This window comes from Actinomadura mexicana (assembly GCF_900188105.1).
GTDB lineage: Bacteria > Actinomycetota > Actinomycetes > Streptosporangiales > Streptosporangiaceae > Spirillospora > Spirillospora mexicana.
The window spans coordinates 115344-173014 of sequence record NZ_FZNP01000001.1 but is presented as its reverse complement, the minus strand read 5'-3'; the positions used below and the strand labels follow the sequence as shown (position 1 = coordinate 173014).

The following is a 57671-nucleotide window of genomic DNA, read 5'->3' as shown; positions in this document are numbered from 1 at the left end:
GCAACCTCGCGGTGGTCGTGGCGGTGCTGGCGCGGCGGACGCCGGACTTCGCGCTGCTGTACTACCCGGCGATCGACATGTCCGTCCTGCGGAGGTCGCGGGACCTGTTCGCCGACGGGTTCTACCTGACCGACGCCGACATGACGTGGTTCAGCGACCGCTACTGCCCGGAGTCGCGGCGCGCCGAGCCGGCCGCCTCGCCGCTGCTGTTCGACGATCTCTCCGGCTTCCCGCCCACCTACCTCGTCACCGCCGGGTTCGACCCGCTGCGGGACGAGGGGGAGGAGTTCGCCGAGCGGCTGCGGAAGGCCGGCGTGCCCGTCGCGCTGAGGCGGCAGGAGGACCTCATCCACGGGTTCGCGAACATGTGGTCCCTGGGCGGGCGGTTCCGGGAGGCGGCGTCCGAGGCGGCCGGGGCCCTGCGCACCGGGCTGTACGCGGGGCCCCGCGGCCGGGGCTAGAGGGGCAGGCCCGTGAGGATCATGACCTTCTCCTCGGTGTAGTCGGCGATCGCCGACCGCAGCCCCTCGCGGCCCACGCCGGAGTCCTTCACGCCGCCGTAGGGCATCTGGTCGGCGCGGTAGGACGGGACGTCGCCGATCACGACGCCGCCCACGTCCAGCTCGCGGTGGGCGCGGAACGCCACGTCCAGGCTCCGGGTGAACACGCCCGCCTGGAGGCCGAACTTGGAGTCGTTGACGAGGGCGAACGCCTCGTCGACGCCGTCCACCGGCTGGACGAACGCGACCGGGCCGAAGACCTCCTCGCGGGCGATCCTGGAGTCGGGCGGGACGTCGGCGAGGACGGTCGGCGCGTACGCGGCGCCCTCGCGGGTGCCGCCGGTGAGGACGCGCGCGCCCGCGGCGACGGCCTCCTCCACCCAGGTCTCGACGCGCTGGGCGGCCTCCTCGTTCACGAGCGGGCCGACCTGGGTCTTGTCGTCCCAGGGGTCGCCGGTGACGAGGGAGGAGACCGTGTCGACCAGCTTCGGCAGGAACTCGTCGAGGACGGTCCGGTCCACGTAGACGCGCTGGACGGCGATGCAGCTCTGCCCCGCCTGGTAGTTGGCGAACAGCCCGATCCGCTTGGCGGCCCAGTCCAGGTCGGCGTCGGGCAGCACGACGGCCGCGCCGTTGCCGCCGAGTTCGAGGGTGACGTGCTTGCGCGGCGCCCGGTCGTTGATCGCCCAGCCGACCGGCACCGAGCCGGTGAACGACACGATCGGCAGCCGCGGGTCGTCGACCAGGGCGGAGGCCCGGTCGTTCGGCACCGGCAGGACCGAGAACATCCCGGCGGGCAGGTCGGTCTCGGCCAGCAGCTCGCCGAGCAGCAGCGCCGACAGCGGCGTCGCGGGGGCGGGCTTGAGGACGATCGGCGCGCCCGCGGCGATCGCCGGCGCGATCTTGTGGGCGGCGAGGTTCAGCGGGAAGTTGAACGGCGAGATGCCGAGCACCGGGCCCTTCGGCACGCGGGTGATGTAGGCCATCCGGCCCTCGGCGGCCGGGTCGGTGTCGAGCCGCTGCGTCGTGGCGGCGATGCGGCGGGCCTCCTCGGCGGCGAACCGGAACGTGGACACCGCCCGGGTCACCTCGCCGCGCGCCCACAGCAGCGGCTTGCCGTTCTCGCCGGTGATCAGCCGGGCGACCTCCTCGGCGCGCTCGGCGAGCCGCGCCGACACGTGCGCGAGGGCCTCGGCCCGCACGTGCAGGGGCAGCGCCGCGGCCTCCCGGCGGACGGCGTCGGCCGCGGCGACCGCCTCCTCCACCTGCGCGGGCGTCGGCACCGCCGCCGTCCCGACCACGCGGCCGTCGTAGGGATGCGTAACGGTCAGCTCACCGTCACCGGTCTCGGGCCGGCCGGCCAGCCAGAATGGGGTCACGTTCATGCGTTTCACGGTATCCGCGGCGCGCGCGATTGGGAGTCGCCGCGATGTCCAATCGGTTCCTCGCCGTTGGACGTGATGGAGAGCGCGATCCACAGTTCGGCGCGGACGGCCGGATCGTCGGGGTCGCGCCCGAGGAGCTCGGCCGCCTTGCGCATCCGCGAGCGCAGCGTGTGCCGGTGGACACCGAGCGCCCGCGCCGCCGCCTCCCCCTGCCCGTTGGCCGCGACATAGGCCCGGACGGTCTCGACCAGGCCCTCCGCGCGGAGGGGGGCGAGGAGCGCGTCGGCGAAGGCGTGCGCGAGGCCGGGGTCCATCAGCCCGAGCACGCCCTGCCCGGGGAGCCGGGAGTAGTGCAGGACGTCCCGGCCCGACCGCCCGGCCGCCGCGAGGGCCTCCTCGGCCTGCCGCAGCGCGGGCCGCAGGTCCCCGGACGCGGGGTCGCTGACGCCGATCGGGCCGCTGCCCGCCAGGAGGCGCTCGACCGTCCCGACCGCCCCGTCCGGCACGATCACGGCGATGTGCCCTGCGAGGGCCAGCGCCGGGCACCGCGCCCCTGCCGCGTCGGACTCCAGCGCGTCCAGGACGGCGGCCCCGCCCGCGCAGGCCAGCACCCGCACTTGCCCGCGCGGGATCGCCGGGCCCTCGTCCGGGCGGCCGAGCAGCAGCGCCGCCAGCGATGCCCGGAGCTCGCGTCCGGTGCGCGGCGTCTCCGACTGCAGCGTCAGCAGGGCGACGGCGGCGCCCACGATTGTGTGCGCGGTGGGAGGGAGCGGCGCGTCCGCGCCCACCGCGAGGAACCCGCGCGGCCGGCCGCCCAGCCCGATGCGCTGCACGACGATGTGGTCGTCGGGGACGGCCAGCGCGACGCTCGCGGCCGGGCCGCCCCGGTCCGGGCGGCGCCGCAGCCGGGCCAGCTCGGGCGCGAGGTCCCCGGCGCGGTCGCGGGCGCGGGCGGGTTCGGCGTGCCGGACGTCGCCGGAGGCGTCCAGCAGCAGCGCCCAACCCCCGAGCAGCCGGGCCAGCCGGGCGACCAGCGCGCCGGGGCCGGTGAGCGCGGCGCGGGTCAGCTCCCGCTGGGCCTGGAACGCGCGGGTCACGTCCTCGTACCACTCGGCGGCGAGCACCCGGGAGACCGCCTTGCCGATCGCGATGAACGGGGTGGGGCGCGGTACCTCCAGCAGCACCAGCCCCTGGTCGCGGGCCGCGGCGAGCAGCTCGGCGGGGACGGTCTCGTGGATGACGCCGACCGCGAACCCGAGCCCGGCGACACCCCGCGCGACCAGCCGGGACACGTAGCCTCCGGCGTTCGCGGCGGTGAGCCGCATGCCGGTGGTCAGCACCAGCTCGCCGCCCTCCAGGAACGGGGTCGGGTCCTCCAGCTCGCTGACGGCGACCCACACGACCGGGGTCGCGGGGAGCGGTCCGGTGAGCGACCGCAGCCCGAGCTGGGGAAGGGCGGCCACGGCGGCCAGCGTGGGCGGCATGTCAATCCCTGTGCAAAGTGTCTACCTCGCCGGACGGATTTCGCCGTCCCGTACGGTTCATCGTAGGCGGCGCCCGGCTTATGTTCAGGCCATGACCAGCCAGGACCCCGCCCTCGGCGCGAGCGGCTCCCGCCTGCCGCAGGAACGCCGCCTCGTGACCGAGATCCCCGGCCCGCGCTCCCGCGCGCTGCACGAGCGCCGCCTCGCCGCGGTGCCGCCCGGCGTCGGCAGCGTCCTGCCGGTGTACGTGACGGACGCGGACGGCGGCGTGGTCGTCGACGCCGACGGCAACTCGCTGATCGACTTCGGCTCCGGCATCGCGGTCACGAACGTCGGCAACGCCAACCCTCGCGTCGCGGCACGGGTGAAGGCGCAGGCCGAGCGGTTCACCCACACCTGCTTCATGGTCGCGCCGTACGAGTCCTACGTCGCGGTGTGCGAGAACCTCAACCGGATCACGCCCGGCGACCACGAGAAGCGCACCCTGCTGGTCAACAGCGGCGCCGAGGCGGTGGAGAACGCCGTCAAGATCGCCCGGTACGCGACGGGGCGGCAGGCGGTCGTGGCGTTCGACCACGGCTACCACGGCCGGACGCTGCTGACGATGACGCTGACCGCGAAGAACATGCCCTACAAGCAGGGGTTCGGCCCGTACGCGCCCGAGGTCTACCGGATGCCGCTAGCCTACCCCTACCGGTGGCCGACCGGCCCGGACGACTGCGGGCCGGAGGCGGTGGCGCAGGTGATCGACCAGATCACCAAGCAGATCGGCCCGACGAACGTCGCGGCGCTGCTGATCGAGCCGATCCAGGGCGAGGGCGGGTTCATCGAGCCCGCGCCCGGGTTCCTGCCGGCGCTCGCCGAGTTCTGCCGCGCGAACGGCGTCCTGTTCGTCGCCGACGAGGTGCAGACGGGCTTCGCGCGGACCGGCGACCTGTTCGCCTGCGAGCACGAGGGGATCGTCCCCGACCTGGTCGCGACGGCGAAGGGCATCGCGGGCGGGCTGCCCCTTGCGGCGGTCACCGGGCGCGCCGACATCATGGACAAGGTGCACGGCGGCGGGCTCGGCGGCACCTACGGCGGCAACCCGCTCGCCTGCGAGGCGGCGCTCGCCGTCCTGGAGGAGATCGAGGACGGCAAGCTCACCGAGCGCGCCCGCCGGATCGGGGAGATCATGCTGCCCCGGCTGCGGGCCCTGGCCGCACGGCACCCGGCGATCGGGGACGTGCGCGGGCGCGGCGCGATGATCGCCATCGAGCTGGTGCGGGAGGGCACGAAGGAGCCCGACCCCGAGCTGACCGCGCGGCTGGCCCGCCGCTGCCACGAGAACGGCCTGCTCGTGCTCACGACCGGGACCTACGGGAACGTGATGCGCTTCCTGCCGCCGCTCGTCATCCCGGAGGAGCTGCTGACCGAGGGACTGGACGTCCTGGAGGCGGCCTTCGCGGGCTGACCTCGCCGGTGATCGTCAGGCGGCCGCCGCCCGCTCCGGGATCACGCCGCGCCGAGGCTCTCCCGGTACAGGTCGGCGAGGATGTCGTAGGAGCGCAGCCGGTCGGCGTGGTCGAAGACCTGCGTGATCACCATGACCTCGTCGACCCCGGTCCGGCCGACCAGATCGTCCAGCTGCTTGCGGACGGCGTCCGGCCCGCCCACGACCTGGTCGGCCAGCCGCGCGTCGATCATCTGCCGTTCCAGCGGCGTGTACGGGTGGGACGCGGCCTCCTCCGGCGTCGGCAGCAGCCCCGGACGCCCCTGCCGCAGCCGCAGGAACGACAGCGCCTGCGGCGCGGCCAGCTCGCGCGCCCGCTCATCGGTCTCGGACGCCGTCACCGACACCCCGATCATGGAGTACGGCTCGTCCAGCGCGCCGGGACGGAACGACTCCCGGTACAGGTTCAGCGCGGGCACGGTGTTCTCGGCGCTGAAGTGGTGCGCGAACGCGAACGGCAGGCCGAGGAGGCCGGCGAGCCGCGCGCTGTACCCGCTGGATCCGAGCAGCCACACCGGCGGCCCGTTCCCGGCGGCCGGAGTGACCTTGCTGTCCGCGGCGAAGTAGCCGCGCAGCTCGACGACCTGCTCGGGGAAGTCGTCGACCGACAGCGCCTCGGGGGACCGGCGCAGCGCCAGCGCGGTCGCCTGGTCGGTGCCGGGCGCGCGGCCGAGGCCGAGGTCGATGCGTCCCGGGTACAGCGCCTCCAGCGTCCCGAACTGCTCGGCGACGACCATCGGCGCGTGGTTGGGCAGCATGACCCCGCCCGACCCCACCCGGATCCGGGCGGTCGCCGCCGCGACCTGCCCGATCAGCACGGCGGTCGCCGAGCTGGCGATGCCGGGCATCGCGTGGTGCTCGGCCAGCCAGTAGCGGTGGTAGCCGAGCCGCTCGGCGTGCCGGGCCAGGTCGAGCGTGTTGCGCAGGGCCTGGCCGGACGTGGAGCCGGTGACGACGGGGGCGAGATCGAGGACGGAGAAGCGCACGGTCATACCGTGTGCCAACCCGTCCCGGGCCGGTCCTCTTCCCGCTAGCCCTTCAGCGCGGCCACGGCGGCGACGGCGACGACCGCGATCAGGATCGGGGCCGTGATGCTGAGCCACGACCAGTTCGCCAGCGTGCGGGCCCGCGCGGGGTCCTCCCCGAACCGGGTCTCGGCACGGGTGTACAGGAGGGCGCCGACCACGGTGAGCGGCAGGAACACGAACGTCGTGAGGAGGCCGAGGACGAAGGCGACGGCCTGTCCGAACCGGGTGTAGGTCCCGTCCGGGCCGATGCCGAACGCGAGTCGGGGAGCGGGCGCCGAGGCGGGGTCGGCGCCGGACACGGCTTCGGTCATGAGCGCACCGATCTTTAGGAATGTGACCTGGATCATACGCTCGGTGACCCTGCCGCGCGAGGGGGCCGGCCGCCCCTTCTCCGGCGGCCGGCCCGGGGGAACGGCTCAGCGCAGGTCGAGGCCGAGCAGAACGGGGTCGTGGTCGGAGGAGCGGAACGCGTCCGGCCGGTAGAACGCGGGCGGGTTGAACTCGGTGTTGTAGTCGAGGAACACCGGCTCGTCGCCGTTGATGTGCCAGATCGTCGCGCCGGTCACGCGCCGCGACAGCGCCCTGCCCGCGAGCGCGTGGTCCATCTCGCCCGACTGCCCGCCGAACACGTAGCTGTACCGCTGGCCCGGGCGGACGAACCGCTGCGTCTGCCCGAGGAGCCCTGCGCCGGTGAGCGCCTTCACCGGGTCCTCGGCGGTGTAGGCGTTGAGGTCGCCGACGACGAGCGGGTTCGGCACGCCCGCCGCGAGCGCGGCGACCGCCTCGGCCTGGGACACGCGGCGGGCGTTGTAGCAGCCCTGGCCGTCGCCCTGGTCCTGGTCGGGGCCGGTGGCGTCGCCGCAGCCCTTCGACTTGAGGTGGTTGACGATCATGGTGAACGCCGTTCCGCCCGCCCGGGGGCGGAACGTCTGGACCAGCGGCGGGCGGTCGAACACCGGGTCCTGCGACGAGCGCGCGCCGCCGACCGGCGTGACCTTCGACGGCCGGTAGACGAGCGCGACGTGGATCTCATCCGTCCCCGGGTAGGGGTGCCTCACCCGTCGGTCGGCTGGAAGAGGCGGCCGCCCGCGGAGACGGTGATCTGCCCGTACCGTCCGAGCTGGTAGACCTCGGTGGCGGTGAGCCGCTGGCCGAACCGCAGCAGCATGCCCTCGGCGATCTGGTGGTCGGCGGGGGTGCCGCAGGTGGGCGGCTACCGCGCGGGGCGCTCCAGGAGAGTGATCAGGCGGGCGAGGCCGTCCTCGCCGTGGCCCTCCTGCACCGCACGGTCGAGCAGGTCCCGCAGGGGGAGCAGGTACCCGGGGTCCACGCCCTGGTCGCGGCACATCTCGATCAGGCCGGGGAACGCCACCTGGCTGGTCGCGACGCTGGAGACGCTGGTGGCGAAGTCGCCCGCCTCGACGGCGCGGGCCTGGTCGGGGAGCGCGCCCAGCATCGCGGTCAGCCACGCCGTGGCCATCGGCGCGAAGTCCGTGGCCGCGACCTTCTCCGACCGGACGAGCGCGAAGGCGTGCTGGAAGCCGGCGAACAAGCCGTACATGGCGTCCAGCAGGGCCAGGTCGAACAGCGGCGCGAGACCCGGGTCGGTGCCGAGGAACTCCGGCCGTCCCAGCACCGCGAGCGTCTCGCGGTGCTCCTCGAACGCCTCCTCGTCGCCGCTGTAGAGGATCAGCGCCTCCGGCCGCCCGATCATCGGCGGGACGGCCATGATCCCGCCGTCCACGTACCGGGCGCCGAGCCCGGCGGCGCGGCCGGCCAGGGCGCGCGCCTGCCGGGGCGTCCCGTTGGTGAGCTGGACGATCGTGCGTCCGGCCGCCGCGCCGCCGGCGAGGATCTCCTCGGCGTTGGCGTACACGGACAGGCACACGACCACCAGCGGGCTCGCCGAGATCGCCGCCGCGGCGCTGTCCGCCTCCACCGCGCCCTTGGCCACGAGCGGCTCGGCCTTGGCGCGCGAACGGTTCCAGACGGTCACGGTCCGCCCGTCCTCCAGCAGTGCCTCGGCGAGCGCGCTGCCCATCAGCCCCAGCCCGAGCACGGTCACGGAAGTCGTCGTCATGTCGATCCTCTCCTTCGTGGGGCTCCAGCCTGCGGCGGGCGGGTTCGGGAAAGGTTCGGGCCGCATTACGGTGGGTGCATGCGCTTCGGGGTCCTCGGTCCGATGGAGGTGCGGACCGGGGACGGTCGCCCGGTCCCGGTCCCGGACCGGAAGGTGCGGACGCTGCTGGCCGGTCTCCTCGCGCACGCCGGACGCGCCGTCCCCGCCGACCGGCTCATCGACGACCTGTGGGGCGACGCGCTGCCCGCCGATCCGCCGGCGACGCTGCGGGCGCGCGTCTCCCAGCTGCGCCGGACGCTGGAGGACGCCGAACCGGGCGCCCGGGCACTGGTCGAGACCCGCCCGCCCGGCTACCGGCTGGCAGCGCGGACCGACGCGCTCGACTTCGCGGACCTCGCCGGGCGGGCGGCGGACGAACCCGACCCGGCCGCCCGCGCCGCGCGGTTCGGCGAAGCGCTGGCGCTCTGGCGCGGCCCCGCGTTCGCCGACTTCGCCGACGCGCCGTTCGCCGCCCCCGAGATCGCCCGTTTGGACGAACTGCGCCTCGCGGCCCTGGAGGGGCGCGCCGAGGCCCGCCTTGAGCTGGGCGAGGACGCGGCGCTGGCGGCCGAGCTGCGCGGACTGGTGCGGGAACACCCGTTCCGGGAGCGGCTGCGCGCGGCGCACATGCGGGCCCTCTACCGCGCGGGCCGTCCCGCCGAGGCCCTCGCGGCCTACGACGACCTGCGCGTCCGGCTGCGCGACGACCTTGGCCTGGACCCCTCGCCCGCGCTGGCGGCCCTGCACGCGTCCATGCTCCGCGGCGACCCGTCGGTCGATGGAGCGCGGCGCGGCAACCTGCCGGCCGACGTGGCGCCCCTCATCGGCCGGGACGCGGCCGTCCGGGAGCTGACCGCGCTGCTGGAGGAGTCGCGGCTCGTGACGCTGCACGGGATGGGCGGGGTGGGCAAGACCCGGCTCGCGGTGGCGGTCGCGCGCGCCCTGCGCGACCCGGGCGAGGTGTGGCTCGTGCGGCTCGACGAGGGGCTGGAGGCGGGCGCGTCCGCCGACGACGCGGCGTCGTTCACCGCCGGGGTGCTCGGGCTCCGCGACGACGCGGGCTCCGGCGGCGGACCGGTCGCGCGGCTGGGCGAGGCGCTGGGCGGCAGGCGGGCGCTGCTGGTTCTCGACAACTGCGAGCACGTGGCCGAACCGGTGGCGCGGCTGGCGGCGGCGCTGCTGCGGGACGTCGCGGACCTGCGGATCCTCGCCACGAGCCGGGAGCCGCTCGCGATCTCGGGGGAGCGGCTGTGGACCGTCCCGCCGCTGGAGGCCGCGGCCGCCGCCGCCCTGCTCGCCGCGCGGGCGGGCATCGCGCCCGGACCCGGGAACGCCGAGCCGATCGCCGCGATCTGCGACCGGCTCGACGGCGTCCCACTGGCACTGGAACTGGCGGCGACGCGGGTCCGGGCGCTCGGCCTCGCCGGCCTGGCCGAGCGGCTGGACGACCGCTTCCGGCTGCTGTCGTCCGGCGCGCGGGACGCCCCGCCCCGGCAGCGGACGCTCCGCGCCCTGGTCGACTGGAGCTGGGAGCCCCTGGACGAGCGCCGGCGGGCGGTGCTGCGGCGGCTGGCGGTCCACGCGGGCGGCTGCACCCTCGACGCGGCCGAGGCGGTCTGCGGCGCCGACGTCGAGACGCTCGCGGGCCTCGTCGACCGGTCGCTCGTCGTGGCCGGGGAGGGGCCGCGGTACCGGCTCCTCGAAACGGTCGCCGCGTACGGCGCCGAGCGGCTCCGGGAGGCGGGCGAGGACGAGCGGGTGCGCCGCCGCCATGCCAGGTACTACATCCGCCTGGCCGAACGCGCCGACCTGCGCGGTCCGGGGCAGCGCGACGCCCTGCGGCGGCTGCGCGCGGAGACCGGCAACCTGCGGGCCGCTCTGGACGGCGCCGTCCGGGCCGGGGACGCCGGCCTCGCGCTGCGGCTGGTCAACGCGATGGGCTGGGCCTGGTTCCTGTGGGGTCGCGCCGGCGAGGCGCGCCGGGCGTTCGAGCGGGCGCTCGCCGTGCCGGGCGCGGCGGACCCGGCGTCCGCGGCGCGGGCGCGGACCTGGCGCACCGGGTTCGCCATGCTGGACGGCGACGGCGCGGACCGCGACGAGCGCGTCCGCGAGGCCCTCGCCGCCGACGGCGACCCGTGGGCGCACTGGTTCCTCGGATTCGTCCGGGGAGGGTTCGGGGACCTGGGGCCGATCGACGAGCTCACGGCCCGCGCGCTCGACGGGTTCCGCGCCCGCGCAGACGGCTGGGGCGAGGCGGCGGCGCTCGCCGTGCGGGCCGGGCAGGCGCTGTCGGGCGGTGACCTCGCCCGGGCCCGGCGCGACGGCGAGCGGGCCCTGCGGCTGTTCGGCGCGGCGGGCGACCGGTGGGGACGGCTCCAGGCCACCGAGACGCTCGGCCTGCTCGCGGAGGTGACCGGCGACTACGCCCGCGCGCGGGACCTCCACGAGCGCGGACTGCGCGACGCCGAGGAGCTCGGGCTCTGGGCGGAGGCGTCCGGCCGGCTGGCCCGCCTCGGCCGCGTCGCCCTGCTCGAAGGCGACCTCGACGGCGCCGACGACCTGCACGAGCGCGGCCGCCGGCTGGCCGTCCGCCAGTCGCACCGCCGGATGGAGCACTTCGCCGAGATCGGCCTCGCCCTCGCGGCGCGCAGGCGCGGGCGCCTGGGCGAGGCCGAGGCGATCCTGCGCCGCTGGCTCGGCTGGTGCCGCGACGTCGACGGCGCGCCCGGCCTGGCCTTCCTCCTGGCCGAGCTGGGGTTCATCGCCGAACTGCGGGGCGACGCCGGACGGGCGCTCGACCTGCACACCGAGGGCCTGGCGGCGGCCCGCGCCACCGGCCACCCCCGCGCGGTCGCGCTCGCGCAGGAGGGCATGGCCGGTGCGCTCTCCCTCGCCGGCCGCCGCGCGGAGGCCGCGCGGGCGCTGGCCGCCGCGTCGCGGGCCCGGGCGGCCGCCGGCGCGCCGCTGCCCGCGGCGGAGCGCGGCGACGTCGACCGGATCGCGGCCCGCCTCGGTTAGGAGCGGCGGGAGCCGGGGCGGCGGGAGAACGCCAGGGGGAGGGCCAGGACCATCACGGCGGCCGTCAGGGCGAAGGCGGCCGGGTAGCCGGTCGCCGCGGCGGCGAGGCCGAACGCGGCGCCGCCGACGCCCATACCGCCGTCGTAGCCGATGTTCCACAGTGCGCTGACCGTGCCGTAGCCGGACGCGGGCGCCCGCTCGAACATCATGGCCATGCTCGCGTTCTGCGTGACGCCGAAGCCCGCGCCGAACACCACCATGGCGGCGAGGACGGCGACCGTGTTCGGCGCCAGGGTCAGCAGGGCGATGCCGGACGCGGAGACGGCCAGGGCGGGCAGGAGGAGCCGCGCGGCGCCGTGCCGGTCCCCGATCCGCCCCGCCCACCAGCGGGAGAGCGTGGCGGCCGCCGGCTGGACGAACAGCGCCGCCGCCGCGACCCCGCCGGGGACGGCGTCGGGCAGGAACGTGACCAGGATGCCCGCCGCCATCGCGGTCGACGCGAACGCGACGGCCGGACGCACCAGCGCCGCCGACCGCAGTCCCGCGACGATGCCGAAGGGCCGCTCAGGGGCCGGTGCCGGGGAGGTCGGGCCGGTGATCCTGCGCGGCAGGCCGGGCAGCGCCGCCAGCGCGGCCAGCGAGGCCACCGAGCCCGCGACGAACACCGGCGTGTAGCCGACCTCGCCCGCCAGCCACACCCCGAGCGGCAGCGCGAGCAGCGACGGGACCCCGGCCACGACCCCGAACAGCCCGATCCCCTCGCCGCGCCGCTCCGCCGGGAGGAGCGCCCCGACCAGCGCGCCCGTCACCACCACGGCCACCGCGAAGCCGAGGCCGCGCACCAGGCTCACCGCGGTGATCGTCGCCATGGACGAGGAGAACGGCAGCGCGAGCGAGGGCGCCCCGAGCAGCACGATCCCCGCCGTGAACACCCGCCGGTGCCCGAACCGGTCGAGCAGCCGGGGCAGCGAGAGCTCGGCGAGCACCGTCGTCAGCATCAGCGCGCCCGTGGTGGCGCCCGCCCCGACACCGCCCGCGCCACCGTCCACCGCGTACATCGGTACGACCGAGAACAGCAGGAAGAATCCCGTCAGCGTGGTGAAGGCGGCCGCGAACACCAGCACCAGGTGCCGCCCGACCAGCGGCGGCCGCGCGGTCCGGACGGTGCTCGGACACGGCAGTGTCTCCTGTGTCTCGCTCATGGGCATGACCGTAAGGGAGCATCCGGCCTCGTATATGGTCCAATTCCATGGCGATCGAGTGGGCCGGTTCGACACCGGAGCTGCTGCTGGCCCTGGACCGGGACGCGACCGGGACGCTGCGCTCGCAGCTGGAGACCGCGCTGCGCGACGCGATCTGCACCGGACGGCTGAAGGCGGGGGAGCGGCTGCCGTCCTCCCGCGAGCTGGCCCGCCAGCTCGGCGTCTCCCGCGGTCTCGTCCAGGAGTGCTACGGCCAGCTCAGCGCCGAGGGATACCTGTTCGCGCGGACGGGGTCGGCCACCCGCGTGGCGTCCGTCCGCGCCGTCGAGGGCGAACCGGCGCCCGCAGCGCGGCCGGACGCGTCCCGGCTCAGCGTCGACTTCGCCGCCGGCGTGCCCGACCTGGCGTCCTTCCCGCGCGGCGACTGGTCGTGGGCGCAGCGGGAGGTCGCCCGGACGGTGCGGAACGAGGCGCTCGGCTACGGTGACCCGCGCGGCAGCGACGTCCTGCGGGACGTCCTCGCCGGTCACCTGCGGCGGGTGCGCGCGGCGGTCGCCGAGGCCGAGGACATCGTCGTCTGCGGCGGCTTCGCCCAGGGGCTCGGCATCGTGCTGCACGTCCTGGCCCGCCGGGGCGTCCGCCGCGTGGCGTTCGAGGATCCCGGCCACGGCGACGGCGCGACCATGGCCGCCGCGGGGCGCGCCGGGATCGAGGCGGTGCCCGTCCCGGTGGACGACCTCGGGCTGGACGTGGACGCGCTCGACGCGAGCGGCGCCCGCGCGGTCGTCGTCACCCCGGCGCACCAGTGGCCGACCGGCGTCGTGCTGGCCCCCGAGCGGCGCCGCGCCCTCGCCGACTGGGCGTGCGAGCGGGACGGGGTCGTCGTCGAGGACGACTACGACGCCGAGTTCCGCTACGACCGGGAGCCCGTCGGGTCGGTGCAGGGGCTCGCGCCCGGCCGCGTCATCGGCCTCGGGACGGTCAGCAAGTCGCTGGCCCCGGCCGTCCGGCTCGGCTGGATCCTGTGCCCGCCCGCGCTGACCCGGCCGGTGGCGGAGGAGAAGCGGCTCGCCGACCGCGGCTCGCCCGTCCTCGACCAGCTCGCGCTCGCCGCGCTCATCGAGTCCGGCCGCTACGGGCGGCACCTGCGCCGGATGCGTCCCGTCTACGCCGAGCGCCGCGCGGCGCTCGTGGCGGCCCTCGCCGAGCACGCGCCCGCCGTCCGGCTGACCGGGCTGGCCGCGGGTTTCCACGCCGTCGCGCACCTGCCCGCCGGGACCGACGAGCGGCACGTCGTCGCCGAGGCGCGCAGGCGGTCGGTCGGCCTGTACGGGATGAGCACCTACCGGGCGTCCGGCGCGGCCGATCCGCCGCGGCTCGTCCTCGGCTTCGGCGACCTCACCGAGACCGCGATCCGGGACGGGATCCGGAAGGTGGCCGACCTCCTCAGATCTTGAGTTGAGTGCTAATAACGGCGTCCCGGCATGTGACAGGACTTCATTCCGCGCGCCGCTCCGGGTGGGAGACAGTCGTCAGCATTCGGTTTCCAGTCCACCCCTGGAGCGAGAATGCGCTTCCGCTGCCTGCTCACCACCGCGGCGCTCGGCGCGGCGCTCGCCGTGCCCGTCGCCGCGCCCCCGGCCGCCGCCGCGCCCTCCGGCTGCGACGCCACCGACGCGGAGATCTACGCGGCGCCGCCCGCGGCGGTCACGGGGAGCCCGGGGGACCTGCTCGCCTGCCGCCCGGCGAAGCTGACGAACATCCCCGGCGACGTCCCGATGAAGGCGTGGAAGGTCCGGTACGTCTCGACCGACGCCAAGGGCGCCCGGAGCGTGGTGACCGGGGCGGTCGCCGTCCCGGACGCGGCCTGGACGAAGGGCGGGTCCCGCCCGACCGTCGCGTTCAACCCCGGCACGCTCGGCTCCGGCGGTCGGTGCGCCTTCTCCAAGCAGCTCGCCGGCGAGTACGTCGACATGTACGAGGGCGCGAACCTGACGCTGTTCCTGAAGGCGGGCTTCGCGGTCGCCGCCACCGACGGCGCCGGGTACCTCGACGGGCGGGTCCACACCTACATGGTCGGCGCGAACGCCGGGCACGCGCTGCTCGACGCCGTCCGGACGTCGCGCCGCATCCCCGGCGGGACGCTCGCCGCGGACGGCGCGGTCGGCATCTCCGGCTACTCCGAGGGCGGCGCGGCCGCGCTGTGGGGCGCGCAGCTCGCCTCGTCCTACGCGCCGGAGCTGAAGGTCGTCGGCGCGGCGGCGGGCGGCGTGCCCGGCGACCTGAAGCTGACGGCCGGGCAGCTCAACGGCAGCCTGTTCGCGGGCTTCCTCGCCGACGCGCTCGTCGGCCTGCACGCCGCCCACCCGGAGATGCCCTTCGACGAGCTGATGAACGACCGGGGCGCACAGGCGATCAAGGACGTCGGGTCCAACTGCCTGTACGGGACGCTCGCGGTCTTCCTCGGCGCGAGGGTCGAGAGCTTCTCCAAGGACGGCCTGTCGCTGGAGCAGATCTACGCCCTGCCGGGCCCCGGCGGCGTCACCTGGGGAGACGTCGTCGACCGGCAGAAGCTCGGAGTCGGCATCGGCGCCCCGTCCTCCGGCGCCGCGTACGAGATCGGCTTCCCGGTGTTCCAGTACCGCGGCTGGCTGGAGGAGATCATCCCGCACGAGACCGAGGACGCCACCCGCCAGGCCTACTGCAAGGCCGGCATCACCACGACGTGGAAGAACACCTACCCGGCGGAGCACCTGTCCACCGACTGGGGAGCCGCCGGGGACGTGACGAACTTCCTCGGCGACCGCTTCGAGGGCAAGCCCGCCCAGGGCAACTGCTGACCGCACTGCCGAGACCCACCCAGGAATTCGAGACCAAGGGAGTCGTGAACATGACAGCGGGCGTCGCCGACGTCGGCAGCCGCACCCCGCAGCCGGACATCTCCGGCACCGTCCCGTTCCCCGAGCGCGTCGCGGTCGTGGTGTTCGTGGTCGGGCCCGTCATCGGGCTGCTGGGCGCCGTCCCCTTCCTGTGGGGCTGGGGCATCGGCTGGACCGACGTGGCCATCTTCGCGTTCCTGTATCCGCTGAACGCGATCGGGATCACGGTCGGCTACCACCGGCACTTCACCCACGGCGGCTTCAAGGCCAAACGGTGGCTGCGGATCGCCCTCGCGATCCTCGGCGGGCAGGCCATGCACGGCTCGGTGGTCCGCTGGGTCGCCGACCACCGCCGCCACCACAAGTACGCCGACCAGGAGGGCGACCCCCACTCGCCCTGGGCCTACGGGCCCGGCGTGTGGGGGCTCACCAAGGGGCTCTACCACGCGCACATGGGCTGGCTGTTCGGCAAGGAGCGCACGTCCCGCAGCAAGTACGCGCCCGACCTGCTGAGGGACAAGGACATCCGGTTCCTGTCCCTGGACCCCGTGTACGCCGTGATCGTGCTGTCGACCTTCCTCGTCCCGATGGGGCTGGGCGCGCTGCTCACCTGGTCGTGGCACGGCGCCGTCACGGCGCTGTTCTGGGGTGGGGTGATGCGCGTCTTCATCGGCGACCACATCACGTTCTCGATCAACTCGATCTGCCACGTGTTCGGCAAGGAGGACTTCAAGACGCGCGACCGGGCCCGCAACGTGTGGTGGCTGGCGATCCCGTCGTTCGGCGAGTCCTGGCACAACCTGCACCACGCCGACCCGACCTGCGCGCGGCACGGCGTCCTCAAGGGCCAGATCGACATCAGCGCCCGCGTCATCTGGGTCTTCGAGAGGCTCGGCTGGGTCTGGGACGTCCGCTGGCCCGACCACGAGCGCCTCGCCGCCCGCCGCGTGACCGCCCCCAGCCCCGGAGAGCGAGCATGACCGACCTCCTCCCGCTCGACCGCACGCCGCTGATCGAGCGGCTCGCCCGGTTCGCCAAGGACTTCCCCGGCGACCGCGCCTACACGTTCATGGACTACGTGACGGACCCGGACGGCGTCGCCACCAACGTCACCTGGGGTGAGCTGGACCGGCGCGCCCGCAGCATCGCCGCCGCCATCCGCCGGGCCACCGAGCCCGGACGGCGGGTCGCGCTGCTCGCCCCGCAGGACCTGCACTACGTCACCGCGTTCCTCGGCGCCATGTACGCCCGCGTCATCGGCGTCCCGCTGTTCTCCCCGGACCTGCCGGGCCACGGCGACCGGCTCCTCGCCGTCTACCAGGACGCCGAACCCGACGTCGTGATCACCACGAGCGCGGCGCTGCCGCACGTCCGCTCGTTCCTGGCGGGCGGCTCCGTCCGGGAGCCCGCCGAGATCATCGTGGCGGACGAGGTGGACGCGGCGCTCGGCTGGACGCCCGAGCCGATCGACCCCGGCGACGTCGCCTACCTGCAGTACACCTCCGGCTCGACCCGCACCCCCGCCGGCGTCATCATCACGCACGGTAACTTCGCGACGAACGCCGAGCAGCTGTGGCGGACGTTCGAGGGCATCCCGCGCGTGTCGTCCGGCGTGAACTGGCTGCCCGTCTTCCACGACATGGGCCTGGTCACCACCGTCGCGCTGCCGCTGGTGTACGGCAACCCGGGCGTGATCATGGATCCGGTGGCGTTCGTGATGCGCCCCGTCCGCTGGCTGGAGCTGCTCAGCGCGCAGGAGCACGCGTTCACCGGCGGCCCCAACTTCGCCTACGAGTACCTCACCGCGCAGGTCACCGAGGAGGAGAAGGCGAAGCTCGACCTCAGCGGCGTGCAGGTCTTCATGAACGGCGCGGAGCCGATCCGGGAGAGCACGCTCACCGGCTTCCACGAGGCGTTCAAGGACTGCGGGCTGCGGCCCGAGGCGCAGGTGTGCGCCTACGGGCTGGCCGAGGCGACCGTCTACGTGTCGGCGTCGTCCCGGTTCCGGGAGCCGACCCGCGTCGCGTTCGACCACGAGAAGCTGCGCCGGGGCACCGCCGAACCGTGCGACGCCGGCGCGCCCGGCGCGATCCGGCTGATCGCCTGCGGGACGTCCTACGGCCAGCACGTCGCCATCGCCGACCCCGAGACCGGCGTGCGGCTCGCGGACGGCGCCGTCGGGGAGATCTGGGTGCACGGCCCGAACGTCGCGGCCGGCTACTGGGGACGTCCCGAGGCCACCAGGGAGACGTTCGAGGCGAGGCTGGCGGACCCCGGCGACCTGCCGCGCTCCCCGTGGCTGCGCACCGGGGACCTCGGCGTCCTGCACGGCGGGGAGCTGTTCGTCACCGGCCGGATCAAGGACCTGGTCATCGTGGACGGGCGCAACCACTACCCGCAGGACATCGAGTTCACCGTCTCCGGCGCGCACAAGGCGGTCCGCCGCGAGTACGCCTGCGCGGTGGCGGTCGACACCGCCGACACCGAGGGCCTGGTCGTGGTCGCCGAGCGGAACCGCCGGGTGCCGATCGCGCTGCTCGACCAGGAGGAGGTGGCGCGGGCGGTGCGGACGGCCGTGAAGCAGCAGCACGACCTGCGCGTGCACGACTTCGTGCTGATCGAGCCCGGGGGCCTGCCGCGCACCAGCAGCGGGAAGATCGCCCGGTCCGCGTGCCGGCGGGCCTACCTCGACGGAAGGCTGCCGGTCGCGGAGGCGGCGCCCCGGACCGCGTGAGCCGGGACCGCGCTCCTCACGCGTGCTCCCCGTCGGCGCCGTCGCGCAGCCAGACGGGGAGCAGCAGCATCAGCTCCAGCCGGATCGCCGGGTCCTCGATGTCGTAGTCGAATATCTCGTGCAGCTGCGCCAGCCGGTACCGGACGGTCTGCGGATGCACGCACAGCGCCTCCGCCGCGTCCGTCGCGTTGAAGCCGTGCCTGAGGCACTCCAGCAGTGTCGCCGCCAGCCGGGCGCCGCGGTGCGGGCCGAGCGCGGTGAGCGGGGCCAGCCGGCGCCGCGCCGCCGCCTCGGCGAGCGTCCAGCCCTCCTCCAGCAGCAGGTCGGGCACGTACCGGTCGGCGTGGACGAGTGCGCCGGGGCCCTGCCGGGCGAGCCGGCCGGCCGCCATCGAGTCGAGCGTCCGGTGCGCCCAGCGCAGCGAGATCCCGGCCCGGTCCAGCGGTACGGAGGGCCCGACCGCGCCCGCCCAGCCGCCGAGGGTGGCGGTCAGCCGGTCGGGGCCGCCGGGGCGGTCCGGGTCGGGCATCACCAGGCACGGCCGCCCGCGGTCGAGGCCGCTCAGCAGGGACGGCGGCAGCCCGGCGGGCCCCTCCCCGCCGCTGCCGGGCCGCGGCTCCAGCACGATCACCGCCAGCCGATCGGGCAGCGGCCACCCGGCGAGGTCGGCCTGCTCGGCGACGACGTCCCGCGGCGCCGCCGGGTCGGACAGCAGCAGGCTCATCAGCCGGCCGCGGCGCTGCTCCCGCTCGCCCGCGGCCTTCTCCCGCGCCCGCGCGTACCCCTGCGCGGCGGCGGACGCCAGGAGATCCAGGTACGCGAAGTTCGCCTCGGTGAGCGCGATCGCCAGGGCGCGGGGCTTCTTCAGCCGGTCGGCCTCCCTCGACAGGTAGCGCCACGCGGTCCTGGACGCGACGCGCATCGCGTTCTGCAGGTGCTCCAGCCCGCGCCCCTCGACCGCCTCCCCGTACCCGATGTCGAAGTAGACCTGGTGCACCTCCTGCCAGGAGGCGTCGGGGTCGGCGATCATCTGCACGAAGTGCCCCATGCCCTGCGCCGTCGCGAGCCGCATCACCTCGGTGTAGACGGGGTCGTCGGGGCGCGCGTACTCGGGGACGTGCCGCAGCACGCCCTCCACCATGGAGTCGACTAGCGCCGTAAGGTGCGGGCGCATCCACTGCGCCTCTTCCCGCGGTACGTCCCGCCAGGGTTCTACTGACAGATCGTCGGCCCGGGCGGACCTCTCGTACAGCTCCGTCAAAGTGTCACCTCCGTCAGCGGACACTCGGCCCGCCAGGCTAGGTGGCGTACGTCACACAAGACACTCACATCGGTGACAACGCCTCCCGATTCCTTGTCACGCCCGGCGGATGCGCCTGGTCGCGCCGGCCAAGGAATGGCCCTCATCCCGCCGCGAGGGTCAGCAGGACGACCGCCGCGGCGGCGCCTGCCAGGCCCGCGGCCTGCGCCCGCGACAGGCGCTCGCGCAGCGCCGTGACGCCGAGCAGCACCGGGACCACCGGATAGAGCGAGGACAGCACGACCGCGATGACGACGAGCTGCTGCCGGGTCGCCAGGAGGTAGCAGACGAGCGCCGCCGCCGCGAGGCCGCCGTTCAGCGCCGACCAGAGCCGCACCGTCCCGCCCGGGAGGCGCCGCCCGCGCGAGCACATCATCGGGGCGATCGCGCAGACGGCCGCGACGCGTCCCGCCGCGACGGGCCAGATCCCGGAGTCGTCGCCCGCCTGGGCGAGGGCCAGGTACTGGACGCCGATCCCGGCGCCCGCGGCGAGCCCGTTCGTGAGGGCCGCGCGGCCCCGGCCCCCCTCGTCCGACCGGGAACGGGACACCAGCCACAGCGCGGGCACCACGATGGCGATCCCGGGCCAGGCGGCCGCGGTGGGGCGGTCGCCGAGGAACGCGACGCCGACGACCACCGGCAGGGCCACCCCGCCTACAGCGCTCACCGGGACGACGATGCTCAGGTTCCCCTTGCTCATCCCCCGGTACAGGAAGACCATCGCGAGGCCCGTCCCGGCGCCCGAGAGCGCGCCCCACGCCAGGTCCCCGGCGGCCACGGCGGGGGCGGGCACGGCCAGCGCGGCGGCGACCGCGAACGCGAGCCCGCCGACCTGGCCGAGCAGCGCGACGGCGGCGGAGTCGGCGCGCCGCGACAGCAGCCCGCCCCAGACGTCGGCGACGCCGTAGAGCAGGGCCGAGGCGAGGGCCAGGGGGACGCCCGTCATGCGCGTCCCGCGTCGCGTTCGGCCTGGCCGACCGGGCAGACGCCGCCGCTCGTGCAGCACCTCCGGTCGCAGAGGCGGCAGATGACGTCGGAGTCGCCGATCTCCTCGTAGAGGCGGGCCAGGAGCTTGGACAGCAGCCCGGTGAGCGCCTCGCGCTCGCCGTCGTCCAGGACGGCCAGCACCCTGGCCAGCGGCGCGTCCCGCGCGGCCAGCATCCCGCGCACCGCCTCCTGGCCTTGCGGCGTCAGGAGGACCTGGACGGCGCGCCCGTCGCCGGGCCGGCGCCGGACCAGGCCGGCGGCCTGGAGCCCGTCCACCATGCGCGCGGCGGCGGACTGGGTCAGCCCGACGCGGCGTCCGAGCTCGGTGACGCCGAGGCCGGGCGCGTGGGACAGGACGACCAGCGCCGCCGCGCCGCTCGCGCTCACCCGCCCCGCGTCCGTGGCCCCGGCCAGCACCAGGTCGGTCACCGCCAGCGAGGCGGCGCCCAGCAGGTTCGCCACTTTGTCATGCATGAGTCATGCATGATAGCAGTGAGGGGCGGGCGCGTCCTCCTCCGCGACGGCGCCGTTGGCGTGCGATGCTGGCGGGGTAGCGCTGCATGCCGGAGGTCGCCTGATGGATCGCGGAGCCGGGCCCGCCGCGGGGGAGGACGATCGGCGGCGGATCGCCCGCACGGACGTGCTGCTCGCCGAGCCCCGCCTCGCCGGTGCGGCGGGACGGCTCGGGCGCGGCGTCGTGAAGGCGGCGATCGCCGCGGCCCAGCGCCGGGCCCGCGACGGGGAGATCGCACCGGAGGCGGTGGCCGACGCCGCCGTCGCGTCGCTGCCGCCGAGCGCCGCCGGGCTCCGCCCGGTGATCAACGCGACCGGCGTCCTGCTGCACACGGGCCTCGGGCGCGCGCCGCTGTCGGCGGCGGCCCGCGAGGCCGTGGCCGTGGCCTCCGGCGCCACCGACGTCGAACTCGACCTGGCGACCGGCCGGCGCGCCGGGCGCGGGCGTTCGGTCCTCGCGGCGCTGCGGGAGCGGGTGCCCCAGGCGGAGGCCGCGCACGTGGTCAACAACGGCGCGGCGGCGCTGGTGCTGGCCGCCGCCGTGCTCGCGCCCGGCCGGGAGATCGTCATCAGCCGCGGCGAGATGGTGGAGATCGGGGACGGTTTCCGGATCCCCGAACTGCTCGCCGCCACCGGCGCGCGGCTGCGCGAGGTCGGCACGACGAACCGGACCGCGCCGGCCGACTACGCGGCGGCCGTCGGCGAGGCGACCGGGTTCATCCTCAAGGTGCACCCCTCCAACTTCCGCATGACGGGCTTCACGCGGGGCGCCGGCGTCGCGGAGCTGACCGGGCTCGGAGTGCCGGTCGTGGCCGACATCGGCTCCGGCCTGCTCGCCCCCGAGCCGCTCCTGCCCGACGAGCCCGACGCCGCGTCCATGCTCAGGGCGGGCGCGGACCTGGTCACCGCGAGCGGCGACAAGCTGCTCGGCGGGCCGCAGTGCGGGCTCCTCCTCGGTAAGGACGAGCCGGTGCGGCGCCTCGCCCGCCATCCCCTCGCGCGGGCCCTGCGGGTCGACAAGCTGACGCTCGCCGCCCTGGAGGCCACCCTCCGCGGGCCGCTCACCCCGACCGGCGAGGCGCTGCACGCCGACGCGGCCGTGGTGCGCGGACGGGCCGAGCGGCTCGCCGCCCGGCTGCGGGACGCGGGAGTGGACGCGGCGGCAGTCGGGAGCGAGGCGGCGGTCGGCGGGGGCGGGGCGCCGGGCGTCGTCCTGCCGAGCGCGGCGGTCTCGGTGCCCGAGCCGTACGCGGCGCGCCTGCGGCGGGGGACGCCCGCCGTGATGGGACGGGTCGAGGACGGCCGGTGCCTGCTCGACCTGCGGTCCGTGCCACCCGAACTGGACGGCGTCCTCGCCGAGGCCGTCCGGGTCCAGGCCGACCGGGCGGAGGCGCGATGACGCACGTCGTCGCGACCGCCGGTCACGTCGACCACGGCAAGTCCACGCTCGTCCGCGCCCTCACCGGGATGGAACCCGACCGGCTGGAGGAGGAGCGCCGGCGCGGCCTCACCATCGAGCTGGGCTTCGCCTGGACGACCCTGCCGAACGGCGACCGGATCGCCTTCGTGGACGTCCCCGGGCACGAGCGGCTCGTCACCACGATGCTCGCCGGGGTCGGGCCCGTCCCGGCCGTCATGTTCGTGGTGGCCGCCGACCAGGGCTGGCAGCGCCAGTCCGAGGAGCACCTCGCGGTCCTGGACGCCCTCGGCGTCCGGCACGGCCTCCTGGTCGTGACGCGCCGCGACCTCGCCGACGCGGCGGCGGCGGACCGGGTCCGCGAGGAGGCGCTCGCCCACCTCGCGCAGACCACGCTCGGCCATGTCGAATCGGTCCTGGTCAGCGGCGCCACGGGCGAGGGCCTCGACGGGCTGCGCGCGGCCCTGGAGCGGCTCACCGGCTCCCTCCCGGAACCCGACCGGGACGCCGACGTCCGACTCTGGACCGACCGGGTCTTCACCGTCCGCGGCAGGGGCACGGTCGTGACCGGCACGCTCGGCGCAGGGACGATCAGCGTCGGCGACCGCCTCGCCGTCGGCGACGCCCTCCTGCGCGTGCGCGGACTCCAGAGCCTCAAGGAGGACCGCACGGAGGTCGGTGCCGTCGCCCGCGTCGCCGTCAACCTGCACGGGGACGCGGGGGAGGTCGGCCGGGGCGACGCCCTGCTCGCCCCCGGGCGCTGGCTCACCGCGGACGTCGTCGACGTCCGGCTGCGCGGCGACACGGCGTCCGACCTGCCGCGCGAGCTGACGCTGCACGCGGGGACGGCGGCCGTGCCGGTCCACGTCCGCCCGCTGGGCGACGACACGGCGCGGCTGTCGCTGCGCCGCCCGCTGCCGCTGCGCGCCGGGGACGTCGCGCTGCTGCGCGACCCGGGCCGGCACCGCGTCCCGGCGGGGGTGACGGTCCTGGACGTCCGCCCCGAGCCGTTCGCGCGGCGCGGCGCGGCGGCGGCGCGGGCCCGCGTGCTCGCCGCCATGACCGGCCGCCCGGACGGCGCCGAGGAGGTCCGCCGCCGGGGCCTGATCAGGCGGTCGGACCTGGTGGCGATGGGAGTCCCCGTCCCCTTCGAGCCGGTGGCGGGGGAGTGGCTCGCCGACCCCGCCCTCTGGAAGGACCTGCGCGAGCGCCTGGCGGCGGCCGTCGAGGAGCACGCCGCGGCGCACCCCACCGACCCCGGGCTCCCGGCCGACGCCGCGCGCCGCGCCCTCGGCCTCCCCGACCGCGTCCTCGTCGACGCCCTCGCCGGGGGCCTGCGGCACCGCGACGGCAGGATCTACGGCCGGACGACCGCCCCCGAACTGCCGCCGCCCGTGCGCGAGGCCGTCGAGGCCGTCCGCCGCGACCTGGCCGCGGCCCCGTTCCAGGCGCCGGACGCGAACCGGCTCGCCGAACTCGGCCTCACGCCGAAGATGCTCGCCGTCGCCGCCGCGACCGGGGCGCTCCTCAAGGTGGCCGACGGCGTCGTCCTGCTGCCCGGCGACGACGCCCGCGCCGCCGAGCTGCTCGCCCGGCTCGGCGGCCCCTTCACGCTGAGCGAGGCGCGCCGCGCTCTCGGCACCACCCGCCGCGTCGCCGTCCCGCTCCTGGAGTACCTGGACGACCGGGGCTACACGGTCCGGGTCGACGACCTCCGCCGCCGCTGCACCGAGAGGATGGCATGACCGGACCGCTCGCGAAACGGCTGACCGAGTACGCGCACGGCGGCGGCTGCGCCTGCAAGATCCCGCCCGGCGAGCTCGAAGAGGTCGTCGCCGGCCTCGGCGCCGCCCCCGCCTCGCCCAACGCCGACCTGCTCGTCGGCCTGGAGACCGGCGACGACGCCGCCGTGGTCCGGCTCCAGGACGGCCTCGCCGTCGTCGCCACCGCCGACTTCTTCACGCCCGTCGTCGACGACCCGTACGACTGGGGGCGCATCGCGGCCGCCAACGCGCTGTCCGACGTCTACGCGATCGGCGGCCGTCCCCTCGTGGCGGTGAACCTGCTCGCCTGGCCCCGCGGCGTGCTGCCGTTCGACCTGGCGCGCGAGGTCCTGCGCGGCGGCCTCGACGTCGCCGCCGAGGCGGGCTGCCACGTCGGCGGCGGCCACAGCGTGGACGACCCCGAGCCCAAGTACGGCATGGCCGTCACCGGGGTCGCCGACCCCGCCCGCCTGCTGCGCAACGACACCGGCAGGCCGGGCACGCCCCTCAGCCTCACCAAGCCCCTCGGCCTCGGCGTCCTGAACAACCGGCACAAGGCGACGGGCGAGGTCTTCGCGCACGCCGTCGCGACCATGGCCGCGCTGAACCGCGACGCGTCCGCCGCCGCGCTCGGCGCCGGGATCGCCTGCGCCACCGACGTTACCGGCTTCGGGCTGCTCGGCCACCTCTACAAGATGGCCCGCGCGTCCGGCGTGACCGCGGTGGTCGACGCCGCCGCCGTCCCCTACCTCGACGGCGCCCGCGCGTCCCTCCGGGACGGGTACGTCAGCGGCGGCACGCGCCGCAACCTCGACTGGGTGGCCCCGCACACCGACTTCGGCGCCGTCGGCGAGGACGACCGGCTGCTGCTCGCCGACGCCCAGACCTCCGGCGGCCTCCTGCTCGCCGGCGAGATCCCCGGCGCCCCCGTCATCGGCGAACTGATCCCCGCACGCGATCACCCACTGGTAGTGCGCTGAAGCCCTGGTTCAGGCACCCCGCAACAACCTGACTGGTCGCGATCGCGTCCGAAGGCAGGTTCGAGCTTGCGAGAACCTGATCGCGAAGCGAGCCGCAAGGCGAGTCGGAGCGATGCCGCGTCGCCCGCATTTCCCGACGATGGAGGGCCCTCCGGGCCCGAAGGAGGAGGGGGATGCAGTCAAACTTCAGTGCCGGTCCGGTCGGTGATGCCGGCTCGCCGCTGGTAGTCGCGGACCAGGGCGGCGGCGGCCGGGCCGCGCGGGCGGCGGCCCGGGCGGATGTCGACCGACAGGGCCTTCGCCTCCTGGATGTGCGTGTTCGGGTCCAGGGACAGGTGCAGCAGCTCGTTCGCCGCGTCGCCGCGGCTGTAGCCGTTCGGGCCCCAGTGATAGGGCACCCCGACCTGGTGGAGCGTGCGGCCGTCCACGGTCAGCGGCGACATCCGCTCGGTCACCAGGACCCGCGCCTCCACGACGCCGCGCGGGCTGACGATGGTCGCCCAGCCGCCGTGCTCCAGCCGCCGCTCGGCCGCCAGCTCCGGCGAGACCTCGCAGAAGAACTCCGGTTGCAGCTCCGCCAGGTACGGCTGCCAGCGCGACATGCCGCCCGCCGTGTGGTGCTCGGTGAGCCGGTACGTCGTCGCCACGTACGGGTAGACCTCGGCGCCCGGGTCCGCGCCGCTCGGCGCGTACCGGTTGTCGGGATGCGGCGGCGGCAGGTGCCGGACGGGGTTGCGCTGCTGCTTGTAGAGCGGGTTCCGGAACGGCGAGTCCTGCGGCTCGTAGTGCGTCGGCAGCGGCCCGTCCGTCAGGCCGGCCGGCACGTACAGCCATGCCTTGCCGTCGGCCTGCATGATGAACGGGTCGTCGCCGGCGAGCGCGTCCGGACCCGTCGCGTCGCGCGGCGGTTCGTAGTCCGGCGGACGGTCGGCGATGAAGTCGGGCACGTCGTGGCCCGTCCACCTGCCTTCTTCGGCGTCCCACCAGACCAGCGCCTTGCGGTCGCTCCACGGGTTGCCGTCCGGATCGGCGGACGCCCGGTTGTAGAGGATGCGGCGGTTCATCGGCCACGCCCAGCCCCACTCGGGCGCCACCCAGTTCTGGTCCTTGCCGGGCTTGCGGCGCGCGGTCTGGTTGACGCCGTCGGCGTAGCAGCCGCAGTAGATCCAGCACCCGCACGAGGTGGACCCGTCGTCCTTCAGCTGCGTGTAGGACGACAGCGGGTTCCCGTCGGCGTCCCGGCCGTTGATCTCGGCGAGCACGGCCTCGGCGTCCGGCTCGGCCAGGTCGCCCCTCGTCGGGTAGTCCCACGTCAGGTCCAGGACGGGACGGTCCATCTCGTCGGTGGACCCGGCGAGCTTGTCCCGGACGATGCGGCCGAGGTGGTACATGAACCACAGGTCGCTGCGCGCGTCCCCGGCGGGCTCCACGGCCTTGTGGTGCCACTGGAGCATGCGCTGGGTGTTGGTGAAGCTGCCGTCCTTCTCGGTGTGCGCGGCGGCGGGCAGGAAGAACACCTCGGTGCCGATGTCCTCGGTGCGCATCTCGCCCGACTCGATCTCCGGGCCGTCCTTCCACCACGTCGCCGACTCGATCAGCGAGAAGTCGCGGACGACGAGCCAGTCGAGGTTGGCCATCCCGAGCCGCTGGATCTTGGCGTTGGCCGACCCGACGGCCGGGTTCTCGCCCATCAGGAAGTAGCCCTTGCACACCCCGTCGATCTGCGCCATGCAGGTCTCGTAGGTGCCGTGCGATCCGGTCAGCCGCGGCAGGTAGTCGAAGCGGTAGTCGTTGTCGGCCGTCGCCGCGTCGCCCCAGTACGCCTTCAGCAGGCTGACCATGTAGGAGCGCATGTCGCCCCAGAAGCCCTTGCGCGCCGCCTCCGCCCGGATGAACGCGTCCAGGTTCTCGTTGCTGTGGGCGTGCGGCATCGGGATGTAGCCGGGCAGCAGGTTGAACAGCGTCGGAATGTCCGTCGAGCCCTGGATGGACGCGTGGCCGCGCAGCGCCAGGATGCCGCCGCCGGGACGCCCGATGTTGCCGAGCAGCCCCTGCAGCACCGCCGCGGCGCGGATGTACTGGACGCCGACCGTGTGCTGCGTCCAGCCCACCGCGTACGCGAACGCGGTGGTCCGGTCGCGGCCGGAGTTCTCCGTGACCATCTCGCAGACCTGGAGGAACTGGTCCTGGGGGACGCCGCAGATCCGCTCGACCATCTCCGGCGTGTACCGCGCGTAGTGCCGCTTGAGGACCTGGAACACGCACCGCGGGTGCGTCAGTGTCGGGTCCCGCTCCGGGTCGCCCACGCCGATCGCCGCGCCGCCCGAACCGTGCGCCTCGCCGCGTGCCGCCTCCTCGACGGGTCCGACGCGGTCCTCGTACTCCATGTCGCGCCGGCCTGAGGCCGCCTGGACCTCCATGCCCTCGTACTGCCAGCTCCTGTGGTCGTAGCTGCGCCTGTCCGCGTCCAGGCCGGAGAACACGCCGTCCAGGTCCTCGGTGTCGCGGAACTCGTCGGTGAGGATCACCGACGCGTTGGTGTAGGGCACGACGTAGTCGCGGAAGTACTTCTCGTTCCGCAGGACGTAGTTGATGATCCCGCCGAGGAACGCGATGTCACTCCCCGCGCGCAGCGGGACGTGCACGTCGGCGAGCGCGCTCGTCCGCGTGAACCGCGGGTCCACGTGGATCAGCTTCGCCCCGCGCGCCTTCGCCTCCATCACCCACTGGAACCCGACCGGATGGCACTCGGCCATGTTCGAGCCCTGCACGACGATGCAGTCCGCGTGCTGCAGGTCCTGCTGGAAGGTGGTCGCGCCGCCGCGTCCGAACGAGGTCCCCAGACCGGGGACGGTGGAGGAGTGTCAAACGCGGGCCTGGTTCTCGATCTGCACCGCGCCGAGCGCGGTGAACAGCTTCTTGATCAGGTAGTTCTCCTCGTTGTCGAGCGTGGCGCCGCCGAGGCTCGCGAAGCCCAGCGTCCGCCGCACCCGCAGGTCGTCCTGCTCCCACTGCCAGCCGTGCCGGCGCGCCTCGACCACCCGGTCGGCGATCATGTCCATCGCCGTGTCGAGGTCGAGCGACTCCCACCCGGTGCCGTGCGGGCGCCGGTACAGCACCCGGTGCTCGCGGGCCGCCCCGGTCGTCAGCTGGAGGGACGCCGAGCCCTTCGGGCACAGCCGCCCCCGGCTGACCGGCGAGTCGGGGTCGCCCTCGATCTGGGTGACCCTGCCGTCCTCGACGTACACGTCCTGCCCGCAGCCGACCGCGCAGTAGGGGCAGACGGACTTCACGACCTGGTCGGCGGTGCTCACCCGCGGCCTGATCCGCTCGGTGCCGGCGCTCTTGGCCGCCGCGCCCCGCCCGAGGGGGTCCTCGCCGCTGAACTGGCGGTAGACGGGCCACGACTCGATCCATGTCCGAACGCCCACGTCACACCGCCCTTCTCTGATCGGCCCGCCGCCCACCTACCCGCCGCCCGCACCGCGAAACAAGGGGTGCCGCGGGGCGGGCGGCGGGTCAGGGGGACGCGTCACCCGGCGGCGAACAGGGCGAGGTTCGCCGAGACCGGCTCCGGCCGTCCGCCGTTCTGGACGGCGGACGCCGTCAGGACGTCGATGTGCTGGTAGCCGGGCGCGACGACGTCGCCGGGCCGCGGGTCGCCGCCGAGGCCGCCCTCCGCCTCAAGGTTGAGCGTCGGGTTCGCGGTGACGCCGTCCTCGTGGACGGCGTCGTCGGCGATCCCGGGGGCGGCGGCCAGCGCGATGTCGGTGACCATCTTCGTCGGGAAGTAGTGCTCGGTGAAGTCGAGCGGGTGCTCCGACAGGCTGCGGGCCAGTTCGGCGATGTCGGTGACCTCCTCGCCCGCGGACGTGAACGGGGTGCCGTCCTTGGACCGGTGCACCGGGTCGTCCGGGGCGCCGACGCGGTCGAAGTTCCGCCACGTGTACAGGGGGCCGTTCGGCTCGTCCGGCATCGCCTTCTTCTCCGTCCCGAGCAGCCGGGACAGGCCGCCGAGCCCGATCGCCTCCAGGTCGTTCGGCGCGGGGAACTCCTTGTCGACGATCTTCCCGCCGTCCCAGAAGCCGAGGCTGGCCTGCATGAACGCGAGCGGCTGGGAGTTGTCGTCCAGCAGCCCGCCGAGCGCGGCGGCGTTGGTGAACCGGAAGTCCTTCACCGCCGGGGAGCCCTTGAGGAACGTCGGGTAGTCCTTGGAGAACAGGATCCGGTAGGTGGTGTCGGTGTTGGACGACGGGGGGACGTAGGTCGCGAGGTCGGAGAGGCCGCCCGGGTCGAGGCGCGCGGCCAGGCCCGCGATGGCGAGCAGGTTCATCGTCTCGGTGTTGATCACGGCGGGGGCGGACAGGGCGCGCGGGACGACGCCCGTCTCCAGCCCGGCCTGGACGGCGCCGGCGCCGAACCGCAGGAGCGGGACCCAGTCCTCGGGGAACTCGCCGCCGGAGGGCAGTCGCGTCGAGATACGGGTGTCGAGCGCGAAGTAGCCAGAGCACTGGTTGTACCCGGCGTCGCCTGCGGTGGAGTGGTCGCCGTCGAAGTCCCATGTGGCGAAGAACGCCGTAAGGACGCCCCCCAGCGAATGCCCCCCGCACATCATCTTCCGCTTGCGCACGGCCTGGTCGGGAAGCTCCCTGACCATCAGGTCGTACTGGTCGCGGACGGTCTGCTCAAGCCCGACGTTCTGGAGCCACGCCACCTGGTCGTTGGTCTGGTATCCGGCGAACTTCCGGCCGTCCACCTCTTTCTGCCTGTAGTAGTAGTCGACGGCGAGACGGGTGTCCTTCGCCCTGAGCCCCGCCTGGATCCCGGTGCCGTCCTCCAGGCAGTTGGAACGCCGGTCGAGCGCCCAGAACTCGATGTGCTTCCCGCTCCTGGCCGCGGCCGAGACCGTGTTGCGGGCGACGCTGTCGAACGCGCCCGCGCCCTCCAGGATGCCGGGCTGCGCGACCAGGATCCGGTCGGCGGCGGCCGACGACGCGGGCCCGTCCTTGTGCCGGAACCGCAGGTAGGACAGCCAGTCGCAGGCCGCCGGATGCGGGCCGGCCGACGCCGGCAGCGGCACCTTGACCCGCACCGCCGACTCGGTGACGTCGGTGACGGGCGAGCCGGAGGCGACCGGCGTCTCGGACCGGCCGGCCTCGCGCGCGCTCACCGGCCCGGCCGCCGCGGTGACGGCGAGCAGGGACGCGGCCGACGCGGCCAGGACCGCGAACGCGCCGAGGGGGTGGGGGGACCGTCCCATCACGTGCTCCTTCCGGGCGTGATCGGTTCACGGTCCGACAATGGACCTGTCGCGCCCCGCGCGACAGTCCTCCGTGCGCGCAATCTCCGCCCGGCTCTTGTCCGCCGGCGACAAGTCCGGCCCCGGAGCCGCGTGCGACCGCTCAGCGGAGGACGGCCGCGCCGACCGCGCCGGTCCGCTCCGCGAACTCGGCGCGCTCGGACGGGGACAGCGCCCGCTCGTAGACCGCGGCGGAGAGCCGGTCGGTGATCTCCTCCGCCTCCGCCCGGCGCGGCCGGAGCGCCGAGCAGTCGGGGAGGTCGCCCTGCCAGCCGAAGAAGCGCGCGGTGTCCGGCCCGTCCTGCGTCAGGATCGCCTCCAGCGGGGAGAGCCCGACGGACGTCGTCGCGACGAGATGCAGCCCGCCGCGCAGTTCCCGCAGCACCTGCACCAGCTGCATGAGCCGGGCCCGGGCGTCGTCCGGCAGCGGTTCGGCGCGCCAGCCGCAGAACAGCGGCAGCCCCGACCCCCCGGCGGTGCGCACGACGCGCTCGGCCAGCTCGCACAGGCGCGGGTCGTCCGGCAGGTGGGACTCGCCCCAGGCCGCGCATCCGAGGGTGTACCACCGCGTCGCCTCGCGCGCCCCGGCGACCGCGAGTCCCTCGTCCCACTGGGCGCGGACGAACCCCGGCTCGAACCAGCCGAGCGCCGCCGAGACCACGTCGGCGTCGACGTCGCCGAGCACCCCGCCCCTTCCGGCGAAGTAGTACGCGAACGGATTGCCGTATCCCTGCCGCTTGCCGTGCTCCGCCGTCCTGCGCGACAGCATCCACCGCGACCCGACACCGTGAATGACTTTGTCGGCGGCGCGTACGGTCTCCGCGGCGCTCAGCTCGCCCATCGACGCTCTCCCGTTTCCTCGGGGCCCAAGTAACCGGAAGGTTACTGCCCGGGCGGGGCGGTTCCGCGGGCGGCTCCCGGCTAGATCGCGGACTCGCTGGGCACGGCCCTGCCGGCGTCCGGCGAGGGGGCGCCGGACGCGTGGTGCCAGTCGAAGCACACCACGACGGCGTCGTCGGCGAGGTCGGTGCCCTCGTGGAACTCGAGGAGCTCGTCGATCACGGTCAGCGGAACCTCGGCCGCGGGCTGCAGCCGGCTGCGCCGGGTGGCCTGCTCCAGCAGGAGCGTCCCGTACTCGCCGGCCGTGGCCTTCGCCGCGAAGACGCCGTCGCTGACGATGACCAGCCGGTCGCCGGGGTCGAGGGTGAACCGCTGGGGCCGGTACTCGGTGTCGGGGAACATGCCGAGCGGCAGCTGCTGCTCCAGCGGGACCGGCGTCACCTCGGTGCCGCGCAGCAGCAGGATCCGCGGGGACCCCGCGTCGATGACGTGCACGGTCCCGTCGGCGAGGTCGATCCGCATGACGAGCGTCTCGGTGAACTCCCGGCCGCCGTGGCGCACGTGCACCATGTCGTTCGCCAGGCTCGCCTGCTCGCCGAGGTCGGCGCCCGACCGGCGGGCGTTGCGCAGCGCGCCGACGGTCAGCGACGTCAGCAGCGCCGCGTTGATGCCGGTACCCGAGCCGTTGGTGACGGTCAGCGCCAGATGGTCGTGCTCGACGGACCAGTCGAAGTTGTCCCCGCCGATCGAGTAGGCCGGCTCCAGGTGCCCCGCGAGGCTGAACGAGTCGTCCGCGTGCGCGTGGCCGGGCAGGAGCTGCCACTGCAGCTCCGCGGCGAGGGTGAGGCGGTGCCGCCGCCTGGCCCGCTCGTACCGGTCGGTCCGGCTCCACGCGACCTTCAGCGCGCTGCCGAGCAGCTCGCCGATCTCGGCCAGCTCGCCCACCTCGTCGGCGCTCCAGGGACCGGACGCACCGATCTCCAGGACGCCGATCCGCTCGCCCCTCGCACGCACCGGTAGATAGGTGCGGGTCTCCCCGGACCCGTCGCCGTCCCCCTCGGGGGAGGCGAGGACGCGGCCGGTGACGAACGACCGCCCGGCCGGGGTCTGCCGGATCCTGATCGCCTCGGTGACCTCCTCGGCGGCCGGCACGTCGCCGTCCGGTACCGCCAGGGCCAGGGCGTCGGGGTGGGGCGTGGCCAGGAGCGGACCGACCGGCATCAGGGCGCGCGAGTGGTAGTCGCAGACCAGGAGCCGGGCGGCGGAGACCACGGGGTACTCGCGCGACAGCGTCGCGGCCAGCACCTCGGGCAGCGCGTACGCCGGTGCGGCGCGCAGCGCCCGCTCGACCTTGGCCGTGCGCCTGCCCGGCCCTCCGGCCGGGCGCCCCTGCTCATCCCCGGCGGGGCGGCCCTGCCCGTCCCCGGCCGGGCGGCCGTGCCCATCCTTGCCCGGGCGGCCCTGCCCATCCTTGCCCGGGCGGCCGTGCGTGCTCATCGCGACCCCATCTCATCACTGCCTGCCGACGCGCCGGACGCGGCCGCGTCCCCGCTGCGGCCCGGTCATGGTGCACCGGGCCGCGGGAACGGCCGTGCCCCCCTAGACCGGCCGTCCGACCACGGGAATGCGGCTCTGTCATCGGGTCCGCCCCGTCTCGGACGCAGGACCGCAGGGGAAGACTGCCAAAGAGATTGCCATATGGCAAATACTTGATATCGAGGTGCGGACGAAGGGTTCGCACCGGGGCGCGGGGGTGCCGGTCAAGCCGTCCGGGACCCGAGCATCCCCCTCCCGCCGCGCTCGCGCCGCTCGCCCGCCTGGCCGAACTCGCTGAGCGCGTCGAGCAGCCGTCCGCGGGAGGCCGGGGACATCTGCGCCAGCACGTCCCGCACCGCCGCGCGGCGCCGCCGGACCAGCTCGGCGTGCAGGCGCTCGCCCTGGTCGGTCAGCCGCAGCACGATCTCGCGCCGGTCGACGCGGGCGGCCTCCCGCACGATCAGCCCCGCCGCCTCCAGCCGGTCGCACAGCCGGCTCGTGGACGAGGGGATGGCGCCGAGCTCCTCGGCGAGCCCGCCGAGGTTCAGCCGGCCGAACCGGGCGATCACCTCGACGGCGCGCAGCTGGATCGGCGAGATGGCGGGTTCCAGCCCCTGGTCGGCGCGGTTCCAGAGCAGCGCCGTCGCGCTCAGCACGCGTTCCACGGCGGCCGCGACGTCGTCCGGGACGGCGCCGTGCCCTTCTCCCGCCTGCTCTTCGCCTGACGGCCGCGGTCGTCGCTGACTCACACCCCAGCCTTTCGCACGGAGTATCCGCCGGCGGCACCTCACCTCGGCCCCCGGTGGCCCCGCCGCGCCGCCCCCGGCCAAGGCCGGACGGTACGGGCGCGGGCAGTACCACGATAGGGGCTTCCCCCGTCACGACGCACGGCCGAGTCCGGGCCGGCGTGCGGCGGTGCCCGCCGGCCGGTCCCGCGCCCGCGGGGAGCCAGGCGTGCTATAAGGCACATTCTGGGCATCTGCCGCCGCATTGTCGATCTCATGATCGATAAATTTCGTTCCGGGCGGGTGGACCATTGCGGCCAAAGCATGTCCTTGGCGGATATGTGCGATGTAGCATTTGCGCCCAGACGTTGCCGATCCACGGGGGACGGGCATTCGTGGCGAGCGGATACGGGAGCATCCCGGGCCGGCTCGGACGACCGGTGAGGCGGGCTCTCCCGCACCTTCTGGTCCTCCTGCCCGGCTTCGGCGGTAGTGCCCTGCGCAGGGGAGACGAGGAGATCTGGGGAACGGGCGCCGCCCTGGCGCGGGCCATCGCGAACCCCGGCCGACTTGCCTCGCCCGAAGCGCGGCTGGACGATCCGGAATACGAAGACGGCGTCGAGGCGCACGATCTGATGGCCATTCCGGTACCCGGGTTTTCCCGGATTCTCGGGCCTTACCAGAAGCTGCGGTCCAGCCTTCGCCGGCACTTCGAGCTGGACGACGCCAACTATCTCGAATTCGCCTACGACTGGCGGCGTCCGGTAGCGGTCAACTCCGCCGGGCTCGCCGGCGCGGTGGCGCCGCGCCTCGCGGCCCTGCGCGAGCGGTCCCCCGCCGCCGGGGTCATCTTCGTCGCGCACAGCATGGGCGGTCTCGTGGCGGTCGACTACGTCCGCCGCCACGACGTCCGCCGCGACTGCCACCGCGTCTACACCCTCGGCACGCCGTTCCGCGGCGCCGTCAAGGCCCTCGACGCCCTCGCCAACGGGCCGCGGGTCGGGCCCGTCCCGTCCGAACGGCTTCCGCTCGGACATCTGATGGAGGCGCTGCACCGCCTCCCGTCGGTCTACGAGCTGCTTCCCCTCTACCCGGTGATCACCGACGCGCGGAACGGCCGCGTCCCGCCCGCCGGCCGGGTCGCGGAGCTCGCCGGTGCGATCGCCGGGCTCGACGCCGGCCGGGCCCGCGCCTCGCGGGAGTTCCTGCTGGAGCTGAACGCCCCGCACGAGCGGCTGTCGGTCGTGCGCCCGGTGATCGGATACGGGCAGCGGACCGCGCAGCACGCCGTCCTCCACCCGGGCGGGCGCCTGGAGGTCTCGAAGGCGGTCGGGCTCGCGGCCGCCGCCGCCGAGGATTCCGGCGGTGACGGCACCGTCCCGGCGGTATCGGCCAGCCCCGCCGTCTACCAGGAGGTCCCGCCCGTCTACTGCAACCAGACGCACAACGGCCTCGCACACGGCGGCGACCAGGTGGACGAGCTGGTCCGCATGCTCGGCTACGACCTGTCGAGGCTGGGGCGGCACAGGCCGGTCCTGTCCCCGGGCCGGCCGGAGACCCCCGCTCCCGCCCACGCCCGCGAGGAGGCCGAGCCCGACGACTTCGGCCCGCCGGAAGCACGCGCGCTGGGTCTCGACCTGGCCGACGCCTACCTCACCGGGGAGCCGGTCACCGTCGCGGGCCGAGCCGAGGGTTTCGAGGCGGGCGACACGCTGTGGTTCCGGTTCGCGGCCGGACCCTCCCCGGGCACCGGCGATCCCGCCACCACCGTGGTCGAGGACGGCGGCTCGTTCGCGATCCCCTTGGGACTCGTGCGGCCCGGCCTCTACACGCTGTCGGTCGCGGCCTCTCCCCGAGGAGACGGGCTCCTCGACGTGGTGCACGTTTCGTGAGCGCGGACTGGACGTGGTGGCCCACCAACCCGGCCGACCTCGCGGTCTTCACCGTCCCCGACGAGTACCAGCTGATGCGCGGGGCGGGCCGGGAGCTTCCCCTCCCGGTGATCGAGCGCGCCGGATTCGCCTACACGAAGCTGCTCGACCTGCGGCTGGACTACGACGGGCCGCTCTACACCTGGAACCTGAACGGTCAGACGATCCGCCAGCCGTACCAGATGGTGGAGACGGAGAAGCGCGGCAACTGCCTCGACCTGTCGGTCGCCTTCGCCGGCCTGTGCCTGCAGCTCGGGCTGCGGCCGCTGATCGCGCTCCTCGGTCTCCAGGAGGGCCCGCACGCGATCGTGGTCCTCCCGGACGCCCGGATCGACCAGGACGAGACGGTCCTGATCTGGGGCCGGGTGCCCACCGCGGACGGCCTCGGCAAGCCCACCCCGGACCAGGTCCGCGAGAACCTCGCGAGGCGGTGGCTCGCGGTGGAGCCCACCGCCCTCACGCCGCTTCCGTTCGGCCGCCGCCTCGGCTTCGAGGACGCCTGCGCCAAGGGCCGGGAGGCCCTCCTCAGGTCGGACGGGACGACGCTGGTCGACGTCGGCTTCACCCTTCACGTGACCAACCGCCCGGTACGCGAGGTCGACAGATCCCTCGTCGCACGCCCCGCCCCCAAGCCGTCCTTCGGGGACGAGGTCCGCCTGCGGTACGCGGGCCGGCTCGCCGCGCAGCCCGCCGCGTGGGACGTCGGCGGGCTGGAGGAGATCGCCTTCGACCGGGAGACGCAGGACCACGCCCTGACCGCTCCCGCCCTGCTGCGGGCGCTGCGGGCCAAGGCCGTCTACCAGGCGATCGGGGGGACGCCGGGCCTCCGGCACGCGCGCTGGTTCTTCTACGAGGCCACCGACCGCGTGGTCGACACCCAGAGCCCGGACGTCCTGCTCGTCGAGGCGGCGCTGACGGGCTACGACCGGGTTCCCGACTCCCTGACCGAGTTCCTGCTGCGGGTGGCGGCGTACCACGGCGCGGGCCTCGGCAACCCGGCGCTCAACGCGTGGGTGATGGAGCACGGCCTGGAGCGGGAGGCGGCCGAGTTCCTGCGGGACTGCAAGCGGCGCTACTGGGCGCTGATCTTCCTCGGCGAGGAGACGATCGGCGCGGACCGGGACGGGCCGATCCGGTTGTGCGCGGTGGTGGAGCCGAAACCCGTGGGCCTGCTGGAGGCCGCCGACGGCGACGGCTCGTACATCGACCACGCGCTCGTCAAGACGGAGTGCCGGTCCCCGGAGGAGCTCCCCGGCAAGCTCCACGAGCTCATCCGCGACCTCCAGAAGAAGCTGGAGAACGCCCCCATGGTCATCGACCTGGTGGCGCCCCTGCGCTTCCTCACCGAGGGCCTGGAGCACCAGAGCCTCGTCCCGCTCCCGACCGGCTACCGGGAGCCGCTGAGCCGCCAGTACGAACCGAGGCTGCGCTGGGTGAGGCACGTGCTGGACCCCGGCGACCGGCAGCGGCAGAAGGACCGCGCGGGCAGGGCGAAGGCGGCGTGGCAGCACTCGCCGCCCACCCTCTCGCCGGACGAGGCCGGCAGCTTCGACGCCGTCTCCGCCTGGTTGGCGGACGAGGCCAACGCGAAGCGGCCCTGCGTGCTCGCCGTCGAGGACGAGACCGTGCGCACCGAGGCGCTGGGCTGGCTGCTGGCCGCGGGGTGCGGCTACATCGTGTGGCACCGCCCCGGCGGCGTCGTGCAGATCACGCGGCGGCACTGGGAGGAGCTGGAGGCGCACCAGCGCCGCGAGATGCTGCCGGAGAAGCTTCTGAACGGCGGCAACGGAGCGAACCCTCCGTCGATCATCTGGAACGACCCCACGGGCCGCCCGGGCTTCGACCTGCCCCTGGCCCGCCTGCAGAACCCCCCGGAGGAGAGCGACGGTGACCTGGAAACTGTTTCACGGTGACGGCAGGCCCCGCCCCGGCGGTACCGGCCCGGACGGCGCGCCGCTGCCGGCCTGGCACGCCATCCCCGACCTGCCGCCCTGGCGCGGCCGCGCCGAGGGCACCGGACCCCCGGTGTTCGTCCCCCTCCCGGGCCTGGACGACGCCGTCAACGCCGCGCTGCACCTGCGCCGGCCGCTGCTGATCAGCGGGTCGGCCGGGATGGGCAAGTCCACGCTCGTCGGAGTGCTCGCGCACGAGCTGCAACTCGGCGAGGTCCTCGAATGGCACATCACCTCCAAGAGCACGGTGAACGACGGGCTCTACCGGTACGACGCGCTGGACCGCCTGCACGCCGCCCAGCTGGCCGACGGGAACGCGCCCATCGGCGAGTTCGTCCGCCTCGGGCCGCTCGGCACGGCGCTGGCCGATCCCGGCCATCCGCGCGCCGTGCTCATCGACGAGATCGACAAGAGCGACCTCGACCTGCCGGGGGACCTGCTGAACGTCCTGGAGAGCGGCCGTTTCGACATCCCGCCCCTGATGCGCAGCAAGGGCGGCCCGTTCCGCGTGACCGGCGCCGACGGCCGGGCCTACGACGTGGGGGACGGGAGGGTCACCCGCCGGCACTACCCGGTCATCGTGCTGACGAGCAACAATGAGCGGACCTTCGCCCCGCCCTTCCTCCGCCGCTGCATCCGCTTCCAGATCGAGAGACCGGACGCCGCATTGCTCACCAGGATCGTGCAAGAGCACCTGCCCGAGATCGACGGCGCGTGCCGGGACGACATCGAGAAGTTCGCCGGCCGGCTCCGGACGGGCGAGAAGCTCGCCGTCAACCAGCTCCTCGAGATGGTGTACCTCGTGACGGGGCACGACCTCGGCGCCGAGGAGCGCGCCCGCCTGGAGAAGATCGTGCTGGACGACCTCAACGAGCAGTGATGGACGGTCTGGCACGCGCGCTCGCCGAGTTCGGCCTGGTTCGCGGGGACGCGGGCCTCGACGCCGAGCAGATCCTCGACCTGCTGTGGCTGGCCCGGGACCCGCCGCCCCCTTCGGCCGGCCGGGCGGCCCCGGGCACGTCGTCGCCCCTGCGGGTGGTCCCGGCTCCGCCGACGGTCCGGCAGGAGGCGACCCGGCCGCGACCGCCCGAGGCCGCCGGGCCGGGCTCGCCCGCCACGGTCGTGGAGCCGGTGTTCCCGGGCGACACGCCCTCCGAGCGGATCGGGGACGGCGCGGCCCGCCCGCCGGAAGCGGGCGGTTCCGCTGATGCGGACGGCCCGGCGGGCCAGGACGCCGCCCCGGGTCCGGGCGGCTCGGCCGGCCGGCCGGACCCGCTCGTCCCGGTGACCGGCGTCGGCTTCAGGGGCGTGCGCCCGCTGCGGGACGCCCTTGAGCTGACCCGCGCGCTCCGGCCGTTCCGGCGGGCCGTCCGCCCCGGGCCGCTGGAGCCGGACGAGGCGGCCACGGTGGAGGCCACGGCCGAGGCATGGGTCACCGCGGCCCTGTCCGCCAGGGCCGCGCCCCCGCGGGCCGGCGCCTGCGCGCCCAAGCCGCTGGTCGTCGTGACGCACCGCCCTCCGGTCCGCGCGCTGGACGTCGCCCTCGTGGTCGACACCGGCTCCTCCATGCGCATCTGGGACCGGGCCTTCACGCAGCTGGAGCACATCTTCGTGCAGAGCGGGGCCTTCCGTTCGGTGGCCCGGTGGGGGCTCGTCCTGCGCCGCGACGGCTCCCGCCTGGTCGACGCGGGCGGGGCCCACCATCCGCCGGACCGGCTCAAGGACCCGTCCGGCCGCCGTCTCGTGCTGCTGGCCTCGGACGCGGTCGGCGACCACTGGTACGTCCGGGACATCTGGGAGACGATCGAGTCCTGGGCGGCGGTGATGCCGACGGCGCTCCTGCACGTGCTCCCGCGGCGCTACTGGGGCGAGACCGCGGTCGGCGAGCCGTGCCTGCGGATGCGGCTCGGCGCTCCGGGCACGCCGGTGCCGAACGCCCACTACACCGTGGAGCGCGGCTGGTGGGTCACCGGCACCGCCGGCCTGCCGCTTCCCGTGGTCGGGCTGAACCCGGCCGGGCTCGGCGGCTGGGCCGAGGCCCTCACCTCGGGCGCGGCCTGGGCGGACGGCATCTCCACCGCGGTGCCCGGGACGGGCCCGGCGGAGCGCCCGAGCGAGTACAACCGCCGGCTGGACGACCGGGACGGGCAGCTGCTCGCGGCGTTCCTGCGCCGCGCGTCGCCCCGCGCCGTGCACCTCGCGCAGGTCCTGTCGTGCGCGCCGACGCTGTCCCCGCAGCTGATCGAGATCCTGCAGGAGCACCTCGCCCCCGAGACGGGGCTGACCGAGCGCGCGGAGATCTTCGTCTCGGGCCTGCTGGAGCCGGCCGGCCGCGAGAGCTACCGGTTCCTGCCCGCCGCCGCGGAGAGGTTCCGGGAGCAGGTCGGCCACCTGGAGGAGCTCAAGGCGTTCGACGTCGCCTCCGACCACCTGCAGCGCAACTTCGGCCTCGGCGGCGACCTGCGGGCGCTCGTCCCATATCCGGGCGGGACGTCCGGCATCGCCCCGGAGGCCGAGCCGTTCGCGCAGCTCCGGCGGAACATGGCCGACCGGCTGGCGGTGCTGACCGGGCCGGAGCACACGGGGCCGGAGCACACGGGGCCGGCGGTCTTCCCGGCCGCGGGCCGCCCGCCGGGCGAGGGCATCGTGCTCCCGCCCGCCCGGCACCCGGTGGGCGGCCCCGCGCACCCGGTGTCCCGGGAGCCCGCGCCGTTCGACCGCGCGGTGGTGCCCGCAGCGCGGACCGCGTCCGGCCCGCGCGCGCTCCCGCCGCTGCCGGCGCCCGTGGCGGCGCTGGCCGGCCACATGGCGGCGGTCGACGGCGACGACGCGCTCACGGTCCTCGACATCGGCGTCGAGGGCGTCACCCGCTACCGGGTGCACCGCGACGCGATGGGGACCCCGCACCCCAGCAGGCTCGCCACCGAACCCTGGACCGGTCTGGACGCGCGGGAGGCGGCGGCCCCGCGGATCGAGCGACTGACCGGCGGCCGCGGCCCGCTGGCGGCGGTCCGCACCGCACCGGAGGGGATGGCGGAGGCCGACCGGGCGTCCGCGCTGGTCCGCGAGGCCCGGCCGGACGCCGAGATCGTCACCGCGCCGGACGCCGACGTCGCCGGCTGGCTGCGCCGCGTCGTCGAGCGCGAGCCGATCCGCCAGCCCTACAGCCTCGTGGCCCTGGCCCCCCACGGCGGGGCGGGGGAGCTGCGGCTCACGCCCGTGCCGCTGTTCGCTCCGGGCGCCCTCCGCGACGACAGAGTGCCGGTATCGGTGCGCTGCGAACCCGGCACCGAGAGCGGGACGGCCTTCGCGGTCGGCGCGCACGGCCCCGACGGACTGTTCCGCGTCATGTCGATCCGGTCGGCGCGCATCCGGGCCGGCCACCACGATCTCGTGGCGCTGCTGAGGCGCCCCGGACTGGTCGGGTTCGGCGGGCTGGAGGGCCTGTCCGCCGACCGCCGGGACTGGGCGCGGATCGTCGCCGCCGTCCCCGATCGCTACGATCCCCGGCCGCGCCCCCTGCACCTGATCTGCCTCGTCGAGGTCAGCGGTACGCGCGAGCGGGTGGCGGACCGGCTGAGCCGCGTCGACCAGCTCGCCATGCTCCTGGGCTGGGAGGCCCCGGAGGGACTGAGCGTTTCCCTGGTCGTCTACGGCCGGCACGACTACCGCGACCGGCTCGGCCGTCTCGACCGCCTCCCCACGGTCCTGACCTGGGAGGACGACGCGGGCACGGCCCGCGCGGCGCTGGGCGCGGCCGTGGAGCGGCCCCCGCTGCCGGTGACCTACCCTGACGCGGCGATGGTCGAGGACGCCTTGGCCGTCGTGGACGAGAGGCTTCCCCGGCGGCCCCGGGGCCGCACCGCACTGGTGACGGTCGGCGACCGGCCGCCGCATCCGGCGCGGGTCACCGCGTCGGAGATCCTCCCGTGCCCGAACCGCCGCGACTGGCAGAACACCCTGCGGAGGCTGAGGGCGCGCCCGGGCATGACCGTCGCGGCGATCTGCGACGATCCCGCCCTGCGGCCGCAGGGCCCCTGGCGGGACCTCGGCGGCGGGGCGCCGCCCGTCCCCCTCGACGTCGTCGACGTCCAGCGGCTCGCGATCGATCTGCGGCTCGTCCCGCCGATGGCGGGCCGGCTGCCGTTCCCGCTGGTCATCTGACCGGCCGGGGTCCCGCCGACAGCTGCCGCAGCGCCTCCAGCAGTTCCGCCGGAGGGTCGGTGAACGAGCCGAGGAGTTCCTCGGTCGCGGCGTCGCCGAGCCGGGGGCCGTGCGTGAGCCGCAGCAGGACCGAGTAGAACAGCACGGCGATGGAGCCGGAGAGGTTCGCGTGGTCGGCCATGAGCCCGAGGTCGTCGATGATCTTGCGGTGCAGATCGCGCTTCTCGTGCACGTCGCCGGACCGCAGTTCGCCTTCGAGCTTGCCGAGCGCGGTCACCAGCGGCTCGTGGCGCTCCTGCCGGAGCATGTCGCGGCACACGGTGAGCAGCGTCTCGATGTCGGGCGCCTCGCCGGTGGCCACGGCCACGGCCGCCTTCAGCGCCTGGAGCGCCGCGCGGGGATCGGTGAACGGCAGGGGGTCGGCCGCCCTCGCCAGCTCCTGGAGGACGCCGGGGGAGTCGGCGAAGTCCGCCAGCAGTGCGAGGTACCGTTCGGGCACGTCCGCCCCGGCGGGCAGAACCGGCGGCCGGTCCCAGACGAGGGCCCGGGACGCGGTGGGCGCGTGGTCGGTGAACGACAGCCGGATCCGGTGCTCGGCAGTGCTCCTCGTCCAGGTGGAGACCGACAGCCGGGCGCGCATCCCGTACGGCAGCAGCCACGCCACCTCGTCGAGGAAGCGCAGCCGTTCGAGCATGGGCAGCGCGCCGGCGTCCTCGATGGCGACGTGCCGGCCCTCCCCGGACAGCAGGGTCGCGGCGGTGCCCATCGCGGGCCCGGCGGCCGGCTTCCCGGGTCCGCCCGCCGGGAGTACGACCGTCGCGGCGCCGTCCATCGGGGGATCGAGGGGGGCGAAGGCCCGGTACAGCGACTCGTAGGACACCCGGGCACGCGCGAGCGGGCCGAAGGGGACGCAGAACACGCGCGTCACCGAGTCGGCGGTCAGAGCGGCCCCCGCCCCGCACCACGTCTCGATGGCGAGGGTCAGGTAGGGGACGTCCGGGAGCCGCGTCCAGCCGATCGTCACCTGCGGCAGCTCCGCCGGCACACCCGTGTGGTACCGGTGCACGATCTCGGCGAAGTTGCCCCGGCTGAACCGTCCCCCGCTCACGGCCAGCACGCCGCGGGCGCCGGAGTCCCGGTCCAGTCCCCACAGCGCCCACTCGGCGGTGACCCTCGTCTCGTCCTGCGGCATGCGGTCTCCGATCAGGGGGGCGGGGCGTGGACGCGCAGCCATTGCGCGGACAGCAGCACCAGCGTGAGCGCCACCAGGAACACGACCAGGACGACCGTCACGAGCCAGGGGCCCTGGCCGCCGAACCGGGTCTCGAAGTCCTGCTGGGGCGATCTGCCGGCCTGCTCGTCCGCTCCTGGCGCCTGGCCGAACGACTCCGGAGCCGGCGCACCCGCGGGCGGGGCGGCCTCCTGCCGCTCCGGGACCTCGGGCGCGTCGCGCCCGAGGTGCAGTCTCTGGACGAGCCGCCCCATCCCGCGGGGAAGCCGGCGGGGAGGCCCTCCCCGGGCCTGCTCGGCCGCCACGGTGCCCTGGAGCACGGCGTTGACGCCCTCGGCGACCTCGGGGCCGAGCGTGGCCGACTCCAGCATCCGGCCGAAGAACGCCTCGAAGAGCATCTCCCGGGTGTCGGGCGCGATCCCGTACAGCCACAGGGCGGCCGCGAACAGCGCGGTGGTCGGCCGGGGCGTCCGGCTCCCGTCCACGACCTCCTCGAACTCCTTGACGCCCAGTTGCGGGCCGTAGGCGGCCGCGAGCAGCCTGCACAGCCAGTCGAACTGCGCCAGGTCGTCTCCGGGGAAGCGCCTGCGGAGCGGATGAGCCAGGTAGGCGTGCTGCCACAGCGGACCGACGGCCGGGTCGTCCTCCTCGACCAGCCGCCGGACGAGCTCGTTGAAGACCATGTCGAAGATGACCACCTTGACCGGCTCCTGCACGGCCGTGGCGATCAGCGTCTCGCTGTCGAGCCTGCCGAGGATCCTCCGGCGGCCCTCGTCGCCGCACATGACGGCGACGAGGAGGTCCGAGTAGGCGTCGGCGCCCGGGTAGTTCTCCAGGGTCCGCAGGAGCAGGCCGTGGATCATCCCCGCGTCCTCCTCGATCTGTTCGAGGTGCGACTCGCTCAGGGTGCTCCCGTACGCCATCTGCAGCAGCGCCTGGTAGAGCTGGAGCTGCCGGGGCGGTTCGAGCGTGTCCGAGGCGTCCAGCAGCCTGTCCGCCCTGACGATCTGCCGGTGACGGCTCCGCTGCTCGGCGGTGTAGATCCGCGTCCGCAGATGCTCCAACCGGTCGATGCAGTGCTCGGCCGCGTCCCCGCGCCCCTCCCGGCGGGCCTCGGCGTAGGCGCGCAGCACCTCCACGGGGTCGGCGTCCGTGCTGACCGCGGGCGCCGGCCGCTGCGCGGGGGAGCCGGCGATGTCCTGAAGGCGGCCGAGAGCCGCCCGGACGTGGCCGCGATCGAACCCCATCGGCTTGCCGATCCGGGCCAGCTCCCTGATGACATGGGACAGGTCGGACTGGCGGGCGAGCACGTCGAAGTAGGTTCGCGCGGTCCGTGCCGCGGGGGGCAGGACCGGCGGGTCGCCCCACCTGACGGTGAGCGCGCCCTCCCGCGCGTGGCTGCTGAACGCGAGCCTGAAGTTGTGCTCCGAGGTGCTGCTCACCCACGTCGCGGCGGAGAGCCTGGTCCGCATCGCGTAGGGCAGCAGGGCGGCCACGGTGTCCAGGAAGCCCAGCCGCTCCACCATGGGGACGCCCTCCGCGCCCTCCAGCTGCACCGGGGACCGGGTCAGCAGGAGCGCCGCGGCCCCCAGCGCCTCCAGGCCGACGCGGTCGGCGATCTGGTGCGGGTCGAGTTCGGGCACGCTGATCGGCGCGCCGTCGGTGGCGTCGCGGTCGGCGAGCGCCTCGTAGAGGTCCACGTAGGAGATCGGCCGTTCGAGCCGGTAGTACGGGATGCCGAAGTAGCGCGTGACCGCGATGCCCCGGCCGAGCCGGTCGTCCTCGTTCGACCACTCCTGGATGGCGAAACCGAGGTAGATCTCCTCGCCGAGCCGCGTCCAGCTGATCGCGACCTGCGGCAGATCGGTGTGGGTGCCCGGCGAGTACCGGGAAATGATCTCCGAGAAGTCGTGCGCCCCCAGGCGGATGTCGCTGCATCGCAGAAGCCGGAAGTCGCGTTCCTGGGGATCTTTGCCCCACAGGGCCCACTCCGGCGTCACCGGCACCATGGCGGTGCTCATCGTCGCCACCTCACCCTTGCTGATCGGCGGACAGGGACTGGGCGAGCCACAGCAGCGGTTCCACGACGTTGATGGGCCGCACCCCGCCGCGGATCCGGTAGCCCCTCGGCGAGGTCGAGTCGGGGACGAGGTTCTGGTAGTCGCGCGGATCGAAGCGGTCGGCGCCCGGCGCGAGGTGGAAACCGATCGCCGAGGTCACGAAGAACCTGATCCGGTCCTCAAGGAAGAACTGCTTCAGCTTGTTCAGCACCAGTTCGGCGTTGCCGCTCGCCGACACCCCGCAGAGGCTCTCGAACAGGCGCTCGGCATACTCGTCCTCCACCACCCGGGGGAACGCGAAGGAGTCGTCGGGGTCGACGCCGAGCGCCCGGATGCTGTCGGCCGTCTTCAGCACGCTGACCTCGTCGAACTTGGTGATGCACACGGCCAGGTGGTGCGGGAGGCGGCCGCCGACGAACGCGTCGGCGGCCAGCATCCGCTGCGAGAGCTGGGCGAGCATGCCGTGCAGGTTCTCGAACGCGTCGCCCCTCTCGTACTCGCGGATCGGGTCGAAGAGGTAGAGGATGCCGCGGCTCCGGACGAGGTTGTCGAGCAGCCCGCGCCCGGCGCTCCCGCCCCGCCCGAACAGCTCGCCGCCCACATCGATCAGGTCGAGGCCGATCATGCTCTCGCGTGTCACGGTGCGCCGGCCGAGGAGCCGTCCGGTGCGGACCGGACGCTGGCCGACCAGGTACCACTTGTAGTGCTCGATGGCCTCGGTCGCCCGGGGGAACTGCCGCCTGTCGGCGAGCGACCTGGTCAGGTCGGTCAGCACGGCGGTGGAGCCGCCGTCGGCGCCGACCACCTTCCAGTCGCCGTTCATCCGGGTCAGCGCGATGTCCAGCGCGGCCAGGAAGGTGGTCTTCCCGCATCCGGCCGCCCCCCACATCGCGATGTTCTGCGTGGCGGCGCGCTCCTGTTGTTCCGGTTGCATCCTCGACCTTGTCCCTCCGGGGGTGGACGTCATGACGGCTCGCTGATGGGGAAGGGCACGCGGTACCCCTCGTCGGGGCCGAGGCCCAGCCGGGCCACGAGGTCCGAGAGGCGGCCGGTGTCCGCTCCCGCCCGGGGGGACCGCCCGGTGATCCGCGCCCACGCCGGATGGGACCGCGTTTCCGGCCGGTCGCAGATGGCGCCGACCCGCACGCGGCGCCGGTGCACGAGTTGGACCAGCGCCTCCTCCCAGTCGACCCCGGCGGGGCACGGCAGGAGGCCCGGCGTGGGCCACGGCGGATGCGGCGGACGGTAGCCGGCGAGAAGCAGCGCCGTCCGCTCCGGCTCGGCGCCCCGGGCGCCGGGGCCGGACGGCTCCGCGCTGCGGACACGCTCGGCGAGCCGGGCCTCCACCTCCGCCAGAACGCATTCGACCGGCGCCGCGCGGGGGTGGCCGGGCGGTATCGGAGGGCGTGCGGCCAGCTCGTCCAGCGCGGTGAGCGCCTTGTCGGGCGAGGACTTCCAGAGCACCACGTCGACCGGCCCGTGTCGGGGGCGCCGCTCGTAGGAATGGCTCCCGTAGGCGATGAGGGACACCGTGAGCCCCGGGCGCGGGCCCGCCGCCACCTCCTCGATCACCTCGCGGACCCGGGAGACCCGGGCGGCGACCGCGCCGGGCCCCCCGTCGGCCTCGTCCTGCTGCGCGGCGGCCTCCACCGCGCAGACGAGGTGGGCGCGCGGCGCCGCCGGGGCGAGCCGCACGGGCAGCGCGGCCACGAGCTCCTCCGTGCTGCGCTCCTCGCGGAGCAGGGGGCCGGGCAGCCCGTGGAAGCCGATGCGCCCGGGTCCCCGCAGCTCGGCGCTGAGCCGGTAGCGGCCGGGCGCCAGCCGGATCCGCCGCCGCGAGACCAGGCTCAGGGTGCCCCGCTCGGGCGACCACGCCATGACCGCGAACACGGTTCCGTCCTCTCCGGCGGGCTCGCAGCGCAGCGTCAGCGACTCGCGGTCGCCGCGCCGTGACCCGACCGGGAACAGCAGCAGGCCGGACAGCTCCGGCCGCCCCGACCCGGCCTCCCGGACGGTGACGAGCTCGTAGCTCTGGCTCAGCGGCTCCTCGGCGATCACCTCGCGGAGCAGCTCGGTGACCGACGCCCCGTTCACCCGCGCCGTCCGCGCGTCGGGCCGCTGCGCCGCCAGCCAGTCGTGCGCCAGCAGCGGCCGCATGCCCGAGGTGAACGTGCAGGCCAGGAGCACGGTCGGCGCGTCGTGCAGGCGCGGGACGCGGTCGAGCACCGCCTGCCGGTCGAGCTGCTCGTACCTGACGAGGCCCGACCAGGGCGTCCGCCAGGTGCGGCCGGACGGCACCCCGTTCTCCAGCCGGACCAGTTCGTGGACGTCCAGGCTCTCGGCCGTCGCGTCCACCACCAGAAGGGGCTTTTGCGAAGAATGCTGGCTGATCGCATTTTTGAGGCTTTCGCGCAGCTCCCCACTCTGTTCGATCAATGGCGGCTCCCGTCACCCCGTGGAAATACGGACTCGTGTCCGGCCCCTGGCCGCGAGACTGCAACGATTGTGCTGCATGGGATCGCATTACCAGTCCCTCAATGGCCTGATCTGGCCAATGACGTCAAATGCGGACGGCGCCGCACTGGAGCCTGAGTCCGCTGTTTATGCTTATCCCTTCCAACCATCGGCGCGAGCGGGGGCCGAATTGCGCAGAATTTTGATCACCCTCTCCGGCGCCCGGGCCTCGGTTCTCGACCAGTGCCCGACCGAGCGCGGCAAGTTCGAGGGCATCGGCGGCGCCGTGCTCACCACCAGCACGCTGGCGGCCATCTCCATGTGGTTCGCCCTCTCCAGCGCCATCGGCGTCAACCCCCTCGCCGCGGCGCCGCTGGCGCTGCTGTGGGGCCTGGCGATCCTGAGCCTGGACCGGTGGCTGGTCGCCACGATCCCCTCCACCGGCGGCCGGCGCTGGAAGCTGGTGCTGCCCCGGGTGGCGATGGCCGTGCTGCTGGGCTTCGTGATCTCGACCCCGCTGGTGCTGCAGATCTTCCGCGCGGAGATCGACGCGCAGATCGTGGAGATCAAGCAGCGCCGGGCCGACGACTTCGCGCTGGACCAGAAGAGGGGCGCCATCGGCGCCGAGGTCGCGCTCGACCGCAAGTCGGTGGCCGCCCTTCAGCAGGTCATCGCCTCCCAGGGCGACGTCCCGCTCGACCCCGCATCCGATGTCCGGATCCGGGCGCTCACCCGGCAGCGCGACGACCAGCAGAAGCAGATGCAGAGCGACTACCGGCAGTGGCAGTGCCAGCTCTACGGCGGACCGCAGTGCCCCAAGAAGGGCGCCGGGCCGCTCGCCGCGGCCAGCGAGACCGCCTACCGCAACGCCAAGAAGCGCGTGGACGACGTGAACGGCCAGATCGAGGACCGCAAGCGCGAGCTGACCGCGACCGGCGAGGCGGCCAAGCGCACCAGGCTGGAGCAGGCGGGGGCCGACCTGCCCGCGGCCCGGCAGCGGCTCGCGGCCGACGAGCGGCGGCAGGCCGCCCTCCAGCACGCCTTCGACGCGCAGAACGGCAACACCGACGGGCTGCTGATCCGACTGCAGGCACTCGACGAGGTCTCCGGCAAGGACGTCGTCCTGAACGGCGCCCGCATCCTGCTGTTCCTGCTGTTCCTGCTCATCGAGTGCCTTCCGGTAACGGTCAAGCTGCTGCAGAGGACATCGAATTACGACGAGATCCTCGCGCTGGAGGCCAGGAGAGAACTCCGGGAGGCCAAGAAGAAGATCGTTCCGGTGCCCGGAAACCTGTTCGGCACCGAATCGGGGGGGTCCGTTCAGGAAATCTGGGACGAGCGCCAAAGGGAACAGGGGGAATGGCGCGCTGTCCGGCCGCCCGGAGGGAACCCGGAAACGGGCTCCCCTCCCGCCGAAGACGAAAGTGAGGACGCCTCGCAATGGAGTTCCGGGCCGAGCGACCCCGCCGGCACCCGGCCGGAAGCGACCGGCAACGGGATGGTCCCCTCCAGCGAGCACGAGGCGATCCGCAACGCGCTCGACACGCGCGTGACCCGGACGGTCGACCCGTCCGACCGCTCCGACGGCCAGCCCCTCTACACCGACGACGACGATTTCTGAGCCGCCGGCGGCCGGGCGCCGTTCCGCGCTGAACGGCCGCTACCGCGTCCTGTCCCGGCTCGGCGCCGGCGGGATGGGCACCGTGTGGGTGGGCGACGACCTGGTGCTGCGCCGGCGCGTCGCGCTCAAGGCCATCAACCTCGAACCCGGGCGCCCGGGCGAGGCCGGCCCCATCGTCGCGCGCGCGAGGCGCGAGGCCCAGGCGCTGGCGCGCGTCGGCCACCCGGCGGTGGTCGAGATCTACGACCTGTTCGTCGAGGACGGCGTCCCCTGGCTGGTGATGGAGCTCATCGACGGCCGCACCCTCGCCGAGCTCGTCGCCGAGGGCCCCGTCGCCGAGTGGGAGATCGCCCGGATCGGCCGGTGGGCGCTCGACGGGCTGGACGCGGTGCACCGCGCGGGCGTCCTGCACCGCGACGTGAAGCCGGCGAACATCCTCCTCGCCGCCGACGGCCGCGTCCTGCTCGCCGACTTCGGCATCGCGCGGCTGGCCGGGGCCGCGTCCCTCACCGTCACCAACACCGTCCTCGGAACGCTGGAGTTCATGGCCCCCGAGCAGATCGCGGGCCACGAGGCGACGGCCGCCTCCGACCTCTGGTCGCTCGGGGTCACCCTCTTCCTCGCGCTGGAGGGCCACTCGCCGTTCCGGCGGGGCTCGGACGCCCTCAACGTCCCCGCCACCCTCTACGCGATCGTGAACGACCCAGCGCCGGCGTCGAGCCGTCCCGGGCCGCTCGCCGACGCGATCACCCGGCTCCTCGACAAGGACCCGGCCACGCGGTCCGACGCCCCCCGGTTGCGGGCCGCCTTGGAGGAGGTGCTGCGGGACGCCCCGCGGCCCGCGCCTCCCCGCTTAGCGGAGCGCGCGCCGAAGGCCGGGGCGAAGGCGCGGGCGCCGCACGCGGACCAGGCCGGGCCACCCGGGCAGGCGAGGAGGCCGGACGCGGCCCGCGCGGCGCGCCCCGTGGGGGCGGCGCCGCCGGTGCTCGCGAGGCCCCCCGCGAGCGCTGCGGCCCTGGTCGAGAACATGACGGTGGACGAGGCCGCCCGGACGGTGGCGAAGGCCGGGCCCGCGGCCGCCGCTCCCGCGCTGCTGGCGCTGCCCCGCCACCGCGCCGCGCTGATCCTCGCGGCATTGCCGCCGGCGTCCCTCGGCGGGATCCTCGACGCGATGGCGGCCGCCCCGGAGGCGACCGCGCTGATCCTGCCGATGTTCACCGCGGAGCGGGCGGGCGGCGCCCTCGGGCGGATGACCGGGAGCCGCGCGCTGGCCGTGCTCGCCGCGATGCCGCCCGGTGAGGCTGCGCGCATCGCCGCCCAGGCCGACCAGCGGACGGCCGCCTGGATGCTCGGGGCGCTGCCGCCGCCCGAGGCGGCGCGCCTGCTCGCCGCGATGCCGGTGCCGCGCGCCGCCGGGGCCCTCGGATACGTCCCCCCGCCGGCCATCGCGGCGCTGCTGCGGGGGCTTCCCCGCGACCAGGCCGACGCCCTGGTGCGAAGGCTCGCCCCCGCGGTCCGGGTGCGGGTGGAGCGGCTGCGGTGAGCATCCCTCAGTGAGGAGAACGACATGCGGGCGAGCCTGCTGTATCGCATCTGCGTCGAGTTGATCAAAGCGAACGCGATGACCGGCGCGGATCCGAACCCGGCGGCCCCGGCGCGCGTACGAGGGAGTGGGGCCCCCGCGGGGCCCGACCGAGGCGAGCGTGAATGGACAGGGATTCGTGAAGCCTGCGCGGGGTGACCGGAGTGGGTGACCGGGCCGCGAGCGCCGGGCTCCTGTCGCGGTTGCTGGAGGCGCTGGAGGACGACTGCGCGGTGTGCGGGGGGACGGGCAGCACCCCGAACGAGCAGTGGCTCGCCTGGCACCGCCGGGCCGGCGAGCTGATCGCGGTCGCCCAGGCGGCCCGCCGCGCCCACGTGCTGCGTCCCGCCCCGGGCGCCCCGCCCGTCGCCGCGCCCGAGGGCGCCGAGCCCACCATCGTGACCGCCGTGGAACGCGCCATCGACGATCACATGAAGGCCCGCCCGGACGAGCCGGAGGAGGAACGCTGCGCCGCCTGCCGCGGTCTCGGCAGGGAGCTCACCCCGGCCGGGCGGCAGTTCGCCGAGGTGCTCGCGCGGCACGGCTTCGTCCGCCGGGAGTGAGGCCCGGCTAGGGAGCGAGGAGGATCTCCAGCATGCGCTCCCGCGGGTCGGGCCCGGTCCCGGGCACGAGGTAGCCGCCGGCCCAGACCCGCAGCATCAGCTGCGCCCGCAGGCGCGCCTCCTCCTCGTCGAACCCGAGGTGCTCCAGGCACGCGGCGATGTGCCCGAGCAGCGCCCGGTCGGCGTGCCGCACCGCCTCCTCCGCCGCGGGCTCGTGCTGGGCCCACAGCCGCATCGCCCGGTCGATCGGCGCGACCTCGCGGCCGAGCGCCTGGATGCGGCGCAGCCGCTCGCGCGGGTCGGCCGTACTGCCGAGCGCGAGCCCGAGCATCTCGTCGGTCCGCTCGTGCGCCCACCGGTCCAGCAGCGCCCGCATCAGCTCCGGGCGGTCCCGGAAGTGCCAGTAGAAGCTGCCCTTGGTGACGCCGAGCCGGGCCGCCAGCGTGGTGATCGCCACGCCGCGCTCGCCGGCGCGGGCCAGCTCCCCGTAGGCGGCCTCGATCCAGTCGCGCCGCGCCACCCTGGGCCGCGCCGTCCTCGTTCGGGCCGTCATCCCACCCCCGTCTCCGCCGGCGGACGCCCTCACACCAGGGTCACCGGGCCGGGGTCCAGACCCAGCTCGATCCTGCCGTAGAGGGCGTACGCCGCGTCCGGTTCGAACACCACGTGCCCGGAGATCGTATTCACGTCCCGCTGCGCCCGCTGGAAGGGGGAGTCGGTGAACTGCGCGCTCGCCCCGGCCGCCGAGCACAGGTCGTTGACGACCCGCCGCGCGGTCCCGGCGACGTGCGCCGCCACCAGTCGCGCCCCGGCCCGCCGCCGCAAATCGCAACCCCCCTCCGCCACGGCGCGGACGACGCCGCCCAGGGCGTCCTCCAGAAGCAGCCGGGCCGCGGCCAGGTCCGCCGTCGCCGACGCGAGCCGGATCTGCGCGCCGGTCGTCTCGCGCTGCCGCTCCCCGGAGTAGGCCATCACCCGGCCCCGCGTCCGCTCGGCGAACCGCGCCAGCACGCCTTCGGCCACGCCGAGCACGGGCGCGGCGCCGGTCAGCGCGAACACGGGCACGAGCGGCGTCCGGTAGAGCGCCGCGGAGTGGACGAGGGACCCGGGCGAGCGCCCCTCCGCCAGGTCGAGGAGCGGCACCGACCGGTGCGCCGGGACGAAGACGTCGGCCACCTCGATGTCGTTGCTGCCGGTGCCCCGCATCCCGCTGGTCTGCCAGACGTCGTGGACGCTCACCTCCTCGCGCGGCAGCAGGAACAGCCTCGGCTCGATCGCGTCGCCCGCGGTGACCAGCGCCATGACCATGACGTGCCCGGCGTGCATCACCCCGCTGCCCCACGACCAGCGCCCGGTGACCCGGTGCCCGCCGTCCGCGGGAGCCGCCGTCCCGGTCGGCGCGAGGACGCACGGGATCAGCGCGTACGGCCGGTCCGCCCAGACCTCGGCCTGCGCCCGCTCGGGGAAGAGCCCGACCATCCAGTTGTGCAGCGTGTAGATGACCGAAAGCCACCCGGTCGAGGCGCACCCGGCGCCCGCCTCCCGGCACGCCGCCGCCATCTCCTCGAACCCGCGCTCGGCCCCGCCGAACCGCTTCGGCACCAGCATCGCGAAGAGCCCGGCCGAGGCGAGGTCGGCGATGGTCTCCTCGGGCAGCCGCCGCGCCTCCTCGGCGATCCGCGCGCGTTCGGCGAACGCCGGCGCGAGGTCCCGCACACGGCGGACGATTCCGTCTCCATACTCCATGGTACGGAACCATACTCACAGGTATGTTCCGTTGGCGACCCCTCTCCCGTTTAGTCCGGGACCCAGCGGTAGGTAGACGCCGACGAAGGGAGGGGACGATGCGAGAAGGCCGCACGGACGAGACGCCGGCGAATCTGCGACTGCCGGGGATCGTCCTCGGTGTCGGGCTCGGCGGGTTCGTCGACGGCATACTGCTGCACCAGGTGCTGCAGTGGCACCACATGCTGACCAGCACCGACACCGACAACATCGGGGTGAAGTACTACTCGCCCCACACCGTGTCGGGACTGGAGATGAACACGGTGTGGGACGGCATCTTCCACGTCGTGTGCTGGCTGTCGGTCCTGACCGGCCTCGCCCTCCTGTACTCGCGGGTCACGCGGGACCGCCGGCGGGTGTGGACCTCAGCGGCGCTGTGGGGCTGGATCCTGGTGGGCTGGGGTCTGTTCAACCTGGTCGAAGGGATCGTCGACCACCAGATACTGGGCATCCATCACGTTCACGGCGGCCCTCACCAGATCTGGTGGGACATCGGGTTCCTGCTTCTGGGCGCCGTGCTGGTCGCCGCCGGCTACCTCGTCCAGCGCAGCGCCAGACCGCTGTCCCCGTCCGGAGCGCGCACTCCGAACTTCGGACCGGCCGGATGACGCCCGCCATGCCGCTGCTCCAGGCGGCCGGTCACCCGATGCACGAACACGACGGCGGCGCGTCCTCGCTGCAGACCGTTCTGCCTCTGGTGGCGGTGGCGCTCGTCGCGGCCGGCTACCTGGCGCTGTGGCGGCGGGGCCGCCGCCGCAATCCGGAGCGGGGACCGGGGCGGACGCGCGCCGCGGCCTTCCTCGCCGGCTGCGCGCTGCTCGCGCTCGCGCTGTCGGCCCCGGTGGACGCCTTCGCCGGCCGCGACTTCCGCGGGCACATGCTCCAGCACCTGATCATCGGCATGTACGCGCCGGTGGCGCTGGTGCTGGGCGCCCCGATCACGGTCCTGCTCCGCGCCGCTCCCGCCGCCCGCGCCAGGCGGATGACCGGCGTCCTGCGCAGCCTTCCCCTGCGGATCGTGGCCCACCCGGTGACCGCGCTGGTGCTGAGCGCGGGCACTCTGCCCCTGGTGTACTTCACCCCGCTGTACAACGCCGCGATGGAGCACCCGGGGCTGCACATGGCGCTGCACGTCCACTTCCTGCTGTCGGGCTGCCTGTTCGCCTGGGTCATCGCAGGCCCGGACCCCGCCCCGTCCCGTCCCGGCGTCCTGGCACGGCTGGTGGTCCTGGGCGCCGCGGTCGCCGTCCACGCGACCGTCTCCCAGCTCATCTACGGCGGCTTCCTCATCGACGTCCACGCGCCCATCGCCCAGGTACGCGGCGGCGCCGAACTCATGTACTACGGCGGCGACGTCGCCGAACTCCTGCTCGCGTTCGCCCTCGTGGCCACCTGGCGCCCCACCCGCCGTCCGGCCGAGCGCCCCGCCCCGGCCTAGCCCCCGGACGCCGGCACCGCCAGATCAAACCCCGAGACCCCGGTCAGGGATCATCGGGGGGTGAGGGCCGGGGTGAATCTGACGGGGAGGGCGGCCAGGCGGCGGACCCAGAACGACGGGAGCCACAGGAGTTCGTCCGGTTTCACGGCGAGCTCGATGTCGGGCAGGCGGTCGAGCAGGACCTCCACCGCGGTCTTGGCGACGACCTCGGCGAGTTCCGGGGCGGGGTAGGGGCATCCGTGGTCGCCGTGGCCGAACGACAGGTGGGCGCGGTTCCCCGCGCCGGCGCCCTGCGCGGGCGGCGCGACCTGCGGGTCGGCGTTCGCCGCGGCCCAGCCGAGGATCAGCATGTCGCCCGGACGGATCTTGCGGCCGGCCAGCTCGCAGGAGCGCACGGCGAAGCGGCCGATGTTGTTCTGGGACGGCGTGTCCTCCCACAGCACCTGGTTGAGCGCCTGGGTGACGCTGCCGCGGCCGCCCTGGAGCGTCACGGCGAACTGGTCGTCCACCAGCATCAGCCGCAGCGTGTTGCCGATCCAGTGGCCGGTCGGCAGGGTCCCGGCGCTGAGCATGGGGATCAGGTCGCTGATCAGCTCGTCGACGGTGTAGCCGGCGGGGTGCTGCAGCAGGCGGGAGGTGACGTCCGCGCCGGGGTGCGCCCTGCGGGTCTCGGCCAGCCGGCGCATGGTCTCCTGGAGCCGCTGGTAGGCGGCGACGGCGTTCTCGTCGGAGCCCGCCACGTCCTGGATGTCGCGGATCATGTCCGGCACCTCGGCGTCGGGGACGCCGAAGATCCCGACCATCACCATCGGGGGGAGCCGGTCGGCGAACTGGCGGCCGAGGTCGGCCTCGCCGTCCCCCGCGAACTCGTCGATCAGGTGGTCGGCGACGCGCTCGCAGATGCCCGCCAGCTCGGTGCGGTCGACGGCGTCCAGCGCGTCGCTGATCGCCGCGCTGCGCCGGTGGTGCTCCTCGCCCTCGGCGAGCATCACCGAGGGGTTCCAGCCGACGAACGGCAGCAGCGACCAGTTCTCGGGGACCATGTCCCAGGCGTTCCAGCGCCGGGTGTCGCGGGCGAACAGCGCGGGGTTGCCGGTGACGTGGTTGACCTCCCGGTACCCGATCACGTACCAGGCGGGGATGTCGCCTTCGAGCAGGACGGGCACGACGGGGCCGTGCTCGCGCCGCATCCGTTCGAAGAAGTCCTTCGGCCGCTGGTCGAAGTCCTCCCCGTACAGGCGGACGGCGTTCTCGTCGGCGGGGGGCCGGAGGGTCTCGTCGGTCACTGCGCGGCCTCCTGGAGCGCGGCGGGGTCGTGGAGGGTGGTGAGGTGCCGGACGAGCGTGATCAGCACGCTCTTGGAGGAGTCGCGCTGCCGGGCGTCGCAGTCGACCAGGGGGACGCCCCCGGAAAGCGACAGCGCGTCGCGGACCCGGTCCAGCGACGGCCGCGGCTCGGGGCCCTCGAACCGGTTGACCGCCACCACGAACGGCATCTTGTGGTGCTCCAGCCGGTCGAGCGGGTAGAAGGACTCCTCCAGGCGGCGCGTGTCCACCAGCACCACCGCGCCCAGGCTGCCGGAGAACAGCTGGTCCCAGATGAACCAGAACCGCTGCTGGCCCGGAGCGCCGAACAGGTAGAGCACGCGGTGGGCGTCCAGGGAGATCCGGCCGAAGTCGAAGGCGACCGTGGTGGTCCGCTTGTCGGCGACGCGGCTCGGGTCGTCGATGCCGACGCCGGCCTTCGTCATGACCTCCTCGGTGCTCAGCGGGCGGATCTCGGAGATCGAGCCGACCATGGTGGTCTTCCCGACGCCGAACCCGCCCACGATCACGATCTTCAGCGCGTCCCGGACGCTGCGCCGCAGCGGCACGTCGTCCGCGGGCGCGGGGTCCGGTGCGCGGTCAGAGGGCTTTGAGTCCAACGAGCACCTCCTTCAGGGTGTCCAGGTCGGCCAGGTGGGTCGTCGCGGTGGCCGACGTCGGATGGCGGACGGTGATGTGGCCGGTGTCGCGCAGGTCGAGCAGAAGGATCTTCACGACGCTCACCGGCAGCCGCAGATGGGAGGACAGCTCCACCACCGCCACCGGCTCGTTCCGGCACGACCGCAGGATCGCGACGTGCTCGGACTGCATGCCCGGCGCCGGGTCGTTCTCCGCGACGACCAGCGTGACGAGGTCGAGGTCCGCGTCGCCGGCCCTGCTGCGGCCACCGGTCACGGTGTAGAGCCGGTCCGGATCGTCCAGGTCCAGGGGGCGCGGGTTCATCTCGACGCGGACGTGCGCGGAGCCGCGGTCAGGTAGCCGCCGATCTGCTCCACCAGCTCGTTCATGCTGTGCCCGACGAGGCCGACGTCGGCGTCGTCGCGGGCCACCACGGCCAGGTGCGCCCCCTCGCCGGCCGGGATGATCAGCAGCAGCCCGCCGGGGAACTCCACCATCGACTGGCCGGCGCCGACGCCCCGGCCGAACTCGTGGGAGGCCGTCATGGACAGGCTCTGGATGCCCGAGGCGATGGCCGCGAGCTGGTCGGCCCGGTCGTCGTCCAGCCCGGGGGTGTGGCAGATCTTCAGACCGTCCCTGGACAGCACCAGGACGTGCTGGACGCCGGGGGCCCGTTCCGCGAGGGACGTCAGAAGCCAGTCGAGTCGACGCTCATCGGTGCTCATCGAGATCACGGGGCGCCGTCCGCCGCAGACGCGGGCCCCTGCCTCCTATCTGTCGATCCTGCGGTCCGGACGAGGCCGCCGGGACCGGTCGGCCCGTGCCCGTCCGCGGGACGGGCGCCGGGCCATGAGCCCTACTGATCGGGGTCTTGGGTGGACGGGTCCTCCCGGTCGGCGCCGGTCTCCGCGCCGCCGGTCGTTCGGTGGCTCCCCGAGGTGGACGCGCGGAACGCGGCGAACCGCGTCCCCGGGTCGCGGGGGAGGGGAGGCGGTGCGGCCTGCGGCTCCACCGTCTCGGTGAGCGTGGCGCCGCGACGGCGCTTGGGCAGGTGCACCGCCGGGTCGGAGGGGTCCGAGGGCGCCGCCGCGGCCATGGCCGGGGCGGGCTCGCGGACGGGTTCCCGGGCGGGGGCGCCGGTGCCCCTGGGCACGCTGCGGATGGACTCCGCCAGGGTCCCCGTGCCGGCCCCGCCGGAGGTGTGGGTGACGAGCTGGCGCGGGATCAGCACGACCACGCCGACGCCGCCGCGCGAGGACGGCCGGAAGCTGACCCGCAGGCCGTGCTTGCCCGCCAGCCGCCCGACCACCGCCAGGCCCAGCCGGGTGCCGGGCAGCGACGTCAGGTCGGCGGCCTCGGAGACCAGCCGCTCGGCGCGCTCCCGCTCGCGCTGGCGCATCCCGAGCCCGCTGTCCTCGACCGTGATGACGATCCCGGCGTCCTCCTCCTCGGCGTAGACGTGCACGGCCGAGCCGTGCGGGGAGAAGTTGGCGGCGTTGTCCATCAGCTCGGCCAGCGCGTGCATGACGCCCTCGGCGGCGAATCCGGCGATGGCGGCGGTGCTGGTCGAGTGGTACTGGACGCGCTGGTAGGAGGCGATCCGCCCCATGGCGCCGCGGATGACGCTCTCCATCATGATGGGCTTGGTCCAGCGCCGCCCCGAGCGCCCGCCGCTGAGCAGCGCGATGCTGTCGGCCAGGCGCCCCATCTGGGAGACGTGGTGGTCGAGGTCGAGCAGGTCGCCGA

Annotated in this window: 45 protein-coding genes (2 of these 45 cut by a window edge); 19 read left to right on the top strand and 26 right to left on the bottom strand. The window is 74.7% G+C overall.

What is annotated here, in order from left to right; translation table 11 throughout:
* Window positions 1-461 carry the 3' portion of an alpha/beta hydrolase gene (locus CHC11_RS00740; RefSeq protein ID WP_089309595.1) on the top strand. Its footprint begins 589 nt before the window's first position, so the window shows 461 of its 1050 coding nt (coding positions 590-1050); the start codon falls outside the window, past its left edge; the stop codon is at window positions 459-461.
* Here CHC11_RS00740 and CHC11_RS00735 read toward each other — a convergent pair.
* Complete coding sequence (locus CHC11_RS00735) at window positions 458-1885, bottom strand: aldehyde dehydrogenase family protein (RefSeq protein WP_089309594.1); 1428 nt, start codon at window positions 1883-1885, stop codon at window positions 458-460. The genes CHC11_RS00740 and CHC11_RS00735 overlap by 4 nt on opposite strands.
* A gap of 5 nt (window positions 1886-1890) precedes the next feature.
* Window positions 1891-3369, bottom strand: coding sequence for a PucR family transcriptional regulator (locus tag CHC11_RS00730; protein WP_089309593.1), 1479 nt, complete (start codon window positions 3367-3369; stop codon window positions 1891-1893).
* Between the two features lie 91 nt (window positions 3370-3460).
* On the opposite strand from CHC11_RS00730, the gene gabT reads away from it, so the two are divergent.
* On the top strand, window positions 3461-4822 hold the full coding sequence (gabT, locus tag CHC11_RS00725) for a 4-aminobutyrate--2-oxoglutarate transaminase (RefSeq protein ID WP_089309592.1): 1362 nt from the start codon (window positions 3461-3463) through the stop codon (window positions 4820-4822).
* A gap of 41 nt (window positions 4823-4863) precedes the next feature.
* Here gabT and CHC11_RS00720 read toward each other — a convergent pair whose 3' ends face one another.
* The 4 genes from CHC11_RS00720 to CHC11_RS00705 all read right to left on the bottom strand — a co-directional run bounded on the left by CHC11_RS00720 (window position 4864) and on the right by CHC11_RS00705 (window position 7969).
* Complete coding sequence (locus CHC11_RS00720; RefSeq protein ID WP_089309591.1) at window positions 4864-5853, bottom strand: LLM class flavin-dependent oxidoreductase; 990 nt, start codon at window positions 5851-5853, stop codon at window positions 4864-4866.
* Between the two features lie 38 nt (window positions 5854-5891).
* Window positions 5892-6200 carry a hypothetical protein gene (locus CHC11_RS00715; protein WP_089309590.1) on the bottom strand — a complete coding sequence of 103 codons (309 nt, stop codon included), beginning with the start codon at window positions 6198-6200 and terminating at the stop codon, window positions 5892-5894.
* A 105-nt stretch (window positions 6201-6305) separates the two neighbouring features.
* A complete protein-coding gene (locus CHC11_RS00710; protein WP_179278621.1) occupies window positions 6306-6947 on the bottom strand; it encodes a hypothetical protein in 642 nt (213 codons plus the stop codon).
* A 155-nt stretch (window positions 6948-7102) separates the two neighbouring features.
* Complete coding sequence (locus CHC11_RS00705; protein ID WP_089309589.1) at window positions 7103-7969, bottom strand: NAD(P)-dependent oxidoreductase; 867 nt, start codon at window positions 7967-7969, stop codon at window positions 7103-7105.
* A gap of 78 nt (window positions 7970-8047) precedes the next feature.
* Between CHC11_RS00705 and CHC11_RS43240 the strand changes: the two genes are divergently transcribed.
* Window positions 8048-11026, top strand: a complete 2979-nt coding sequence (locus tag CHC11_RS43240) for an ATP-binding protein (RefSeq protein ID WP_089309588.1) — start codon at window positions 8048-8050, stop codon at window positions 11024-11026.
* Here CHC11_RS43240 and CHC11_RS00695 read toward each other — a convergent pair.
* Window positions 11023-12228, bottom strand: a complete 1206-nt coding sequence (locus tag CHC11_RS00695; protein ID WP_089309587.1) for an MFS transporter — start codon at window positions 12226-12228, stop codon at window positions 11023-11025. The two genes, CHC11_RS43240 and CHC11_RS00695, sit on opposite strands and share 4 nt — an antisense overlap.
* A gap of 47 nt (window positions 12229-12275) precedes the next feature.
* Here CHC11_RS00695 and pdxR point away from each other — a divergent pair, with 47 nt between their 5' ends.
* From pdxR to CHC11_RS00675, 4 genes are all read left to right on the top strand, one after another.
* Entirely contained in the window at window positions 12276-13685 is a 1410-nt protein-coding gene (gene pdxR / locus CHC11_RS00690; RefSeq protein ID WP_089309586.1) for a MocR-like pyridoxine biosynthesis transcription factor PdxR, read from the top strand.
* A 111-nt stretch (window positions 13686-13796) separates the two neighbouring features.
* Window positions 13797-15068 carry a lipase family protein gene (locus tag CHC11_RS00685; protein ID WP_089309585.1) on the top strand — a complete coding sequence of 424 codons (1272 nt, stop codon included), beginning with the start codon at window positions 13797-13799 and terminating at the stop codon, window positions 15066-15068.
* A gap of 50 nt (window positions 15069-15118) precedes the next feature.
* On the top strand, window positions 15119-16087 hold the full coding sequence (locus CHC11_RS00680) for an acyl-CoA desaturase (protein WP_089309584.1): 969 nt from the start codon (window positions 15119-15121) through the stop codon (window positions 16085-16087).
* Entirely contained in the window at window positions 16084-17841 is a 1758-nt protein-coding gene (locus CHC11_RS00675; RefSeq protein WP_089309583.1) for a fatty acyl-AMP ligase, read from the top strand. Before CHC11_RS00680 ends, CHC11_RS00675 begins: the two co-directional genes overlap by 4 nt.
* 16 nt (window positions 17842-17857) lie before the next feature.
* On the opposite strand, the gene CHC11_RS00670 is transcribed toward CHC11_RS00675, so the two are convergent.
* The 3 genes from CHC11_RS00670 to CHC11_RS00660 form a co-directional block, all read right to left on the bottom strand.
* Window positions 17858-19102, bottom strand: coding sequence for a PucR family transcriptional regulator (locus CHC11_RS00670; RefSeq protein ID WP_483860519.1), 1245 nt, complete (start codon window positions 19100-19102; stop codon window positions 17858-17860).
* Between the two features lie 142 nt (window positions 19103-19244).
* Window positions 19245-20087: an EamA family transporter gene (locus CHC11_RS00665; protein ID WP_089309581.1), complete on the bottom strand. Its 843-nt coding sequence runs from the start codon at window positions 20085-20087 to the stop codon at window positions 19245-19247.
* Window positions 20084-20602 carry a MarR family winged helix-turn-helix transcriptional regulator gene (locus CHC11_RS00660; RefSeq protein ID WP_089309580.1) on the bottom strand — a complete coding sequence of 173 codons (519 nt, stop codon included), beginning with the start codon at window positions 20600-20602 and terminating at the stop codon, window positions 20084-20086. Before CHC11_RS00660 ends, CHC11_RS00665 begins: the two co-directional genes overlap by 4 nt.
* Before the next feature lie 103 nt (window positions 20603-20705).
* Between CHC11_RS00660 and selA the strand changes: the two genes are divergently transcribed.
* Genes selA through selD form a run of 3 tightly spaced genes read left to right on the top strand, consistent with a single transcriptional unit; the run spans window position 20706 to window position 24801 of the window.
* A complete protein-coding gene (gene selA / locus CHC11_RS00655) occupies window positions 20706-22040 on the top strand; it encodes an L-seryl-tRNA(Sec) selenium transferase (RefSeq protein ID WP_089309579.1) in 1335 nt (444 codons plus the stop codon).
* A complete protein-coding gene (selB, locus tag CHC11_RS00650; protein ID WP_089309578.1) occupies window positions 22037-23803 on the top strand; it encodes a selenocysteine-specific translation elongation factor in 1767 nt (588 codons plus the stop codon). Before selA ends, selB begins: the two co-directional genes overlap by 4 nt.
* Complete coding sequence (gene selD, locus CHC11_RS00645; protein ID WP_089309577.1) at window positions 23800-24801, top strand: selenide, water dikinase SelD; 1002 nt, start codon at window positions 23800-23802, stop codon at window positions 24799-24801. The genes selB and selD overlap by 4 nt, the downstream gene beginning before the upstream one ends.
* A 179-nt stretch (window positions 24802-24980) precedes the next feature.
* On the opposite strand, the gene fdh is transcribed toward selD, so the two are convergent.
* The 5 genes from fdh to CHC11_RS00615 all read right to left on the bottom strand — a co-directional run bounded on the left by fdh (window position 24981) and on the right by CHC11_RS00615 (window position 33225).
* On the bottom strand, window positions 24981-28232 hold the full coding sequence (gene fdh / locus CHC11_RS00640; RefSeq protein WP_245918638.1) for a formate dehydrogenase: 3252 nt from the start codon (window positions 28230-28232) through the stop codon (window positions 24981-24983).
* Between the two features lie 101 nt (window positions 28233-28333).
* Window positions 28334-30061, bottom strand: a complete 1728-nt coding sequence (locus CHC11_RS00630; protein WP_218825883.1) for a hypothetical protein — start codon at window positions 30059-30061, stop codon at window positions 28334-28336.
* Window positions 30062-30203: 142 nt separating this feature from the next.
* The gene (locus CHC11_RS00625) at window positions 30204-30941 is read right to left on the bottom strand and encodes an SCO6745 family protein (protein ID WP_089309574.1); all 738 of its coding nucleotides are present in this window, start codon (window positions 30939-30941) and stop codon (window positions 30204-30206) included.
* An 80-nt stretch (window positions 30942-31021) separates the two neighbouring features.
* Window positions 31022-32437, bottom strand: a complete 1416-nt coding sequence (locus tag CHC11_RS00620) for a PP2C family protein-serine/threonine phosphatase (protein WP_089309573.1) — start codon at window positions 32435-32437, stop codon at window positions 31022-31024.
* 263 nt (window positions 32438-32700) lie between these two features.
* Complete coding sequence (locus CHC11_RS00615; protein ID WP_179278620.1) at window positions 32701-33225, bottom strand: MarR family winged helix-turn-helix transcriptional regulator; 525 nt, start codon at window positions 33223-33225, stop codon at window positions 32701-32703.
* A 416-nt stretch (window positions 33226-33641) separates the two neighbouring features.
* Here CHC11_RS00615 and CHC11_RS00610 point away from each other — a divergent pair, with 416 nt between their 5' ends.
* From CHC11_RS00610 to CHC11_RS40980, 4 genes are read left to right on the top strand one after another with little or no spacing between them, the layout of a single operon-like run.
* Window positions 33642-35093 (top strand): esterase/lipase family protein, encoded by a 1452-nt coding sequence (locus CHC11_RS00610; RefSeq protein ID WP_089309571.1) that lies wholly within the window; start codon window positions 33642-33644, stop codon window positions 35091-35093.
* Window positions 35090-37045, top strand: a complete 1956-nt coding sequence (locus CHC11_RS00605; RefSeq protein ID WP_089309570.1) for a hypothetical protein — start codon at window positions 35090-35092, stop codon at window positions 37043-37045. Before CHC11_RS00610 ends, CHC11_RS00605 begins: the two co-directional genes overlap by 4 nt.
* A complete protein-coding gene (locus CHC11_RS00600) occupies window positions 37020-37964 on the top strand; it encodes an AAA family ATPase (RefSeq protein WP_089309569.1) in 945 nt (314 codons plus the stop codon). The genes CHC11_RS00605 and CHC11_RS00600 overlap by 26 nt, the downstream gene beginning before the upstream one ends.
* Window positions 37964-41248 carry an SAV_2336 N-terminal domain-related protein gene (locus CHC11_RS40980; protein ID WP_089309568.1) on the top strand — a complete coding sequence of 1095 codons (3285 nt, stop codon included), beginning with the start codon at window positions 37964-37966 and terminating at the stop codon, window positions 41246-41248. Before CHC11_RS00600 ends, CHC11_RS40980 begins: the two co-directional genes overlap by 1 nt.
* On the opposite strand, the gene CHC11_RS00590 is transcribed toward CHC11_RS40980, so the two are convergent.
* Genes CHC11_RS00590 through CHC11_RS00575 form a run of 4 tightly spaced genes read right to left on the bottom strand, consistent with a single transcriptional unit; the run spans window position 41241 to window position 46894 of the window.
* Window positions 41241-42440, bottom strand: coding sequence for a hypothetical protein (locus CHC11_RS00590; RefSeq protein WP_089309567.1), 1200 nt, complete (start codon window positions 42438-42440; stop codon window positions 41241-41243). The genes CHC11_RS40980 and CHC11_RS00590 overlap by 8 nt on opposite strands.
* 11 nt (window positions 42441-42451) lie before the next feature.
* Complete coding sequence (locus CHC11_RS00585; RefSeq protein ID WP_143226871.1) at window positions 42452-44500, bottom strand: hypothetical protein; 2049 nt, start codon at window positions 44498-44500, stop codon at window positions 42452-42454.
* Window positions 44501-44510: 10 nt separating this feature from the next.
* Window positions 44511-45473 (bottom strand): hypothetical protein, encoded by a 963-nt coding sequence (locus CHC11_RS00580; protein WP_089309565.1) that lies wholly within the window; start codon window positions 45471-45473, stop codon window positions 44511-44513.
* Between the two features lie 29 nt (window positions 45474-45502).
* Window positions 45503-46894: a hypothetical protein gene (locus tag CHC11_RS00575; RefSeq protein ID WP_179278619.1), complete on the bottom strand. Its 1392-nt coding sequence runs from the start codon at window positions 46892-46894 to the stop codon at window positions 45503-45505.
* Between the two features lie 289 nt (window positions 46895-47183).
* Here CHC11_RS00575 and CHC11_RS00570 point away from each other — a divergent pair, with 289 nt between their 5' ends.
* The 3 genes from CHC11_RS00570 (at window position 47184) to CHC11_RS00560 (ending at window position 50759) form a co-directional block, all read left to right on the top strand.
* The gene (locus tag CHC11_RS00570; protein WP_179278618.1) at window positions 47184-48614 is read left to right on the top strand and encodes a DUF4407 domain-containing protein; all 1431 of its coding nucleotides are present in this window, start codon (window positions 47184-47186) and stop codon (window positions 48612-48614) included.
* Window positions 48607-50157, top strand: a complete 1551-nt coding sequence (locus tag CHC11_RS00565) for a protein kinase domain-containing protein (RefSeq protein ID WP_342749950.1) — start codon at window positions 48607-48609, stop codon at window positions 50155-50157. Before CHC11_RS00570 ends, CHC11_RS00565 begins: the two co-directional genes overlap by 8 nt.
* Before the next feature lie 194 nt (window positions 50158-50351).
* Window positions 50352-50759 carry a hypothetical protein gene (locus CHC11_RS00560; RefSeq protein ID WP_143226868.1) on the top strand — a complete coding sequence of 136 codons (408 nt, stop codon included), beginning with the start codon at window positions 50352-50354 and terminating at the stop codon, window positions 50757-50759.
* A 7-nt stretch (window positions 50760-50766) separates the two neighbouring features.
* Here the strand turns inward: CHC11_RS00560 and CHC11_RS43235 are convergent, their stop codons facing one another.
* Entirely contained in the window at window positions 50767-51312 is a 546-nt protein-coding gene (locus tag CHC11_RS43235) for a TetR/AcrR family transcriptional regulator (protein ID WP_089309560.1), read from the bottom strand.
* Between the two features lie 29 nt (window positions 51313-51341).
* Window positions 51342-52505 (bottom strand): acyl-CoA dehydrogenase family protein, encoded by a 1164-nt coding sequence (locus CHC11_RS00550; protein WP_089309559.1) that lies wholly within the window; start codon window positions 52503-52505, stop codon window positions 51342-51344.
* A gap of 98 nt (window positions 52506-52603) precedes the next feature.
* Between CHC11_RS00550 and CHC11_RS00545 the strand changes: the two genes are divergently transcribed.
* Window positions 52604-53152: a DUF2243 domain-containing protein gene (locus CHC11_RS00545; protein WP_089309558.1), complete on the top strand. Its 549-nt coding sequence runs from the start codon at window positions 52604-52606 to the stop codon at window positions 53150-53152.
* Window positions 53149-53982, top strand: coding sequence for a cytochrome c oxidase assembly protein (locus tag CHC11_RS00540; protein WP_245918637.1), 834 nt, complete (start codon window positions 53149-53151; stop codon window positions 53980-53982). Before CHC11_RS00545 ends, CHC11_RS00540 begins: the two co-directional genes overlap by 4 nt.
* 50 nt (window positions 53983-54032) lie before the next feature.
* Here CHC11_RS00540 and CHC11_RS00535 read toward each other — a convergent pair whose 3' ends face one another.
* From CHC11_RS00535 to CHC11_RS00515, 5 genes are all read right to left on the bottom strand, one after another.
* Complete coding sequence (locus tag CHC11_RS00535; RefSeq protein WP_089309557.1) at window positions 54033-55268, bottom strand: cytochrome P450; 1236 nt, start codon at window positions 55266-55268, stop codon at window positions 54033-54035.
* Window positions 55265-55906 carry a GTP-binding protein gene (locus tag CHC11_RS00530; RefSeq protein WP_425427261.1) on the bottom strand — a complete coding sequence of 214 codons (642 nt, stop codon included), beginning with the start codon at window positions 55904-55906 and terminating at the stop codon, window positions 55265-55267. Before CHC11_RS00530 ends, CHC11_RS00535 begins: the two co-directional genes overlap by 4 nt.
* Window positions 55887-56249 (bottom strand): DUF742 domain-containing protein, encoded by a 363-nt coding sequence (locus CHC11_RS00525; protein ID WP_089309555.1) that lies wholly within the window; start codon window positions 56247-56249, stop codon window positions 55887-55889. Before CHC11_RS00525 ends, CHC11_RS00530 begins: the two co-directional genes overlap by 20 nt.
* Window positions 56246-56650 (bottom strand): roadblock/LC7 domain-containing protein, encoded by a 405-nt coding sequence (locus CHC11_RS00520; protein WP_089310240.1) that lies wholly within the window; start codon window positions 56648-56650, stop codon window positions 56246-56248. The genes CHC11_RS00525 and CHC11_RS00520 overlap by 4 nt, the downstream gene beginning before the upstream one ends.
* 131 nt (window positions 56651-56781) lie before the next feature.
* A protein-coding gene (locus CHC11_RS00515) for a sensor histidine kinase (protein WP_245918636.1) crosses the window boundary here: on the bottom strand, window positions 56782-57671 show its 3' portion. Its footprint extends 763 nt past the window's final position; 890 of the gene's 1653 nt are visible here — the last part of the coding sequence; its start codon lies off the right edge, out of view; its stop codon occupies window positions 56782-56784.

Bases quoted from the DNA above. Each gene is read 5' to 3' on its own strand.
- CHC11_RS00735 (WP_089309594.1), bottom strand. From the start codon at position 1,885: ATGAACGTGACCCCATTCTGGCTGGCCGGCCGGCCCGAGACCGGTGAC.
- CHC11_RS00730 (WP_089309593.1), bottom strand. From the start codon at position 3,369: ATGCCGCCCACGCTGGCCGCCGTGGCCGCCCTTCCCCAGCTCGGGCTG.
- gabT (WP_089309592.1), top strand. From the start codon at position 3,461: ATGACCAGCCAGGACCCCGCCCTCGGCGCGAGCGGCTCCCGCCTGCCG.
- CHC11_RS00720 (WP_089309591.1), bottom strand. From the start codon at position 5,853: ATGACCGTGCGCTTCTCCGTCCTCGATCTCGCCCCCGTCGTCACCGGC.
- CHC11_RS00715 (WP_089309590.1), bottom strand. From the start codon at position 6,200: ATGACCGAAGCCGTGTCCGGCGCCGACCCCGCCTCGGCGCCCGCTCCC.
- CHC11_RS00705 (WP_089309589.1), bottom strand. From the start codon at position 7,969: ATGACGACGACTTCCGTGACCGTGCTCGGGCTGGGGCTGATGGGCAGC.
- CHC11_RS43240 (WP_089309588.1), top strand. From the start codon at position 8,048: ATGCGCTTCGGGGTCCTCGGTCCGATGGAGGTGCGGACCGGGGACGGT.
- CHC11_RS00695 (WP_089309587.1), bottom strand. From the start codon at position 12,228: ATGAGCGAGACACAGGAGACACTGCCGTGTCCGAGCACCGTCCGGACC.
- pdxR (WP_089309586.1), top strand. From the start codon at position 12,276: ATGGCGATCGAGTGGGCCGGTTCGACACCGGAGCTGCTGCTGGCCCTG.
- CHC11_RS00685 (WP_089309585.1), top strand. From the start codon at position 13,797: ATGCGCTTCCGCTGCCTGCTCACCACCGCGGCGCTCGGCGCGGCGCTC.
- CHC11_RS00680 (WP_089309584.1), top strand. From the start codon at position 15,119: ATGACAGCGGGCGTCGCCGACGTCGGCAGCCGCACCCCGCAGCCGGAC.
- CHC11_RS00675 (WP_089309583.1), top strand. From the start codon at position 16,084: ATGACCGACCTCCTCCCGCTCGACCGCACGCCGCTGATCGAGCGGCTC.
- CHC11_RS00665 (WP_089309581.1), bottom strand. From the start codon at position 20,087: ATGACGGGCGTCCCCCTGGCCCTCGCCTCGGCCCTGCTCTACGGCGTC.
- CHC11_RS00660 (WP_089309580.1), bottom strand. From the start codon at position 20,602: ATGCATGACAAAGTGGCGAACCTGCTGGGCGCCGCCTCGCTGGCGGTG.
- selA (WP_089309579.1), top strand. From the start codon at position 20,706: ATGGATCGCGGAGCCGGGCCCGCCGCGGGGGAGGACGATCGGCGGCGG.
- selB (WP_089309578.1), top strand. From the start codon at position 22,037: ATGACGCACGTCGTCGCGACCGCCGGTCACGTCGACCACGGCAAGTCC.
- selD (WP_089309577.1), top strand. From the start codon at position 23,800: ATGACCGGACCGCTCGCGAAACGGCTGACCGAGTACGCGCACGGCGGC.
- CHC11_RS00630 (WP_218825883.1), bottom strand. From the start codon at position 30,061: ATGGGACGGTCCCCCCACCCCCTCGGCGCGTTCGCGGTCCTGGCCGCG.
- CHC11_RS00625 (WP_089309574.1), bottom strand. From the start codon at position 30,941: ATGGGCGAGCTGAGCGCCGCGGAGACCGTACGCGCCGCCGACAAAGTC.
- CHC11_RS00620 (WP_089309573.1), bottom strand. From the start codon at position 32,437: ATGAGCACGCACGGCCGCCCGGGCAAGGATGGGCAGGGCCGCCCGGGC.
- CHC11_RS40980 (WP_089309568.1), top strand. From the start codon at position 37,964: ATGGACGGTCTGGCACGCGCGCTCGCCGAGTTCGGCCTGGTTCGCGGG.
- CHC11_RS00590 (WP_089309567.1), bottom strand. From the start codon at position 42,440: ATGCCGCAGGACGAGACGAGGGTCACCGCCGAGTGGGCGCTGTGGGGA.
- CHC11_RS00585 (WP_143226871.1), bottom strand. From the start codon at position 44,500: ATGAGCACCGCCATGGTGCCGGTGACGCCGGAGTGGGCCCTGTGGGGC.
- CHC11_RS00580 (WP_089309565.1), bottom strand. From the start codon at position 45,473: ATGCAACCGGAACAACAGGAGCGCGCCGCCACGCAGAACATCGCGATG.
- CHC11_RS43235 (WP_089309560.1), bottom strand. From the start codon at position 51,312: ATGACGGCCCGAACGAGGACGGCGCGGCCCAGGGTGGCGCGGCGCGAC.
- CHC11_RS00550 (WP_089309559.1), bottom strand. From the start codon at position 52,505: ATGGAGTATGGAGACGGAATCGTCCGCCGTGTGCGGGACCTCGCGCCG.
- CHC11_RS00545 (WP_089309558.1), top strand. From the start codon at position 52,604: ATGCGAGAAGGCCGCACGGACGAGACGCCGGCGAATCTGCGACTGCCG.
- CHC11_RS00540 (WP_245918637.1), top strand. From the start codon at position 53,149: ATGACGCCCGCCATGCCGCTGCTCCAGGCGGCCGGTCACCCGATGCAC.
- CHC11_RS00525 (WP_089309555.1), bottom strand. From the start codon at position 56,249: ATGAACCCGCGCCCCCTGGACCTGGACGATCCGGACCGGCTCTACACC.
- CHC11_RS00520 (WP_089310240.1), bottom strand. From the start codon at position 56,650: ATGAGCACCGATGAGCGTCGACTCGACTGGCTTCTGACGTCCCTCGCG.